Genomic DNA, 57,075 nt, shown 5'->3' with positions numbered 1-57,075 from the left:
GGCGCGATACCTGGCTTAGGTGAACTGTTTACTAACCGCGCGGTATCTACCTCTAAAACAGAGTTAGTGATTTTGATTCAGCCAACGGTGGTGCAGCAAGACACCTGGAAGAATGAGCTGAAGAAGTCGCAAGAACTGCTTAATGCTTGGTACCCTGAAGATTAGTAGGCGAATGTAAGTGGCAGTATATTTAGAGTATTTTGGACTTTCTCAGGCCCCATTTGGTTTAACACCAAATACTAGCTTGTATCAAGCATTGCAACCGCATGATGAAGCAATTCAAGTGCTGCAAACAGCCTTACAATCAGGTGAAGGCTTCATTAAAGTGAGCGGTGAAGTGGGTACTGGTAAAACCTTATTATGCCGTAAACTGCTCAATGATAAATCTGAGCAATATCAGTTTGCTTATTTACCCAACCCTAACTTATCGGCCGAGCAAATACACCAAGCCTTAGCGGCCGAGTTAGGCTTGCAGCTTGATGCGTCAATGTCACCGCATAAGGTATTAGAACAAATTCATCATCAGCTGATCCATTTTGCCGGTTTAGAGCGACCGGTAGTGCTATTGATTGATGAGGCGCAGGCCTTAAGTGATGAAGCCTTAGAGGTTATTCGCTTGTTGGGTAACTTAGAAACGGAACAACGTAAGTTGTTGCATGTTGTTTTGTTTGGCCAACCAGAATTGGACCAGCGATTAGCCACTACCCAACTTCGTCAATTACGCCAGCGAATTACTTTCTCTTATCGCTTACGCGCGTTAAGAAATGATGAAATAAGCAGCTATATTCAGCACCGGTTACATCTAAGTGGCTATCGCGGAGGGCCGCTATTTACCTCGCGCTCGTTAAAAATGCTTACTCGCGCCAGTCGAGGCATTCCAAGGCTGATCAACATATTGGCTCACAAAGTATTGATGCTTTGTTACGGAAAGGGCGCCCAGCAAGTGAATGTGGCTATGGTAAAACAAGCGGTGCAAGATACTGAAGATGCTGTGTTATCACACTACTATCGTAATCTTGTCATTGTGGCTGTCAGCATAATTAGCCTTGGACTTATCGCCGCTATTTGGTTGGGGACGCAATAATGAGCGTTATTAACCAGATGTTGAAGGATCTTGATAAGCGACAGCAAACTAATGCGCAAAATATGTCGCCGCTGGTGGAAGAGTCTGGGCGCAGTGTTCGCGCCTATGTGTTGATGGCTATCGCTTTGTTAGCACTGCTGATTTCAGCATGGTTGGCGCTGCGTTATTTTCAAAATTTAGATGATGTGAGTGATGTACAAGTGCTTAGCGAAGCGCCTGTCAGGTCCTCGGAACAGGGGCCTAATCTATCCGAGCAATTACAGGCAGTGGCTGTTGCCATCGATGTTGATTTAGCCGAAACCGATACTAGCCTTTCTGATGTAGCGCCGCAAAAAGCGGCATCTAGCGCAAGCACAATGCCAGAAATAGAAACAGAAACAGAAGCTGTGGTTGTTCAGTCTAAAGCGCCTGAGCAGTCAACCGCGGGTAAACAAGTTAGCCTTGATACTAGTAGCACAGCTAAAGCCCTTGAGCCAAGGCCAAGCAGCCAAGCATCAGCGAAACCTGCTATCGAGCCGCCTCCCATAAAGCCTAGCGCTGTGGTAGCTGCTCAAACACTCCCAGACGAGCCTAAACCTGTAGTTGAAGAGCCTGTTGTTGAGGAGAGTAAGCAACAGTCAAGTACTGTGGATACTAGCGTCAGTTTAGAAATTAAACCCTTGAAACTTAGCCGTGAGCAACAGGTTGCGCTATACACCAAGCGTGGTTTTCAGGCTTTAGACCGACATTCACCCACCGATGCCAGAGCTGAATTCTCCAAGGCCTTGCAGCTGGATCACTATGCCCATGAAGTACGTGAACAACTGGCAGCTTTGCAATTTGGTCGAGGTGACGTAAGTGCCGCGGTAAATTTGTTAGAAGAAGGGGTTCAGCTTAACCGGTCTCGTGGCTCATTCCGCTTAATGCTCGCTCGCATTTTTGTACAACAAGACAACTTACCGCAGGCGGTCTTCTATTTAGAAAGTGCCCAACCTGATGTTGCTGGCAATATCGACTATTACGCTATGTTAGCTGGTTTAGCTCAACGTTTAGACAAACAAGAATTGGCTTTAAGCGCTTATCAAACCTTAGTTAAGCATGAGCCATCAAGGGCTCGCTGGTGGTTAGGGTATGCCATTGCAAACGATAAGTTAACCCAGTACCAAGAGGCCTTAGCAGCCTATCGACAAGCTGAAGTGTTAGGGCAGCTGTCTAGTCATTCTCGCGACTTTGTCGCAGCGCGTATCCGACAGTTGGAGCAATAAATATGGCGCAACCAAAATTAAGAATGCGTTTGGGTGACTTGTTAGTTAGCGAACAAGTGATCAGTGAAGCTGAGCTAATGAGTGCCTTAGCCCAACAAAAACAAACTGGGCGCAAGCTCGGCGCAACACTGATTGAACTCGGGGTGATTGCCGAGGTTCAATTACTGGAGTTTCTGGCCCGTCAGTTGGGTATTCCCTTTGTCGACCTTGGGCAAATCGCGGTCGACGCCAATGCCGTGGTGATGCTTGGCGAAGTTCATGCGCGACGTTTACGGGCTTTGGTTATCCATAAAGACGGTGATGTACTAACGGTTGCGATTTCAGACCCCGCTGACTTATCAGCCATTGATGCATTGGCCGGCTTATTAGCACCCAACCAGCTTAAATATGTGGTAGCTAGAGAGTCTCAGGTGGTTGACGCTTTTGATCGTTTTTACCGCCGCACGCGTGAGATCGAAGGCTTTGCTCAAGAATTAAAAGAAGAATATGCCAGTGCTGATGAATTTGATATTGGCTTGGCCACCGCTGATGCACAAAGTAATGAAACCACCGTTGTAAAACTGCTGCAATCGCTGTTTGAAGATGCGGTACAAGTGGGCGCCTCTGATATTCATATCGAGCCAGACGATAAGGTACTGCGTATTCGTCAACGAGTTGATGGAGTATTACAAGAAAGTGTACTCAATGAAGTGCAGATTGCGTCGGCGATGGTATTGCGCTTAAAACTGATGTCTGGCTTAGACATTTCAGAAAAGCGCTTACCACAAGACGGCCGGTTTAATATCAAAGTACGTGGTCACTCTATTGATGTTCGATTATCAACCATGCCGATTCAGGCCGGTGAGTCGGTCGTCATGCGTTTGCTTGATCAATCTGCCGGTATTTTGTCTTTAGAGCAAACCGGTATGCCAAAAGACATCATGGAGCGGTTTCGCCGTCAGTTGCATCGCCCCCATGGCATGATCGTCGTGACTGGCCCAACCGGTAGTGGTAAAACCACCACCTTGTATGGCTCTTTGAGTGAGTTAAACCAACCCGAATCGAAGATCATTACGGTTGAAGACCCGGTAGAATACCGGTTGCCGCGGATCAACCAGGTGCAAGTCAATACCAAAATTGGCTTAGACTTTTCTAATATCTTACGTACCACCTTACGCCAAGATCCCGATATCTTGTTAGTGGGCGAAATGCGAGACCAAGAAACCGTAGAGATTGGCCTTAGGGGCGCGCTTACTGGTCACTTGGTGCTCACTACCTTACATACCAACGACGCGATCACTAGTGCTTTAAGGCTCATAGACATGGGGGCGGCAGGCTATTTGGTCGCCAGCTCCTTGCGGGCCATTATTGCTCAGCGATTAGTGCGCCGCTTATGTGAAAACTGTAAACAGCTGCACACTCCCAGTAGTGAGGAGAAGGTATGGTTAGAGCATTTGAGCCAAGATGATTTAAGTCAGCAATCTTTCTATAAAGGGCCGGGTTGTCAAAGCTGTAATTACACCGGTTACAAAGGGCGGATCGGGGTCTTTGAAATGCTCGAATTAAACGAAGCGATGATGGAGTGCTTGCGCCGTGACGATCCGGATGAGTTTTCCAAGGTGGCCAAAGCCTCTGCCCATTATCGCCCCTTATCTATGGCAGCCTTAGATTACGCCAAGCAAGGTATTACCTCGGTAGAGGAGGTATTGCGCTTAGTGGAAGAAGTTGATATTTACAGCAGTGTGCTATCTAACGCGGAAGAATCTGAATAATGGCGATGTTTCGCTATCAAGTTCGTGATAGCACCGGCCGACTGATCAATGGAGACATTGAGGCCGCTAATCAGAATGCTGCGGCAGAAAGCTTAATTCGCCGAGGCTTAACGCCAATTAAAATTGCCGAGGGTAAAGCGCGTGGCGAGGGTTTGGGCTCACTAGATGTAAGTAGCTTATGGGAAGGGCGAATTCAGCTTGATGAGCTGGTGGTTTTTACACGGCAAATGTACTCGCTCACCAAGGCGGGTATTCCAATTATGCGGGCCATTAACGGCTTGGCTGAAACCGCCCATAGTAAATTGCTAAGGCGCTCGTTGGCCGGCGTGTCTGATGCGCTAAGTAGTGGCCGTACCTTATCAACCGCGATGGCAGAATACCCTAAAGTGTTCTCTCAGCTGTTTGTGAGTATTGTTCACGTGGGCGAAAATACCGGCCAATTAGAGCAAGCCTTTTTGCAGTTGTCGCAATATCTCGAATTAGAAATGGATACCCGCAAGCGGATTAAAACGGCGATGCGTTATCCCACCTTTGTGATCTTAGCGATTGTGATTGCCATGGTGATCCTCAATATTTTTGTTATCCCTCAGTTTGCCGAAATTTTCGGTCGCTTTAATGTCGAGTTGCCCTTGGCGACGCGAATATTGATTGGCACCTCCAACTTTTTTGTTAACTTTTGGCCGTTATTGCTGATTGGCGTTATTGGCTCGGTATTTTTGGTTCGCTGGTATGTGGCTACACCGAAAGGACGAATGCTCTGGGACAAAACGCGTTTACGTTTACCGGTAGTAGGGTCGGTGATCGAACGTTCTTTGTTGGCGCGTTTTTCGCGTAGTTTTGCCATGATGCTGTCGGCCGGCGTGCCGCTTAACCAAGCGCTTTCGTTGGTGGCTGGCGCAGTAGACAATGCCTTTATGGCGCAACGAATAGTAGAAATGCGCCATGGTATTGAGCGTGGCGAAAGCCTATTACGCAATGCCATATCCAGTGAATTGTTCACACCATTAGTATTACAGATGATTTCTGTGGGCGAAGAAACCGGTCAAGTGGACGAATTATTGACCGAGGCCGCAGAATTTTATGAGCGTGAAGTAGATTATGATTTAAAGAGCCTCACCGCGCGCATTGAACCACTATTAATTAGCGTGGTCGCAATTATGGTACTGGTATTAGCACTAGGAATATTTACACCTATGTGGGATATGATGCGAGCGGTTCGGGGGGGCTAAATGAACCAGCAGCTATTAGACAGTAACCGCGCTAGATTTAGCGGCTTAGTGACATTCTGCATCGTTTTATTAGTTGTATTGTTGCTTTTTGTTAGCCTTATCAGGACAATGGATCAGGCTGAGCAACAAATTATAGATGAATACTCTCAAACTTGGGGCAAGCAGTTGGCTCAAGTGCATGGTTTATGGCTGGCCCGATTTAGACCTAGCCATTTAACGGTAAATTTGTATCAGCGTGATGCCAACTCCACTGAGAATATCGCGCTAGCACCGTTTACTGTAGCCATGAGCAAGGCAGGTTGGCCGCAAGTTGCCACTACTCAGCAGTGTTTGGCTTTATGGCACAAACTGTTGGGTATGCCCTTCAAATTTGAAGGTAAGGACAGCTACGCTGACTATAAACAGGCTAAGTGCTTTTATACCGTAGAGCAGTTGGCAGTATTAATATACGACCCTGAATATGGGTCTATCACCAAAGAATGGCTGTAGAGCTAATAAAGGGGTACTCAGCAAGTGACTAGTTATTCTACAAAGGTTCAGTATGGTTCAAAGCAGGCAGGTTTCTCGCTGATTGAACTGGTTATTGTGATCGTTATTTTAGGTATTTTGGCTGCGACAGCACTGCCGCGTTTCTTAGATGTGACCGACGAGGCTAAAGTCGCCAGTTTAGAAGGTGTTGCGGGTGGCTTCGCCACCGGCGTATCGTTAGCGAGAGCGCAATGGGAGGCCGAAGGTCGGCCCAGTGAAAACGGCAAAAATGCGGTGCTTTACGATACTCAAAAAGTGTATTTAACCACCCCTACCAGTGCCCAAGTGAGCAATGGCAGTGTGGCCCCCGGTTACCCGATGACCAGTGATGATGAAGACGTGGATCCAGGCTCGCTGTCGGGCGACAAATGTTTAAAAGTGTGGGACGCAATATTGCAGAATCCTGCGCGCGCCACCGCTAACTTTGGTGACGTGGCCAGCGAAGGCGATTATTACAAATACTACACCACAGTGACGGGTTCAGCGGAAGCGAGCCGTTGTATTTTTTACCAAGTTAACTCCTTGGCAAAAAATAGCGGCGGTAGCTATGATGACCCAGGCAGTGATGAAGCAAGCTATAACAATTTTACTTACCAACCCGCAGCCGGGCGGGTATTTACCAATATTTCTAACTAACTATCTTAAATCAATAATTTTCTAAGGAAATAGAAATGAAAACAACTAAACAGCAAGGTTTTACGCTTATTGAATTGGTGATTGTGATCATCATCTTAGGTATTTTGGCGGTGACAGCAGCACCTAAGTTTTTGAACTTAACTAATGATGCCCGCACCTCAACGGTTAAAGGTGCTGAAGGGGCAATCAAAGGCGGCGCGAATATTGTTTATAGTAAAGCGGCTATTGAAGGTGAAGAAGCAACTGATTCAACAGATTTACAAGTTGGAGCTGAAGCTACTGACACCGTAGCTATCGCCTATGGTTATCCCGCTGAAGCTAGCTTTGGTGTCCCAGCTGATCTTGCGCGCTGGTTAGATTTGTCTGCTGCCGATTGGACAATTACTGGCACAAATCCTGTTGTTATTACTCCGGCTGGCTATACCGAGCCAGATGCGTCAGTTGTAGCCAAGCAATGTCGTGTGACATATACTGAAGCAGCAAGCGCTGGTGCTTCACCAACGATAACATCGCAAACTGGCGGCTGTTAATTGTTTAAAGGCTAGCTTCGGCTAGCCTTTATTCTGATACTTAATCACTCTTGGCATTACCTCGAAGTCCTCACCCCCGACACTCTGGCTTCACCTTAGTTGAGCTAGTGATTACGCTTATCTTAATTGGCATCTTAGCCATAACGGTTATTCCTAAGTTTTTTCGCAGTGGTTTTGCTGAACTCACCTTACGTGAGCAGTTGTTAAGCCGTTTGCATTTGGTGCAAACCCAAGCGATGAACCATTACCAAGATTGCTTTTTTCTGCAAATCGACAGCAATTATTACTTCTCAGGTGAGCTGGCCCCTTCTGGCAGTTGTATTAGCTCGATCAGTGAGCTAGAAGACGTCTCCTTTTCTGATGAACTACAAGTGAGCCAAGGCGTGATCAAGTTTGATGGTTTAGGCCGCGTCAGGCTGGCTGATTCTAGTTTGTGTAGCCAATTTCCTTGTCAAATTAATGTGCAGGGCGATGCGCTAGAGCGCATCATTATTGAAAGTGAGGGCTATATTCATGCGCCCTAACCAGCCACTACCACTACGCGCGGGCTTTACCTTGATAGAGCTGATTATTGGCATTGTGGTGCTAGCGATAGGTTTAGTGGTGATTACCTCATTTTTAGCACCGCAAGCGGTACGCAGCATCGACCCAATTTATCAGGTGCGTTCAGCAGAGCTGGGCTCAAGCTTGATGAACGAAATCCTTACCAAGTCATTTGATGAAAACTCTGACCATACCGGCGGTGGCCTTTGGCGCTGTGGAGAGAGCGGTCAAGCTGGTTGCACGGCGGCCAGTGACTACGGGCCAGAGGGTGAAGCCCGTGACCAGTACAACGATGTTGATGATTACCATACCGGTGGTGCTTTTATCGCTATCGACGATAGCTTAGCCAGCGGTTTAGCCGATATTTACCGCAACTTTACCTATCAAGTGAGCGTAGATAGTTCAGAGCACGGCGCTAGCGCTGCTAAACGCATCGACCTAGTAATCAAAGCCCCCAACGGGGAAGGCTATGCCTTTAGTGCTTATCGGTGGAATTACTAATGACAAAGTCGCAAGGTTTTACCCTCATCGAACTGGTCATTACTATGGTGTTGTTGGCCATTTTAGCCATCGCCACCAGTGATTTTATTCGCAGTGGAGCGCTGATCTATCGACAAAGCGCCGATCGCCAAGTACTGGTGAGTGAAGCGCGTTTTGCCATTCAGCGCTTAAGCCGAGAGTTGCACAATAGCTTGCCAAATAGCGCCCGCTTAGATGCCAACAACGCGGGCGACCCTTGCTTAAGCTTTGTGCCAACGGTGGCTAGCAATACCTATATTAATGTGCCGCTGATACCCAATGCTGCTGCCTCAGCCAGTATGGTTACCGCGCCCAATCAACCAACGATTTCAGCTCAAGGCTCCCATTGGTTGAGTGTTTATGTGCTCGGCAGTGATGAAGTACTCAACAGTGATGGGCGTTTACAGGATGCTTTTTGCACTTCCTCCCGCGGTAAAGCCTTATGCATAAATAGCATTAGCAATGATGCCAGTTCCGGGCTTAGCACCGTTAATTTTGCGGGCCCTATCGAGTTTATTAGTGATTCACCCGCGCAGCGGGCTTACATTATTACTGAGCCCGTTCGCTATTGTGTAGAGGGTGCTAAGCTGGTGCGTTACCAGCCAGCGGATGCTGATGACGGTATAATGATGGCAAGCAAACTTGAGCCTAATAGTGGCACTCAGCCTTTTCAGGTGGTACAGCCTAGCCTTACTCGCAATGGCTTGGTCAATTTACGTTTACGTTTTGTCGAAAAAGATGAGTTTGTGGAATTTAATCATGACATCGTTATTCTCAACCAACCCTAGGCGGGGGCCGCTTAAGCCAAGCTTTGCTAGGCAGCGGGGCAGCGCCTTGGTGATCGCGATTTTTGTGATAGTGGTGATGGCATTAATTAGCGCAGGCCTCACCGTAATGTTTCAAGATACTTCGCGTAATGCTGCTTGGGATGTACTGGGCAGTCGCGCCAACTTAGCTGCCAACTCAGGTTTAGAGCAAGCCTTATCAGAGCTGTTTCCATTAAATGCTGCCGCCGATGCAAAAGGCCTGTGCAGCAATGTGTCGGGGGCGTCGACTCTTAACGGCGATGGTTTTGCTAACTGCAGAGTGAGCGTGACGTGTAATAGTAACGACATTAGTCAATTAGACGCGCGTTTTTTTGAACTAGAAGCCACGGGGTCCTGCGGTTCAGGTGAGGTAATAGTGCAGCGAATTCAACGTGTGCAAGCTCGGAGCGCTTTATGAGCATCACTTTTAGGCTCCTGTTAACGTTACTGGGCTGGCTAGTGTTTAGTGCTAGCCATGCAGATTGGAGCGATAGCTTCGTAGAAGGGGTTAATTCTTATACCAGTGATGGAGAGATCGAGTTTGTCTGGAGTGCCAAATTGTATGGCGCACCCAACAATAGAAAGTTGCCGGCCAACGTAGTGACTGACCCATCAAGTAATGCTTGTGTCAAAAGCAACGGCCAATCAGGAGAGTGTCGCGAAAAAGGAACAAGTGACCCCCTAGCGCTTAAACCTGAAGGGATCCCGTTATTTTCGGAGTGCCGGTCTACCAGTAACGATAATATCTCTCCTGAATGGAGTGATAGTATTGAGTTATCTGAAGGTGAGTACGGTGATATTTACATCGATGTTCGCGACAGTTTTAAGTTTGTTGACGATGGCGGCGTATATAAGATAAAAAATTTGACGGTTAATAACGGTACTGTCGAATTTGCAGCAGGCCAATATTGGGTTGAGAACCTTACCTTAAATTATGGTATTAACGTTATTTTGCCTTCTTCTGGCTCAGTGGTGTTTTTTATCGAATCGGATTATCGCCACAATGGCGATTATGTTGGTGATGTGAGTAAGCCTGAAAGCCTGATTTTCTATTCTTATGGCAACTTTGTGCAAAATGGTGGCTCTACACTAAATGCCTTTGTTTTTAGTGAGCAGTCGGCCTCATTAGATGGCAGTGCGACTCTAAATGGCGCAATTACCGGGGATGATGTCTTACTTAATGGCTCAAGTGAAGTATCGTTTCAAGACCGAGCCAGCTTGATTGATGTGACGCCAAACTGTGAGTCGGCCAATACGCCGCTCTCTTTACAGTTTGGCACTGCCGGAGCGGGGCAAAATGGTGGCTCGGTGACCTTTGACCAAGCTTACCAAGACAAACCCTTAGTATTTTTAATGGCACCGATAGAAGCTGCAGACCCAAATGATGATGGGCCAGTGGCTGCCATTCTCACCAGTGTTAATCAAGATGCAGGCAGTGGCTTGTGGACCGGTTTTACTTGGGCAAGGCAAGAGCCTCCTTACAACAGTACTGCTTCCAAAAATATACAAGCGCTTGACTGGGTAGCCGTTAACGAAGGGGAGCATGTCTTAGAAGATGGTACTGAGCTTAGAGCGGGTACCATTAGTACAAATACAGCGTTTCCTTTTCCGGATAGAGATTACGTGAACGTCGATATGCCCAGTAACCTCTCAGTAGTACTGCACCAAAAGCAATCGCGCAATAACAACTGCTGGTTAACCTCCAACTCTGAATATAACAATAATGGTATCCGCCTAGCTATTGATAGCAGTGAGGTTTATCAGATTTGGTATTTTGCTCGTTATTGTGAGTCGCAAAACACTTCAATTTTTTACACCGACTTGCAAGAGGAAACTGTTGCTTACCTTGCCACAGAGCCAACGGTTGGGGCTATCACGGTAAACGGTGAAACCATCAATTATCAATTTGGCAATTCACTCACTCATGGCAGCGGTGGCAGCACGCTGACTCCAGAGGCTACTTGTAATTACACCACCAGTTACCAAAATAATCTGTTTTCGTCGCCTCCTATCTTGGTGGCCAGTAAGAATGAACGGCGTGGTAATAATGGCGGCTGGTTACGGCGCTGCCAGCATAATGCGGCTAATTTTTCGATGATCACCGAAGAAGATCAGTATAGAGATAACGAACGAAACCATTTAGCTGAAAGTTTTAGTTATATGGCATTTAGTTCTTCACAAACCGCACTCAACCCTGGCTTGAATATTCTTGCTAATGACCTTGGTTTAACGTGCGATATCCATCAATTTACTATTCAAGCCACCTTAGATGGCCAAATTGACCAAACCTTCCAAGGTACAGTGAGTATTACTAGTAGCAATAATGCGGGTAGCTGGTCAAATATTAATGGCCAAGGCAGCTTGGTGCTTGGTACTAACCCTAGCCAAGCCAGTTATACTTTTGCCACTGCTGATGCAGGAGAAGTGACCTTAGGTTTGCTCAATCCATTAGAGGGCGAAATCACGGTTACCGTTAATGACGGTGCCATAGAGGCAACTAAGCAAGTTACTTTTAATACCTATGGTCTACGCGGTGTATTAAGCGGTGCATGGGGGGAAAATCCACATAAAGCCAATACCAATATTAACCTAGAATTGACCGCTGTAGGTAAAGATCCTGATGGTGGTGCGGGCTGCTCGTTGATTGCCAATTACCAAGGCACCAAAGACATTAGTTTTTGGACCAGCTATAACCAACCTTCTACGGGCTTTAGCCAACTCGCGGTAAGGGATCAAGTGAGCAATAGCTTTGTTGATGTTGCGACTAACGAGGCCTCAAGAACGGTGGTAAAAACCATCTTTAGCGGTGGTAGTGCAAGCGCTGTGGTGAAATACCCCGATGTAGGCAAGTTGGCGATTAACTTTTGGGACGAAGTCGGTACCGTTGTTGATGATAATACTCAAGACTTACAGGGCAGTGTCAGCGCTGAGCTTATACCTGATAAGTTTGTCTGGCAGTCTATCAGTAACCAAGACGGTGAGTTAAACCCAGAAAGCGATAACCATGCTAGTCAGTTTGCAAAGTCGGGCTTGCCATTCTCATCTTGGTTGGTAGCCTTAATCGCCGATTGTACCCCCTCCTCTGCAACCAGCAGCGAATGCAATGCGCGAAACTTTGTTGCTGATACCACAAAGTTACAAATAAGCGCCGAACTGGCTAGCCCAGTAAATGGCGAAATGGGTGAATTTATAGCTGGGGTATTCAACAGTGATTTGAACCAAGCTGATGGCGCTATTCCGATTAAAGATAATATCTGGAAAGAAGTGGGCAGTATCAGATTGCTTGGTCACGTTAGCGAGTATTTGAATTACGACTTAAATCCGCTTAGCTCTATCTACAATGTTGCTGAGGCATCGAGTGAGGTAGGGATGTTTTATCCCCATCATTTTGAGTTAAGTCAAGCCAGTATTGTGGCTGCATGTATCGCTGGAGATTTCAGCTATATAGGCCAACAAGCGCAGCAATTAACTTGGCAGCTCCAGGCAGAAAACGCCTTTGACGATATTACGGTTAATTATTCTGAGGGAATATACCCGGTGGTGGCTGTTGCCGATAATGCTGATGATTGGCGCTTTGTGAGTAGTTCGGTTATTGAAGATTTTGATGATGGCTTTACTGCTGAAAGTACCACCGAAACTTGGCAAGATGGCATTTTCTGGCAGCAAGACTTGCTATCTGGTTTGGCTAAAACCGTCCAAACCCAGTCTCCAGTTATTGATGGTGCGGTGGGTTTATATTTTAACCACTTTGATTCCGGTATCAGTTCAGACCCTAACCGAGGTGGTTTTGTCTGCGGTGAGGATAGCGATAGCAGCTTTTATTGTGAATTAGGTATCGCACCGAAATGGCTACACGGGCGTATAACACCGCAAAATAGTTTTGGCTCCGAGTTACAGCCCATCGCGGTAACCAGTGAACTGCAGTATTTTGATGCTGGTCGCTATGTACGAAATACTGATGATACCTGTAGTGATTTAACGCTTGCTACTTTAGATTTCACTCCCAAGCGTAATGCGACTACTGCGGAGGTGGGCAATGGTAGCTCTACGGTTGCTCTTCGTAACCCAGGTATCGCTAATCAAGGCCTTATTTGGGTTGATTTTTCTGCTCCTGGAGATAGCAATGTAGGCCAAGTAGATTATTGGTTTAATCTTGAATCTGAACTGAATTGGCTGCGTGATGATTGGAACGGCAATGGCAGTTTTGACAGTGCAGACGACCAAGCGGGCGCGGGTGAAGTGACCTTTGGAGTGTTTCGCCAAAGTGACCGAGTTATTTATCGCAGAATGGTATATTAAGTGAACGTTGTTTGAAAAACGTCCAATAGGGCTCGAAGATTATGTGAGTTGTAGTTGATAGGCTTCACTATCCTGCTTATCACGCTAGAGTATGCTTGCTCATCGGGGCTGGCATTGGTAAAGTGAGCCAAGTTTTAAATCGCGTATAATCGATACTATCTCTCAGGATTTACCCAGCTATGTTTAAAAAGCTTCGAGGCTTGTTTTCTAACGATTTGTCAATTGACTTAGGAACGGCGAATACACTTATTTATGTTAAAGATCAGGGGATCGTGCTTAACGAACCTTCAGTAGTTGCGATTCGTCAAGAGCGTGCTGGCAGCCCGAAAAGTGTAGCGGCCGTTGGCCATGCCGCCAAGCAAATGCTGGGTCGAACTCCGGGTAATATTTTAGCTATTCGCCCGATGAAAGACGGTGTGATTGCAGACTTTTATGTGACTGAGAAGATGTTACAGCACTTCATTAAGCAAGTGCACGACAATAACTTTTTGCGCCCAAGTCCACGCGTTTTAGTATGTGTGCCTTGTGGTTCAACTCAAGTTGAACGTCGAGCGATTCGTGAATCAGCCATGGGAGCGGGTGCCCGTGAAGTGTATCTGATTGATGAACCCATGGCGGCAGCAATTGGCGCTGGTTTACCTGTATCTGAAGCAACCGGTTCTATGGTGGTCGATATTGGTGGTGGTACTACTGAAGTGGCTATCATCTCACTAAATGGTGTGGTGTATTCTTCATCAGTGCGTATTGGTGGTGATAAGTTTGACGACGCTATTATCAACTACGTGCGCCGTAACTATGGCAGCCTGATTGGTGAAGCAACCGCTGAACGTATTAAACATGTGATTGGTTCTGCTTATCCTGGAGACGAAGTGCGTGAGATTGAAGTACGCGGTCGCAACCTTGCTGAAGGTGTGCCAAGAAGCTTCACCTTGAATAGCAACGAAATCTTAGAAGCCTTGCAAGAGCCGCTTTCAGGTATTGTTAGTGCAGTGATGGTGGCTTTAGAGCAAAGCCCTCCAGAGCTTGCATCGGATATTTCTGAGCGTGGTATGGTACTTACCGGTGGTGGGGCTTTAGTGCGTGATTTAGATCGTTTATTGATGGAAGAAACGGGGATACCGGTAGTGGTTGCCGATGATCCTCTTACCTGTGTGGCCAGAGGTGGCGGTAAAGCGATTGAAATGATCGACATGCATGGCGGCGACTTATTCCACTACGAATAAGCAAGGCCACGTGGTGAGTGCCTATGCGTACTCACCACTTAGATTTATCTCGTTTCCACACTACTTAGACAACTAAATCAGGTTATGTCCGATGAAACCCATCTTCGGCCCAGGTCCATCTTTAGAGCTTCGCCTCCTTCTGGCGATCGTGTTGTCACTCTCCCTCATTTTTGTTGATAGTAAAGTCTCTGCCTTTAAACAATGGCGAGTATATTTGCATTCCGCGGTAAGCCCCTTGCAATACATTGCTAATATGCCAGGGCAATTAATGGATTCGATGTCCAATCAAGTGGTGACTCGTCAACAATTAAAGCGAGAAAACAGCGCGTTAAAAGAGCAGTTATTGTTAAACCGAGCAGACCAACTATTAATGGAAAGCTTGGCCAAGGAAAATACCCGATTGCGCGCCTTGTTGAGTTCGCCAATACGTAACGACAGTCGCAAGCTGGTGGCTGAAATTATGGCGGTGGATTCTGACCCTTTTTCTCATCAAGTTGTGCTGGATAAAGGCAAGCTTGATGGTGTATTTGAAGGTCAACCAGTGATCAATGATGTTGGGGTTGTGGGGCAGGTACTGCACGTGGGTACCACCACTAGCCGCGTATTGTTAATTACCGACTCTAGTCATGGTATACCGGTAAGAGTGGCGCGTAATGATATTAGAGCGGTAGCCACAGGTACCGGGGATTTAAGGCGCTTGCAGTTACCGCATATTCCTAGAAGTACCGATATCGGTGAAGGCGATGTCTTAGTCACATCTGGCTTAGGCGGAATGTTTCCTGAAGGCTATCCGGTGGCGGTGATTAATCGTTTTGATTATCAAGAAGGCAAGCCCTATGCAGATGTATTTGCAACTCCAGTGGTAGAGTTAGACCGTTTACGCTATTTGTTGTTGATTTGGCCATGAGCTTAACGACCCCCATGAAGGCAGTAAGATGATAGAAAAAATTAATGGCCGAGGGGCGATTATTGGTAGCCTGTTTTTAGCCTTAATACTGGCAATTATTCCCTTGCCCCTAGAGGCCGATTCATTTCGTCCTGATTGGGTTCTATTGTGTCTATTTTATTGGGCGATTGCTCTGCCTCACCGCAGTAATGTAGGCATGGCATTTTGTGCCGGTTTTATTTTAGATGTGCTATTAGGCTCAACACTCGGGATCCGCGCCTTGTCTATGTCGATAGTGGTGTACTTAGCGGCGTCTAATTTTACCCGTTTGCGAAACTTCTCGGTATGGCAACAAGCCTTGGTGGTTGGCATATTGGTTACGCTGGCCAAATTAGTGATATTTTGGGCTGAATACGTAGTGCAAGACGTACAGTTACCCGTGGGTTATTTCTATTCGGTGATTACTTCAGCTATCGCTTGGCCTTGGATATTTCTACTCCTACGTAAGTTACGCCGACAGTGGAAGATGTCGTGAGGCAAAGCCATCGCTTAGTATTAGCCTCCGCCTCACCCAGAAGGCAAGAATTATTAACTCAGTTAGGCTGGGAGTTTTCAGTCGCGGCGGCCGATATTGATGAAACACCACAAACCGGTGAGCCGGCTCAGCACTTGGTGTGTCGCTTGGCTGAACAAAAAGCCTACGCTGTGTATCAGCAGCAAAAAGAAAAATCAGCGGTATTGGGCTCTGATACCATCGTGGTATGCCAAGGAAAAATCTTAGGCAAGCCGGTGGATCAGTTAGATAGTTTGAAAATGCTAAGCTTACTGAGTAGTAAACAGCATCAAGTGATGACGGCTATTTGCCTATATGTTGATGGTAAAGCCGATACCCAATTAATTACTACCGAGGTATTTTTTCGTCAGCTATCAGAAAGTGAAATGCGTGATTATTGGTTAAGCCAAGAGCCAATTGATAAAGCCGGAAGCTATGCGATTCAAGGGATTGGTGGTAAGTTTGTAGAAAGAATTGAAGGTAGTTACAGCTCAGTGGTTGGGCTTCCGCTGGTCGAGACCGACCGTTTACTTAATTGTTATTTAACTCGCTAGGTTATTATGTCAGCAGAATTATTGATTAACGTTACTCCTACTGAAACTCGTGTTGCGTTAGTTGATAGTGGGATTTTGCAGGAAACTCACGTAGAACGAGATGCTCGGCGAGGAATTGTCGGCAATATGTACAAGGGCCGGGTAAGCCGTGTATTACCGGGGATGCAAGCCGCTTTTGTTGATATAGGCTTAGAAAAGGCCGCTTTTCTGCATGCCTCTGACATTGTCCCTCATACCGAATGCGTAGATGTTACTGAACAAGAACATTTTCAGGCTGGCAATATCGCAGAGTTAGTACGCCAAGGTCAGGACATAATGGTGCAAGTGGTAAAAGACCCACTTGGTACCAAAGGAGCCCGTTTAACTACCGACATTACCTTACCTTCACGTTATTTGGTATTTATGCCTGGCAGCAGTCATGTGGGGGTTTCTCAGCGCATTGAAAGCGAGGAGGAGCGGGAACGTTTGAAGGATATTTGTGCCGGTTATGTTGATGAGCTGGGCGGCTTTATTATTCGTACAGCGGCTGAAGGTGTCGGCGCCGATGAGCTAGAGCAAGATGCAGCCTTTTTGAAACGTGTATGGCGCAAAGTGTTACAGCGCAAAGAAAGCTCAGCCAGTAAAAGTAAGCTATATGCTGAACTGAATTTAGCATTACGTATTATTCGTGATTTTGTGGGGACTCATCTGGACAGAATCCGTGTTGATTCGCGCGAAACTTATGAGCAGCTGATTTCTTTTAGCGCTGAGTTTGTACCAGAGTTTACCGAGATATTAGAGTACTACGCCGGTGACCGACCTATATTTGATTTGTTTGATGTTGAAAATGAAATTCAGCGGGCGCTAAAACGTCGCGTCGATTTAAAGTCAGGCGGTTATTTGATCATCGATCAAACCGAGGCTATGACCACTATCGACATTAATACCGGTGCGTTTGTCGGCCATCGTAATCTAGAAGAAACTATTTTTAATACTAATATTGAAGCGACTCAGTCGATCGCTCGACAATTACGGCTGCGTAACCTAGGGGGGATTGTCATCATCGATTTTATCGACATGATCGATGCCGAACACCAACGACGAGTGCTACACAGTCTTGAGTTGGCGCTAGCCAAAGATCGCGCTAAAACCAATATTAGTGGCTTCTCGCAATTAGGTTTAGTGGAGATGACCCGTAAACGCACCCGAGAAAGCATTGAGCATATTTTGTGTGGTGAGTGTCCAACTTGCCGCGGCCGAGGCACTGTAAAAACCGTCGAAACCGTCTGTTATGAAGCCTTACGGGAAATTATTCGAGTCAATAGAGCCTACGATGCCGATAACTTTATTGTTTACGCCTCAACCAAAGTTGCCGAGATGCTGATGGGGGATGAGTCACATAGCTTAGCTGAATTAGAGGTGTTTATTGGCAAGCAAGTCAAAGTTCAAACTGAACCTATGTACAGTCAAGAACAGTTTGACGTGGTATTGATGTAGGGTTATGGCCAATCCTTTTACTCGTGGGGCTCGCAAATGCTGGCATGGCTTTGCGTTATTATTAGTGATTATTGCCGTGTGCTTAAGTATAGCACGCGGCATTTTAGCATTTGCTAGTCATTATAAAGATGATATCGCCACTTGGTTAGTCGATGATACAAATGCCACACTAAGTATCGGTAAACTGAACGCGCGAATACACAATTTTAGACCGATGTTGGTATTTGAAGACAGTAAAATAGCCATCGGCGAACAGAAAGACCTTCAATTTAGCGTTGACGCCTTAATGTTCGAGATCGATCTTTGGCAGTCTGTTGAGCAATCGCAAGTCGTGTTTAAGGATCTTGTTTTAGACGGTGTCCATTTCAAGCTAGCGATAGACCCTCATAAAACCAGCGCGAAGCGTTCAAGCCCGCAAAACTATCAAGTGTTCGCTGATCTATTTTTAAGCCAGTTAGCGAGGTTTAGTGTAACTAACAGCTTAATTGAAATTAATTTTCCTGAGTATGACCTTAACTTAGACATTGCCAGTTTAGACTGGGTGAATAATGGCAATTTGCATCAAGGCGATGGCGAAATATTAATTGGACAGGACCTACAAAACGGTCAGGTTAAATTTCGTGTTGACCTTTTGGGTGATACTAACAACTTAGAGGGCTTAACCGGTAAGTTTTACGCTAAAGCCCAACATTTAAATATGAAAGCCATGCAGCGCGCTTTTGGACGCTCTGCGGAACAATTCAATAGCGATCTCAATTTGTCTTTGTGGGCAGACTTTGGTGCAAAACGGCAACAGCGATGGCTGATGCAGTGGCAGCCGAGCGTTGTTAATTGGGGAGCGAAGCAAAATCAGCTAGTGATCAACAGTGGGCTAACTCAAGGCTTAAAAGTCGAAGATAAGTGGCGGGTTGATAAACTTCCTTGGGATATGGCTCTCAATGATACTGCGGATGCAGACTTTTCCTTACAAGGCCTCATAACTAAAGAGCAGCAAAGCTGGCAGTTGGCCGAGTTAGATTTGGCGGCTTGGTCTTCACTTTTAGCGTTAATAGACAATCAAGAAAGCAATATTGCTTGGCATAATCTGATTACCGCCGGACAGCTTAAACATCTAGATCTTGATTACTTCCATCAGTCCAAGGACTTACGTTACACCGCTTCGCTGGAGGATGTAGCAAGTCTCGGACAATCTTTTATTCCCAGCCTTGAGTACATCGATATCGAGATTGCTGGCGATAAGAGTGGTGCCGCTTTGCAACTCAATCAACAAGGTAAGTTTGGTCTAGCCGCACAGTTTGATGAAATCTTGGATATTGAGTTATTTGATTCTGAGATTACGCTTAGCTTTGCAGCCCCCGGCTTGAGTATAAAAAGCCAATATACCCACTTAATAACCCCTGAATTAGACTTTGCAGGCCAGTGGTCACTAGTGTGGCCTGAGCAAGGGGCATGGCCAGTATTAAGCCTGATGGCAAATGCGGAAATTAAAGATGCAGGCAAAGCGTATTACTATTATCCAAAGGTGATGCCGGAGGGGGTGTTTGATTACCTGAAGGGCGCTTTATTGGCCGGCATTGCTGAGCAGAGCCAAGTGCTGTGGTACGGTCAATTGAATCATTATCCCTACCAACAACACAATGGTATTTTTCAAGCTTTTGTACCTTTAAATAATGCCCGTTTTAAATTTGATCCCGGCTGGCCAAGCTTAAATGAGCTGCAGTTAGACCTGTTATTTCAAAATGATGGTTTGTTTATGGAAAGCCAACGCGCTCGGCTTGGTGAGGTTCCTGCACAACGGATAACGGCTAGTATTCCGAAGTTTTATAGTGGTTCTGAGTTATATATTACCGGTAATGTGGCCGGCTCGGCAGAAGCTGTCAGCGAGTACTTGTTGCAGTCCCCTATAACCGCGCTTAGCGATAGCTTAGCTCAGCTACCTTTAAGCAGCGGTGATGTTTCGGGGGAGGTTTACTTGAACATCCCTTTGCACGCAGGCACTACAGTTGAGGTGAATGGCCACGTAGATTTTCAAGATAACAACTTGGGTATCATTCCTACTGGCATGAATTTAACCCAGCTTAATGGCCGCTTGTACTTCCAGAATGAACAGCTGCGTACGAATAATTTAAACGCGATGTGGCGAGGCTTGCCCCTTAAGGTAAAATTTACCACTCAGGCTGACGCTGAAAATTACCTGCTTGATTTTGATCTAGCGGGACGGTGGCCAATGACCACTGCGGAACGATCCTTTGGGATTCCACTAAATGAATACAGCTCTGGCAAACTTGACTGGCAAGGTGATCTACTCATTTCGTTAAAGCCCGAAGGTGCCTTTGATTATAGCGGTGATTTTCGTTCTGAATTATTGGGGCTCGCGCTGAAATTTCCTGAGCCCTTAGATAAACTCAGTGAGCAGAGTTGGCCGACCGCATTAAGTCTCAGCGGTAATCAGGATGGCGGTGATTATCTTTTAGAGGCGAATCAGCTCATTTCCGCGCAAGCAAAAATCAGTTTTGAAGAACAGCAGGCAAGGCTTAAACATGCCTTACTTAATCTTGGGCCAAGCAATAATTTATTGTGGCAAGGAGAGGGGCTTGCCATGTCCTTCGATTTTCCAGAATTAGAGTTAGAACCCTGGATGAAATGGGCCAAACAACAAATCAAGTACAGCCCTAAGAAACCGGAAACTGATTATACCAATGTTAGTTTAGTCATCCCTGAGTTAATGTTTGTGCGTGGAGCGGTGCAACAGGCAAAATTTATGGGTCAACCTTTAGACAATTTTGATGTGGCTTATTTACCACGCAGTAAGACTCAAGTGCAAATTGAATCGGATCAGTTACTGGCTAGCGTTTCGGCCCCTGAACAGCCCACTGTCGAACAACCCGTTAAAATTATTATAGAAAAAGCCCAGCTGGATGAGATTGAGTTTAGCTTATTTGAAGAGCAAACCGATCAAGTTATTGTTCAGCTTGAGCAGCAAGAGCAGTTAGATTCGTTACTAAAAGTGTTGCCGCCTTTATCTTTGGCCTGTAACGATTGTCAGCTAGGGGATTACCGCATCGGTAATATGAAACTTGATTTACCGATTGAAGATCAAACCATGGACAATGGTCGACTATGGGTAGATTGGGGTCATAGCTCGTTAACGGCTGCGTTGTTTTGGAAACAAGCCGATGGTCATGATATGGCTGGTTTAGCAGGGTCTTTTAGCAGCAACAGTTTAGAAAAAGTGATTGAAGATATGGGGCATGACAGTCCCTTAAAAGGAACCGCTGGCCGCTTTACCTTTGACGTCAGTTGGCAAGATGCCTTATATCGTCCAGAGATGGCCTCTTTAGATGGCAGCATTAAGGTTAAAACGGATAAAGGGGTAGTGACAGAAATGAGCGATAAAGGCACCCGTTTATTGACCTTGGCTAGCCTCGATACGATCCGTCGCCGTTTAACCTTAGACTTTAGTGATGTATTTGAGAAGGGGTTGCACTTTGACTCTGTTGAGGCAAGCATAGCCTTTGATAAGGGGTTAGCCAATAATCAGGATTTCTACCTAGATGGTGTCGCGGGCTCGATGCGCGGTAAAGGAGAAGTGGATTTTAGAGATGGCCAAATTGATTATTTGGTAAGCTATTCACCTAAAGTGACGTCTAGTTTGCCTGTATTGGCGGCTTTTTTAGTGACACCTGCCACTGGTGTGGCTGTGCTCGCCTTATCTAAATTGCTCGAGCCCGTTGTTGAAGTAGTTACACAAATTGATTTTGCGCTTAAGGGGAATATTGGCGAGCCACAACTTATCGAACTTGAACGGGTTAAGAAAGAAATAAAAGTACCGGATGAATTTCGTACCAGAGAAGGGTCAAAATAGTGAATTTAATCGCCTTGCAAATGAATTCTGGTAGTGTGATTGAAGACAATTTACGCCAAGCCGACACTTTACTGGCTCTCGCTAAGCCCCAGCCTGGAGATATCGTCTTATTGCCCGAGAACTTTTCAATTTATGCCGGTGATGGCGCTTACCTTCGTGTCGCGGAAACCTTAGGCGATGGCCCTATTCAACAGTGGTTAGCCACTCAAGCAAAACGTTGGCAGGTTTATTTGATCGCTGGCAGTGTACCTATTCAAGGGCCAGACGCAGTGCGCTGCTATACGTGTTCTTTAGCTTTTTCACCTAATGGGCGGTTAATTCAACATTACAATAAATTGCATTTGTTTGATGTTGATGTGAATGACAATGTTGGAGCCTATCGGGAATCTGACAGTTTTATCGCTGGCGAGCAACTCGCGTGGTTTGATATCGGTAATATTCGGGTAGGCATGGCGATATGTTTTGATTTACGTTTTCCTTACTTATTTCAGCTGCTGCGCCAACAGGGCTGTGATATTGTATTATTACCCGCAGCATTTACAGCACTCACAGGGGAAGCGCATTGGCAACCTCTGTTACAGGCTAGAGCCATCGAAAATCAGCTTTACCTCGTCGCCGCAAATCAAGCTGGAACGCATTATAAGCAACGCCAAACTTGGGGACACTCAATGATTGTTGACCCTTGGGGGCGTTGTTTGGATGTTCAAGAAAACGGAATTGCCGCATCTAAAGCAGAATTTAATCTGCAGATGCTTAAGCAAGTGAGGGACCGCATGCCGGTGCCCATGCATGGACAATTACATTTAGGGTGGAGAGAATAATTACTATGTCGTTTGAAAAAGTCAGTCAGTCCTTGCTAATGCCAAGTGGTATTGGCGAGCAAGAGTTAAGCTTGGCGCTGGCTGAAGTCGCAAAACATCAGATAGATTATGCGGATCTCTATTTTCAGCATAGTAGACATGAATCCTGGGTGTTGGAAGATGGCATCGTTAAAGAAGGTAGCTTTAACATTGAGCAAGGTGTTGGCGTAAGAGCCATTTTAGGGGAGCAAACTGGTTTTGCTTATTCTGATGTAATAAACACCCATGCTTTAATGCAAACTTGTCAGGCCGCTCGAGGTATTAGTCCGGTGCAGGCAAAATCGTCACTAGCCCCTTTTAAGCAAGTCAGCGCCGAACAATTTTATCAGGCTGACAACCCATTGCTTAGTTTATCTAATCAGCAAAAAATTGCCTTACTTGAGCGTGCTGATAAATACGCTCGTAGTTTAGATAGTGCGGTCACTCAAGTGATAGTAAGCCTAAGTGGTGTTTATGAAGAGGTACTGGTTGCGGCCACTGATGGTACCTTAGCTGCAGATATTAGACCGTTGATTCGTTTTAATTGTAGTGTGCTGGTTGAGCGTAACCAACGGCGTGAACGCGGTTCAGCTGGTGGTGGTGGGCGTTGTAACTACAGTTATTTTTTAGAAGAACTTAACGGCAAAGAAAGAGCCATGACCTTTGTTGATGAGGCGGTACGTCAAGCCTTAGTCAACTTGGAGGCGGTAGACGCTCCTGCAGGTTTAATGCCGGTAGTTCTTGGTGCTGGCTGGCCGGGTGTATTGTTACATGAAGCGGTAGGTCATGGACTTGAGGGTGACTTTAACCGTAAAGGTTCTTCGGCATTTTCGGGGTGTATTGGCCAACAAGTGGCGTCTGAGCTATGTACTATTGTAGATGATGGCACTATAGGTAATAGACGCGGCTCTGTGAGTATTGATGACGAAGGCACTCCCGGGCAATACAATGTATTGATCGAAAAAGGCATCCTTAAAGGGTATATGCAAGATAAGCATAATGCTCAGTTGATGAATACCCGCTCTACCGGTAATGGTCGGCGCGAGTCATATGCTCACCTGCCGCTTCCTAGAATGACTAATACCTACATGTTGGCGGGTAAAAGCGAGCCTGAAGAGTTAATTGCTTCGGTTAAAAAGGGTATTTATGCCCCTAATTTTGGTGGGGGACAGGTCGACATCACTTCAGGCAAGTTTGTGTTCTCTGCCTCTGAAGCCTATTTAATTGAAGACGGTAAACTAAGCACCCCGATTAAGGGCGCCACACTGATTGGTAGTGGCCCAGAAGCGATGCAGCAGATATCTATGGTGGGTAATGATTTAGCCTTAGATAAAGGTGTTGGCGTCTGTGGTAAAGAAGGACAAAGCGTACCCGTTGGGGTGGGGCAGCCTAGCCTTAAGCTTGACCAGCTTACCGTAGGTGGAACCGCATAATAGAAAAAAGGGCCTAGGCCCTTTTTTTAACTGTGTTGCTTGAGATATTTAATGATTTCTTGATGCGCTTTACCTGGCTCAAGTTCTTTTTTTGCTTGGCGTACTAGTTGACGGAGCTTTTGGCGTTCAAGATTTGGCGAGCGCTCAACTAAGTCGTTGATCGCTTCATCTCCCTCTTTAATCAATCGCTCACATTGTTTCTCTAACGCCAATTGGGCTTGAGCATGGTAAATGTGCTTGTTATGGATCTTATCCAAGCCATCATTTATCTGTTCCATGTTCTCAGTACGCAATACTTTACCAATGTAATTCATATGGCGGCGTGAGGCTTCCCGTTTGTCTTTTAAACGCTTAGCTAAGGCTATCGCTTCTCTAAGTGTTGGGCTCATGCTTATGCTGTCAAGTTGAGGGTTGGTTAAACCAACCAATTCCACACCTAGTTTTTTGAGCTTATCGGCTTCACGTTTGATCTCGGACTTACTAATCCAATCATCTTCATCTTCATGCGGTGGGTTATTTTTCATTTTTCTGTTCTCGTAGCACTTTTTTTGCGTATCTTACCAGTTCTTGCTTATGGTCGCTCTATGAGTTTTGTTATGCTAGGGCTAATCAAGGAAATGAAGAATCAAAATGAGCCCAGAAAAACAAGTTAGCCAAGAATTGAGCCAATTAAAACAGGCTGTTGAGTTTGCTATAGACCAAGCTAAACAACTTGGAGCCGATGAATCTGAAGTTTCGATTTCTAAACAAACCGGTATTTGTGTAGCTACGCGTGACCAACAAGTCGAAACCTTGGAATTTAATCACGATGGTGCATTAGGTATTGCGGTGTATTCGGCTAATTGTAAAGGCAGTGCTTCCACCTCTGACTTGAGTCCAGACGCGATCAAAAATGCGGTTAAAGCGGCTTATGATATCTCGCGTTATACGTCAGCGGATAAAGCTGCTGGCATAGCCGATAAGCAATTGCTGGCTAAAGATATCCCTGATTTATCCTTGTTCCACCCTCATCCTTTAGAGCCCGATCGTTTTATTGAGATTGCTAACCGCTGTGAAGAGCTCGCCTTGCGCAACCCGCAAATTAAATCCAGTGATGGTGCCAATATCAATAGTCACTATGGCGTAAAAGTCTACGGTAACAGCCATGGCTTTGTCGAAGGCTACCCAACCAGCCGCCATAGCCTAAGCTGTATGCTCATTGCCGGCGATAAAGACATGCAACGTGATTATGCCTACAGCGTGGCGCGTGATTTTGCTGATCTCGATAGTGTCGAACAAATCGCCGCTAAAGCGACTGAAAAAACCTTGGCGCGCTTAGGTAGCAGGAAGATTTCAACCTGTGAGGTGCCGGTGGTGTTTGACCAAGATGTCGCAGCGGGTTTGTTTGGTCATTTGGTAGGGGCAATTAGTGGCGGAAACCTCTATCGTCGTTCCTCGTTTTTATTAGATAGCTTGGGCAAAAAACTATTCCCAGATTGGTTGTCAATTTATGAAGACCCATTTATCAAAAAAGGGCTGTCTAGTACGCCTTTTGATAGTGAAGGTGTGGCACCTTCGGCGAAGCATATCATTGCTGATGGCGCCTTAGAGACCTATTTATTAACCAGCTACTCTGCGCGTAAATTGGGCATGCAAAGTACCGGTCATGCGGGCGGTATTCATAATTGGTTAGTAAAAAACAGCGGCGTGAGTCGTGCTGAGTTATTAAAAGAAATGGGAACCGGCTTATTAGTCACAGAGCTGATGGGCCAGGGGGTTAATACCGTGACCGGCGATTACTCGCGAGGCGCTGCTGGATTTTGGGTAGAGAATGGTGAAATTGCTTTTCCGGTACAAGAAATAACCGTGGCCAGCACCCTACCTGAGATGTTTGCCAATATTGTCGCCATTGCTGACGACTTTGATAAAGAGAGTACTATTCAGACTGGCTCAGTATTAATTTCTGCTATGAAAATAGCGGGTAGTTAAGTGTATAGCTTAAGGCTAGGGGGAGTTCTCCTAGCCTAATACCAGTGTAGCCATACCTAAAAATGAAAATAAACCCACTACGTCAGTAATCGTAGTGAGAGCCATACCGCCGGCTAGAGCCGGATCTATGTTAAATTTTTTCATCAATAAGGGAATCGTTACTCCAGCTAAACCCGCTAGCGACATGTTGATAAACATCGCGCCGGCAATAATCACTCCTAAGGTCCAATCGCCCTTCCATAGGGTAACCACTACCGATATAACCAGCGCCCAAATCATGCCGTTTAGCATGCCAATCGCGGCTTCTTTACCAATCAGCCAACGCGAGTTTCCCTCGCCAATATGTCCGACGGCTAGCCCTCTGATGACCAGGGCGAGGGTTTGATTACCGGCGATCCCTCCCATACTGGGTACAATGGTCATCAAAATAGCTAAGGTGGCTAATTGTTCGAGGGTGGATTCGAACATATTACTGATTGATGCGGCGACTAAAGCGGCGCATAAATTAACGGCAAGCCAAACGGTACGTCGCTGAGTACTTTTTATCACTGGGGCAAAAGTATCTTCATCATCATCCATACCTGCCATGCTCATCATGGTGCGCTCGGTATTTTCACGAATAATATCAACCACATCATCAATAGTTATTCGACCCAGTAGTTGCCCTTTTTCATCAACTACCGGGGCTGAAATCCAGTCATGGCGTTCAAATAAAACGGCGACATCTGACTCATCCATTGCCACTGGGATGGTTTCGGCATTACTGTCCATCACTTCGCGAACACTGACATTTGGATTTACCGTCAGTAGAGTAGAAAGGGGAATATCACCTAGCAGTAAATCGTGTTCGTTTACCACATATAAGGTATCAGTGGTTTCTGGTAGTTCGCCACGCAATCGTAAATAGCGTAGTACCACGTCAATACTGACATCAGCCCTTAGGGTGATGGTGTCGGTATTCATAATGCTCCCCGCGGTATCCTCGGGGTAGGCGAGTGCTGCTTCTACACGGTGCCTATCTTGGCCATCCATCTGTTGCAGTACTTCTTGATAAACACTATCTGGAAGGCTTCTTAAGACATAAGCAATGTCATCTGTATCCATTCCTTCAGCGGCGGCGGCGAGGGTTTCTGGAGCCATTAGCTGAAGCACCCCCTCCATCACCTCTTCGTTTAGCTCTTCGAGGATATCGCCGTGTTGCTCAGGGTCGGTGAGTTGCCATAGTACTTTACGTCCTGCGGGTGGGCTGGACTCGAGTAATAAAGCCACATCACATGGGGGCATTTGATGAAGTGTGCGCCTAACGTGCACAAACATACCGCTATCTAGAGCCTGGTTTAGCTCCTGTAATCGTTTGTGCTGGTTAGGGTTTAACTCCATCTCTTCTGGCATAAGTGTTCCCTACTGTGATGAGTAGCAAGCTTTGCAGCGTGCTTAGTGTGCGGCTATTTATGCCTTAACTTATTCTTCGTCGAAATTGGCTTCAATCAAACCTTGAATAGCATTCATCGCGGCGGCGGCATCTTTTCCTTCCGAGATAATTGTCAAAGTATTACCCTGCGCACTGGCTAATACGAGCAAGCCCATTACGCTGGCAGCTGACGCCGTTTTCTCTCCGTCTATAATACTTACCTCAGCCTCAAACTGCTGAGCGAGTTCTACAAGCTTAGTCGCAGGGCGAGCGTGTAAGCCGAGTTTGTTTTTTACGATGACTTGTCTAGTGAGCTTCAAGCTTATGTTCCAAAGTGCGATGACGACGTTGTACTTTACGTTTACTACAAAAGTTTGCGGCAAGCTGCTCTGCTACGTAAACGCTACGATGTTGGCCACCAGTACAGCCGATGGCGATGGTTAGGTATGCACGATTATTAGCTTCTAAGTGGGGCAACCAAGAATTTAACAGATCGGTGATCTGCTGAATGTATTCTCCGACTAAGGCTTGGCTAGACAGATAGTCCTGAACGGGTTTATCTAAACCATTTAGGGGGCGAAGCTCTTCTTGCCAGTGCGGGTTAGGCAAAAAACGTGCATCAAACATGTAATCCGCATCACTGGGCACGCCATTTTTAAAACCAAAGGACTCAAACACTAAAATTAGTTGTTGTTGTTGATCACCCGTCACTCTCGAGCGGATCAGGCCGCTAAGTTCATGCACCGACAAGCGAGAGGTATCGATACGTAAGTCAGCATTGCGTGAAATAGGGGCTAATAGCTCTGTTTCTGCCTCAATAGCTTCGGCTAACGACAAGTTGTTTTGGCTAAGCGGGTGAACTCTGCGGGTTTCACTGTAACGGCGAATTAGCGCTTCGTCTTTAGCGTCGAGAAAGAGGCTGAGGAGCTTTACGTCAGGGCCAATCGAACGAATCAATTGCCCAATCGGTGAGGGCTCATCGGGCAGGTTACGAATATCGATACTAATCGCCACTTTAGGATAACTACTTAAGTTATCTATTAAGGGTTGCCAGAGTAAAACGGGTAGATTATCTACACAGTAATAGCCTAAATCTTCTAATACCCTTAAGGCGACCGTTTTGCCAGAGCCTGAACGTCCGCTAACGATAATCAATTCCATGATAACCTCTAACTACAATTAGAGTATTAGGCTACCATGATGTCGTACAATTCGTCATCACTTTGTGCGTTACGAAGTTGTTTACATACTAATTTATCGTTGAGTTTCTCAGCCACTTGAGAAAGGGTATTAAGGTGTTGTTTACATTGGTCTTCTGGAACCAACAGCGCAAACACAAGATCAACCGGTTTATTATCAATAGCATCGAAGGAAATAGCAGGGTCACAGCGTAAAAAAACCGCTGTAGCTTGGTGCTGATTGTCGATTCTGCCGTGAGGAATAGCGATACCTTGGCCAATTCCGGTGCTGCCCATTTTTTCCCTGTTTAACAGGCTTTCAAAAATAGTTTGAGCACTGGTATCAAGTTGTTTAGCGACGAGTTCACTTATCAGTTCCAATGCGCGCTTCTTAGAGGAACATTGGACTGTACTAAGCGTACAGTCCAAATTTAGTACTTTATTTATTTGCATTACTTTGGCTAATGTCTGTTTAATTTTTCTTTGTGTTTAATAACTTGGCGGTCAAGTTTATCAATGAGGCTATCAATGGCGGCATACATATCAGAGTGCTCTGCAGTGGCAAACAGCTCTCCGCCATTAAGGTGCAAGGTAGCTTCGGCAATTTGATTGAGCTTTTCTACGTTGAGGATGACGTGAACATTGTTGATTTGTTCAAAACGTCGTTGCAGTTTGGCAAACTTAGTGTGGACATATTCTTTTAGTGATTCAGTAATTTCTACATGGTGTCCAGTAAGATTAATTTGCATATATCTTGTCCCCTTTTGTGGCCGTTATATAAGGCTTTTACGTTGGTTAGAAGGTGGAATCGCTAAAGACTCACGATATTTTGCTATCGTGCGCCTCGCCACCTTGATCCCCTGATCTGCCAAAATGTCAGCTATCTTGCTATCACTGAGTGGTTTGTTGGTATTTTCGGCAGCAACCAGTTTCTTAATGAGTGCGCGAATCGCGGTAGATGAGCATTCCCCACCTCCGTCTGTAGCCACGTGGCTAGAGAAAAAATACTTTAATTCGAAAATTCCGCGGGGAGTATGCATAAATTTTTGGGTTGTCACCCGAGAAATGGTCGATTCATGCATTTCTACTGCTTCAGCCACATCGTTCAACACCATTGGTTTCATTGCTTCAGCACCATATTCAAAAAATGCTTGTTGGTGGTGAACGATACAGTTGGATACTTTTAATAAGGTTTCGTTACGGCTCTCAATACTTTTTATGAACCATTTCGCTTCTTGTAGGTGGCTGCGAATGAATTGAGTATCGGTAGCATTTGACGTTTTGCTCAAAGACGCATAGTGAGAATTGACTCGTAGTTTAGGCATGGCATCCGGGTTTAATTCTACTACCCAGCGGCCCTGGCGTTTTATAACGGATACGTCGGGAATTACATACTGCGCTTGATTCGGTTCTACCGCATTGCCGGGGCGTGGCTCAAGGGTGTGGATTAAACGCATTACTTCGCGTAGCTGTTCTTCTTTGAGTTTGGTTTTGCGAGCTAATAAACGAAAATCCCGGTTGGCCAATACGTCGATATGATTTGATACGACCTCTCTGGCTTCTTTCAACCAAGGTGTTTCTTCAGCAAAACGACTTAATTGAATCATTAAACACTCTTGTAAGGAGCGAGCAGCAATGCCGACGGGGTCAAAATGTTGAATACGTTTTAGCACCGCTTCTACTTCGTCTAATTCTACATCTAGTGCGTTATTATCACTGGAGCGTAAGCCTTCAAGTAGTTGGTCACAGTCTTGAGTGAGGTAACCTGAGTTATCAACCGCATCAATAATCGCTAATGCGATGGCTTGATCTACTTCACTAAAGGGAGTTAAACGCATTTGCCACAATAGATGGTCTTGTAAGGAGTCGACGGTTTCGCCTTGAAACAACATGTCGTTGTCTTCGCCGCCACTAGCAGAGCCTGAACTCGCAGGGCCAGAACTGGCGCTATATATATCATCCCATGTTGAATCAACGGGTAGGTCTTCAGCAACCGTGTCTTGGGAAATGGCATCACCGGCTTCAATTTGGCTAGAGTCAACTTCAGGCTGGCTGTTTTCCGCCTCATCACTTCTTTCGTTGGCCGACTTTTCAACTGAGTCACTGTCGCTTGGCTGCGACTCATCCGCCTCAAGAAGTGGGTTACTTTCCAGTGCCTCTTGAATCTCTTGCTGTAAATCCAGCGTTGATAGCTGAAGTAAGCGTATGGCCTGTTGTAACTGAGGTGTCATGGTTAATTGCTGACCAAGACGCAACTGCAAAGATGCTTTCATTAATTACCGCTGTTCCTTCTTCTTATTATATTTTTCTAGATACACTTTAACTATAGCTTGAATTGCTCGCCGAGATAAACTCGTTTCACATGTTCATTTTCAAGTATCTCTTTGGGCTTCCCTGAGGCTATCAATTCGCCTTGGCTAACGATATAGGCATGCTCACAAACATCGAGGGTTTCTCTCACATTGTGATCGGTAATCAGTACTCCAAGGCCTCTATCGCGCAGGTGTTCGATAATTTTTTTAATATCAATCACTGAAATAGGATCTACTCCAGCGAAGGGTTCGTCAAGCAAAATAAACTTTGGTGCAGCTGCCAAGGCTCGTGCTATTTCTACTCGGCGACGTTCTCCACCCGACAAACTCATACCCAAATTTTTGCGAATATGGCCAATATGGAACTCTTCTAATAAGTCGTCAAGCGCTCCATTTTGTTGCTCTTTATCAAGGTCTTTACGTGTTTCGAGAACCGCGAGAATATTCTTTTCTACAGATAAACGACGAAAAATCGATGCTTCTTGTGGTAAGTAACCAATGCCTTTACGGGCTCGAGTATGCATCGCCGTGCTAGACAGGTCATCGTCATCAATTAGTATGCGGCCTTGGTCGCGAGGTACTAAGCCAACAACCATATAAAAAGTAGTGGTTTTACCCGCACCATTTGGGCCGAGTAAGCCGACGATTTTACCCGTTTCAACGTGTAAGCTTACATTCTTGACAACCTTGCGACCTTTATAGCTTTTCGCTAGGTTTTCAGCAATTAGGGTACTCATTCTTGCGGTTTACTCTTCGGTGAAATCTCTTCAAGTTGTTTCGGCAGAAATATGGTAGTGACACGACTATTTTCATCGCCTTGGGCTACCATTTCTTGCTTATCGATGCTGTATTTGATCATTTGCCCTTTCACTAAGCTCTCTTCTTGTTTTAACTGAGCATTTTGCGTGAGGGTCAGTGTTTGGGTTTTAAGATCATAGCGAACCTCGTTCGCTTCCGCCTCGATAGGTTTACCGCTATCTAGCAGTTGATAAAAAGTAGCCGGTTCGCCCTTGGCGATCATGACTTCGCTGCCTTTGTCTTCACTGCCGATCACGCTTAATTCTGCAGCATGCATTTTAATCGAGCCCTGAGTGACGATCACATTGCTGTAAAACGTGACTCGGTTTTCTTTAATATTGACCTGTTGGCGGTCGGCATCAACAATAATCTGCTTATTGAAGTCGTCTTCAAGTGCTTGAACTCCCCAAGACAGAAATAACAAACTGGCCAATAGGCCTAATTTACTCTTGTGGGTTATGGTAAACCGCTTCGATATCATCTAATAAAGTCACTATTTCGTTGGCTAAATCACCATCCATGCCAACACCATACAATTCGTATGAGGGGCCATAAACGGTAACAGGTTGATCGCTGCTCATGGTTTCACTTTGCAGATCGATTTCCAATCTTTCGGTAATTAGGTCGCGAACATACTCGCCACGACTCAAATTTTTGATCACTACATTGTCATTTAAGGTGACAGTTTGCTGCTGCAGTACTGTAGCGTGATCGGCTACAATTTGCCATATGGGTTGTGCTGGGTCTGGGTAAACCAAAATTTTCGGTTTAGAGAAGGTGGTATGTTTTAGTTGCTCAAAAAACTCCATCTGTTCAGCGTAGATGCGATAACGTGGCGCACCATCTTCACCAAAGCTAATGCTGTATAGCTGCTCGGCAACAAAATTAGGTTTACTGGCTTCTCGCTTGGCGGCTACTTGCTCGTCCTCTGAGGGGCTGAGTTGCCAAAGCACGATGGCAACAACAAATAGCAGTCCGAAAAACCAAGTAGGCTTGTTCATACACTCATGCCTTGGGCATTCTCTAGCTGACCTTTTGCCTGCAAAATTAGATCACAAAGCTCACGAACTGCGCCATATCCGCCCGGTGTCACGGTAATATAGTCGGCCGCTTGCTTGCACAAAGGGTGAGCATCTTGAACTGCCACGCCTAAGGCGCATGCGAGCATCACTGGAGTATCAACCACGTCGTCGCCGATATAGGCAACTTCGTTAGCACTTATCTTTAGTTGCTCAAGCATTTGCTGATAAGCCACCATCTTGTCTTGCTGGCCTTGGTAAATATGGCGAATACCTAGCGCTTGCATACGCTGCTCGACAATTTTGGATTGGCGGCCTGTGATAATGGCAATCTCAACCCCAATATTGAGTAAGGCTTTTATGCCAAAACCGTCGTGAGTATGAAAAGCTTTTAGCTCTTCACCGTCATTGCCCATATAAATTCTGCCATCTGAAAATACCCCATCAACATCGCAAATTAGCAAGGTTATGGTTTTGGCGCGGTCAAAATTTTGTTGGCTCACTGAACCGTAAGGTGTGGTTTCGCTCACTAATAAACTCCTGCCTGTAATAAAGTATGCATGTTAAATGCACCCACTACTTTTTGTTGTTTAAGCACGAACAAGCCATTAATAGAGGTTTGTTTCATTAATTTTAGTGCATCAAATGCCAACCAATCACTTTCAATGACTTTGGGGTTGTGGGTCATGACTTGACCAATTTGCGTGTCGTGAATATCAACCCGTTGATCTAAGATACGGCGCAAGTCCCCGTCGGTGAAAATACCGACTAAGTGTTGCTGTTGGTCAACCACGCCTACCATACCTAAGCCTTTCGCGGTGATCTCAAATAAGGCTTCGCGAATAGTTTGTTCGACTGTCACTGAGGGAATTTGTTCCCCTCTTAGCATTAAGTCGCTGACACTGAGCAATAATTTTTTACCAAGAGTGCCCCCTGGGTGAGACAAGGCGAAATCTTCTGCAGTAAAGCCTCTGGCTTCTAACAAGGCTACCGCCAATGCATCGCCCATTACTAAGGTTGCGGTGGAACTAGCTGTGGGGGCTAAGCCTAGCGGGCAAGCTTCACGAGGCACCGAGATACATAGGTGGAAGTTGGCAAGTTTTGCCATTGTTGACTGCGGGTTACTGGTCATGGCAATGGAGCGAACACCAATACGATTAAAGACGGGATAAAGTGCCAATATCTCTGCTGATTCGCCAGAGTTAGATAGCGCTATAACAATATCGTCAGCCGAAATCATTCCTAAGTCGCCGTGGCACGCTTCTCCAGGATGAACAAAAAAGGCTGGGGTGCCAGTAGACGCTAACGTCGCGGCTATCTTATTGGCAATATGTCCAGATTTTCCCATGCCCGTCAAAATCACTTTTCCCTTACAAGCTAAAATGAGCTCACAAGCTTGGCTAAAATCTTGTTCAAGGTACTGGTGAAGGTTTTGAATACCCAAAATTTCTATATCAAGAACTTGTTTAGCTGAAGCAATATAATCAAATGACACGCCATTCCCCTATAAGTAAGGCTTAAGTGATAAAAAAGGTAGGGTTTACCCTAAGAATAATAGCATTTGGTAGCCTATGAAGCCGCTACACAATAAGCCGCCTTCCCAGCGTGATATACGGCGACTTTTGCCAAACCCCATGGCCATAATAAATAACACTACGGTTACGCCCATCATCACGTAGAAGTCTCGGCCAGCAGCGTGAGCATCTACTTCACCTGGCGCTAGCATCGCGGGTACTGCCAACACGGCTAAAATGTTAAACAAGTTAGAACCAATGATATTGCCAAGAACGAGGTCATCCTCTTTCTTCATGACACCTGCAATACAGGCTGCCAGTTCAGGCAGGCTAGTACCTACAGCGATAATCGTTAAGCCGATTACCAGATCGCTCATACCAAAATAACGGGCAATTTCTGAAGCCGAATTAACTAAAAGATCAGCGCTGAGCGGCAGTAATACCATACCGACAATTAACCACATTAGGGCTTTTTTGGTTGGCACGTCACTGGGCACTTCCGATTCAGCTTCCTCAATTATAGGGTCTACTTTGGCGCCTTTGCGTTGGCGCAGTGCAGAGATAATCAAAAAAGCCATCATTGCGATAAAGAAGCCCAGTAGCACGGTACCTTCTGCATAACCTAAATATAGGTCATTGAGTACCCAACCCGCGATGGCGGTAGCGGCTAATACCAGCGGCAACTCTCTGAATAAAATAGAGGAAGACACCATGAGTGGTTTTAATAAGGCGGTAATTCCTAATACTAACGTAATGTTGGTAATATTAGAGCCGATAACATTACCCACCGCTGTATTCATCTTGCCTTCAAGAGCCGCTGTCGCCGACACCATTATCTCCGGCGCAGACGAGCCTAAAGCAACAATGGTAAGGCCAATGATCATTGGTGGTAGGCCAAAGTTATTGGCAATGGCTGCAGCGCCAAAAACAAAACGGTCGGCACTCCATACTAAGATAACGAGGCCAACAATCAATAATAAAAATTCAATAAGCATGTGCTTCCTTTGCGCGATAATTACGACGAAACAGACAAAACCGTGGCATTGTCGGCATTTTCCTAGCAAATTGGAAGAGTTTAACCTTGAGTGTCACCAATTATCTCAATAATATGTCCCCCTTAGCCGATCAAGATTGCTCACGGAGTGGCGGATAGTTTGATTGAAGTAAAACAACTGGCGTTTCAGCGCGGCGACAAAGTTATCTTTGATGGCTTAAACTTGCGTATCCAAGCCGGCAAAATCACCGCCATCATGGGGCCTAGTGGTATAGGTAAAACAACCCTGCTCAAGCTTATTGGCGGGCAGCTGCAACCGAGTGCAGGTGAAGTGCTGATAGACCATCAAAACGTTCACCAGCTTAACCGCAGTGGATTGTTCAAACTACGTAAACGGATCGGCATGCTATTTCAAAGTGGCGCGTTATTTAGCGATCTGACGGTGTTTGAAAATGTCGCTTTTCCGTTACGCGAGCACACTCAGTTACCAGAAGCTGTATTGCGTAATTTGGTGTTGATGAAGCTGCAAACCGTGGGTTTGCGTGGTACAGCGCAATTGATGCCTAGTGACTTATCTGGAGGCATGGCTCGACGGGTTGCTTTGGCTCGGGCGATAGCCTTAGAACCGGAAATTATTCTCTATGATGAACCCTTTGTTGGCCAAGACCCTATTTCGATGGGGGTGCTGATCAACTTAATTAAAGGCCTAAATCAAAGCTTAAACCTTACCTCAGTAATTGTATCTCATGATGTTAACGAAGTATTAAGCATCGCCGACTATGTGTTTATCGTAGATGGCCATAGTGTGCTAGCCGAGGGTAGCGTAGAGCAAATCGCAGCCAACCCTAATCCTCGTTTAGCTCAATTCTTAAAGGGACAAGCGGATGGGCCCGTGGCATTTCACTATCCCGCCGAAGACTATGCTCAAGCGCTAAGGCATCATAATGATTGAACAGATTGCTTTGTTAGGCCGAAATACTCTATTGCGCTTGTCGGCAATTGGCCGAGCCAGCTTAATGCTGTGGCATGCTTTGGTCGCTTGGCCAAGCAAACAGTTGCTGAAAGATACGATTCGTCAAACTTATGTGGTTGGCGTTCAATCATTACCGATAATTTTAGTTTCTGGTTTATTCATCGGCATGGTTTTAGCCCTGCAGGGCTATCATATACTGGTCGATTTCGGGGCTGAAACTAGCCTTGGCCCCATGGTGGCTTTGTCTCTACTCAGAGAGCTGGGACCGGTAGTTACAGCATTGTTATTTGCTGGTAGGGCTGGGTCAGCGCTAACGGCTGAAATTGGCTTGATGAAAACTACAGAACAACTGTCTAGCATGGAAATGATGGCGGTTGACCCTCTTAAAAGGGTTATTGCTCCTCGCTTATGGGCAGGGTTTATCGCTATGCCACTATTAACCTTGATGTTTAATTTAGTGGGGATATGGGGAGGCTTTCTGGTTGGGGTTGAATGGCTAGGGGTTGATAACGGTAGTTTCTGGTCGATTACCGCGGCATCCATTGAATTTGGCCAGGATATCGGCAATGGCATGATTAAGAGTGCTGTTTTTGCCATTACCGTGGTCTGGGTCGCTTTGTTTAATGGCTATGATGCGGTACCTAGCGCACAAGGCATTAGTCAAGCCACTACCCGCAGCGTAGTACATGCCTCCTTATTGGTATTGGCTTTAGATTTTATATTAACCGCATTGATGTTCGGCAATTAGGTTTAGGGATTAACATGAAAGTAAATAAAATAGAATTGTCGGTAGGGCTGTTTGTATTGTTGGGCATTGCGGCCTTATTGGTATTGTCGTTGAAAATTGCTGATAGTCAGTTTGGAAACAATACTGATAGTTATACCTTGTATGCCAAGTTCGACAATATCGGCGGTTTAAAAGCGCGTTCTCCAGTCAAAGTGGGCGGAGTAGTTGTAGGAAGGGTTGAAGCGATTAACCTTGATGTTGAGGATTACATGCCGAAGGTGACTTTAAGCATGAATCGAAAATACGGGTATTACCCAGAAACCAGTTCATTATCGATTCTTACTGCTGGCTTATTAGGAGAGCAATACATTGGGCTTACTCCTGGATTTGTCATGGAAGATATTGAAAATTTGAACGATGGTGACCTGATCGAAGATACAAAATCTGCGTTAGTACTAGAAGAGTTGATAGGACAATTTCTATTTTCAGTAACGGAGAAATGATGATGCGAGCAATAAGTGGTGTATTGGTCGGCTTACTCGGTTTATTTGTCGTGGCAGTAGCCGTGGCCGACGAAACTACTGAGATAAACCAAAATCCCTATCGCTTAATGAGCTATGTTGCTGAGCAAACATTCAGTCGCTTAGCCAAAGTAGACAGAGACGCTGAAGACGCGGCGAGCCAGATTGAAGATGTGGTTCGTCAGCAATTAATGCCACATATTGACTATCGTTATGCCGCCTTTGTTGTGCTGGGTAAACAAATCAAAAAAACCAATAAACAACAACGCGCACGATTTGTCGATGCTTTTCAAGAGTATTTAGTAAGCACTTATACTCAAGCTTTGAGTCAATACAAACAGCAAGAAGTTACTATAGAGCCTGTAAAGTCGATTGAAGGCAGAACGAAAATTGGCGTAAAGGCGCAGTTTATTGATGGAGAACGTCCGCCCATCAAGTTGGAGTTTAAGTTTAGAAAGCTGAAAAATGAAGACCGTTGGCTGGCTTATGATCTCGTTGCCGAGGGCGTCAGTTTGCTATCGACTAAGCAATCCGAATTCGATAGTTTGATTCGCGCCAACGGAATAGATGGGGTTATTACTCTACTAGAAGAAAAAAACATTAGCCTTGCCGAGAGCAATTCATGAGTCAGACCATTCAATTTGACCAGCAAACTTTACGACTCAATGGTGATTGGACGGCGGTTCAAGTCGCCGCCAATTGGGAGCAGTTAAGTGCTTGTGAAGCCGATTGCCTCGACCTAGTAAATTTAAAGCGGATTGACTCTGCAGGAATAGCCGCTATCATCACCGCCTTAAAACCTGAACCTAGCAATCCTTTAGCGATTAAGCATTGCACGGATCAAGCCAAGCAATTGTTTAAGCTCTATGAGCTTGAGCCCTTGCTGACATTTGAAGAATAAAGCACTTTGCCGGAGCGTAATCATGCAACCAGAACAAATTGAACAATTATTAATGCAAGCGCTTGAGCTAGAGCATGTGCAAGTAACGGGCGAAGGTAATCACTTTCAGGTTGTTGCTGTTGGTGCAATGTTTACGGATCTGTCGCGCGTTAAGAAACAGCAAGCGGTATATGCACCATTAAAAGAATACATTGCGAGTAATGAAATTCACGCTTTAGGGATCAAGGCTTTCACTCCTGATGAATGGCAAAAACAACAAAAATTTGGCCAACTGTAGTAGGAGTTGTTGTGGATAAGTTTAGAATTGAAGGCGGCTGTCGTCTAGAAGGCGAAGTGGTGATCTCTGGAGCGAAAAATGCGGCCCTGCCGATCTTATTCGCGACTTTGTTATGTGAAGAACAGGTCACCCTGCATAACGTGCCTCAACTAAGAGATATTGGTACTACTTGCAAAATGTTGGAGCATCTAGGCCGAGAAGTTGAAGTAGACGGTGAAACGGTGATCGTTAAAGCGGGTAAAGCCAATGACTTTGTTGCCCCTTACGAGCTAGTAAAAACCATGCGTGCGTCTATCATGGCGCTTGGTCCCTTGGTTGCTCGCTACGGCGAAGCCGACGTATCGTTACCTGGTGGTTGTGCCATTGGCGCACGACCTGTAAACCTACACATTCATGGTTTAGAGTTGATGCAAGCCAATATGAGTGTGGAAGATGGTTATGTTAAAGCCCGCGTAGACGGACGCCTTAAAGGCGCGCGTATCTTTATGGATATGGTCAGCGTAACCGGCACCGAAAACTTAATGATGGCGGCAGCCTTAGCTGAAGGTGAAACCATCATTGAAAATGCTGCCCGTGAACCTGAAGTGGTCGATTTAGCCGACTTCCTAAATACCTTGGGCGCAGATATTCAAGGGGCTGGTAGTGATACTATCGTCATCAAGGGTGTAGAAAACTTACACAGTGGCGAATATAGTGTTTTACCAGACCGCATTGAAACGGGCACTTATCTGGTCGGCGCTGCGGCAACGGGTGGTAAAGTGCGTTGTACTCATACTGACCCTAAGCTCATGGAGTCGGTATTGTCTAAACTTGAAGAAGCTGGCGCCAAGGTAAATACGGGTGTCGACTGGATTGAAGTAGACATGCAAGGTTGCCAACTAAAAGCGGTGAATGTTAAAACGGCACCGCATCCAGCTTTCCCTACTGATATGCAGGCCCAGTTCACGGTATTAAACATCGTGGCAGAAGGCACTGGCCACGTAACAGAGACGATTTTTGAAAACCGTTTTATGCATGTGCCTGAATTGATGCGTATGGGCGCAGAAATAGAACTAGAGGGCAATACAGCCATTTGTAAGCATTCAGAGCACTTAACTGGTGCACAGGTAATGGCAACGGATTTAAGAGCCTCTGCCAGCTTGGTGATTGCAGCTTTAGTCGCTGAGGGTGAAACCGTGGTAGACCGGATTTACCATATCGACCGAGGCTATCAAAACATTGAAACTAAATTTGCTCAGCTAGGCGCAAAAATCACTCGCTTTAACGACCACTCGTAGGTCGAGTGGGTAATTTTAGTTCGGTAACGGTAACGGGTAGCTGAAGTAGCTGCCCGTTTCTATATAAACTCACCATTATTTCACTGCCTGGACGCGTTTCTGCAACAATATCCATGGCTTCCTTAATCGATGAAATTTCTTCCCCTGCAATGCTTACCAATATGTCGTTAGCTTTAATCCCAGCTTTGCCGGCTGGCCCATTTGGATCCAAGCCACTGACGATCACACCATGGGTTTCGTTCAATTTAAGCCGAGAAGCCAAGATAGGGGTAATTTTTTGTCCGTCTAACCCCAAGTAACCCCGAACGATGGTGCCATCCTTGATTAAACTCAGCATAATTTTCTTGGCTAATACAAAAGGGATAGCGAAACTAATGCCATAGGTATCAGTGGCATCATTTAGATGATAGGCCGAGGTATTGATTCCGACTAACTCACCGCGAGTATTGACTAAAGCCCCCCCTGAGTTTCCGCGATTAATCGCCGCGTCGGTTTGTAGAAAATCTTGTCGCCCTGTCGAACTCATGCCACTACGCCCAGCGGCACTAATAATCCCCTGGGTAATGGTTTGGCCAACGTTATAAGGGTTACCGATAGCCAAAACCACGTCACCGACTTGAGTGCTTAGTTGGTCATTTTGTGGAATCACTGGTAGATCAGGTGAGCCATCGATTTTGAGTACCGCTAAATCAGTGATCATGTCTCCACCGACTAATTCAGCATTAAAGATACGACCATCTTGTAAAGCGATAACGATTTGGTCTGAGTTGGCAATAACGTGCAGGTTAGTTAGTACAAAGCCTTGATTAGACATGATCACCCCAGAACCCAAGCCCTGAGATTCTAATTGGGTGTCTACGTTAACATAGGATTGTAGAAAGCTGCGGGTATAGATGTTTACTACGGCAGGAGCTGCCCGCCTTGACGCTTGCGCATAGCTAACCAGAGGCGTCTCAGTATAGTCGTCTAATAGTTGCTTACTGTTTTCCCTAAATTCGGGGAAAGCAAATAATATCCCAATTGCCATCGCTAAACCGAAGATAGCGGGCTTGAGTAAATACTTGATTATAGATAACAATTATTCTTCTCCAGCTAGGCTATCAGCATAACACGGGCATTCTGGAGACAAAAGAAAAGGCGACTATATAAGTCGCCTTTGTGGTTCAAAATCTCGTTTACTGAATGATGCGGTAGAGGTTTTCGTCGCCGCGTTGAATATTGACAGCTAAAACGCGGGGTTTGGTTTCTAGCAGCTCACGTAAATCGGCGATGCTAGCAATTCTCACTTTGTTGATACCAATAATGATATCACCCTCTTCGAAACCATTATTTGCCGCTTTCGAGTTTCGTTGAACCTTGTTGACAATTACGCCAGCTAGTTCAGCGCCTTTGGCTGTTGAGCTCAAGCTTGCCCCCTCTAACGCTGGGTGCATTACCTTGGCATTAATATTTTGCTCTTCTGCTTGCTGTAAGGTCACCTTAAAGCTGATTGGTTTGCCATCTCGAATGGCGCCCAACTTAATGGTTTTACCTGCCCCCATGGTGCCTATTTTGGCGCGTAATTCAGCAAAGCTCTTCACCGGCTTATCATCAACCGAGACAATAATATCCCCTGGTTTTATGCCTGCTTGATCGGCTGCCGATTTTTGCATGACTTGATTAACAAACGCGCCGTGTTGTGAGTCGGTGCCGAAGGCTTTAGCTAAATCGCTATTTAGTTCGCCACCTGTCACGCCCAATACGCCGCGGCGTACTTCACCAAACTCGATAATTTGCTCGGCTAAGTTGCGCACCATGTTGCTAGGAATCGCAAAACCAATACCAATATTACCGCCATTTGGCGCAATGATAGCGGTGTTGATGCCGATGAGTTCCCCGTTCAAATTGATCAAGGCACCGCCAGAGTTTCCGCTGTTAATCGCCGCATCAGTTTGAATGAAGTTTTCTAAGTTCTCGATATTTAAACCGCTACGGCCTAAGGCGCTGACAATGCCTGACGTCACTGTTTGGCCTAGGCCAAATGGGTTACCAATGGCAATCGCGAAGTCGCCTACACGTAAGTTATCTGAGTCTGATAGTTTGATATCAACCAAGTCTTCGGCTTCTATTTGTAATAAGGCGATGTCGGTATGGCGGTCACTTCCTAGTACTTCAGCTTCAAACGTTCGGCCATCTTTTAGAGTTACCACTATCTCATCGGCTTCATGAATCACGTGATAGTTAGTGATGACGTAGCCTTTGTTAGCGTCAACTACCACCCCAGAACCTAAACCTTGGAAAGGTCTTTCCTGAGAGGAGCCATCGGGTGCGCCTTCTTGGCCGAAAAAGTACTTAAATAATTCTGGTATTTGTTGTTGTGACACTTTGGTTCCTGCCACTGAAATATTCACCACCGCAGGAGTAGCTCGTTCAAGTACTGGTGCCAATGTAGGCAAATCTTCGCCAGCGACAGACATTGGTAGTGCGGCATGGGCCTGAAAGGTGTTAATGCCAAGGAAAAATGAAAACAACAAAATAACAAATTTGTTAGCAGAAATGCTCATTTAGATACCCTCAATAAACAAATATCAATATAAAAACAGGATCTTAAAGACCCTGTTTAGGTAAAATAGTTCAATGATTTAGCTAGCTTTACGCTGGGCTTCGGTAAATAAACCAGAAGGTTCGTTAGAGTAGTCCTTTGGCTGGGCATCTTTAGATTCAACCGTTTCGTCTAACTCTAGTTTCTCTTGGTAGTCAGCAAACAGCTGAGGCTGAGCGGTGTCATCACTGATTAGAGATTTCGATTGGCTAGCCATATGCTCATAAATACCTTGGTACTGCTTGGCCATATCTTCGAGTAATTGTGCGCTGGTGGCAAAGTGCTCTTGAACTTGTTCTTTGTAGCTATCTAATTCGGCTTTGTTTTGTTGTAACTCTTGCTTCATATTTGCATCGCTGCCAACTGGCTTTGATGCCATGCGGCTAAGAAAAAAGCCAATGGCGACACCAATAAGAAGAAAAATCATACTGCTAATTGCGCTCATATTAATCCTTTGTTGGTCTTGATGAACTTTCAATATACTTGAGAAAGCGTTCACATGGTACTATCAATTTTGGTGTTATTTTAGCGGGTTTTGGGAATAGGGAAAGGATGAATCCACAGCAACAATATCAGCAAGATCTTCAAAAAAGTGATTTTGTACACGACAGTGCCCAAGCTTTCGCTGTAAGCCAGCTACAAGTCGTGTTTGAACAACTGTCGCAAAAGCCGCTGCCTCCTGTAGCTGAAACGTCATTTTTTTCTGCATTAAAACAGCGTTTTGGCAAAACAACGCCACCTTCAACTCAGTCCGTTCAAGGCTTGTATATGTGGGGCGGAGTGGGGCGTGGAAAAACGTATCTTATGGATACGTTTTTTAGCTGTTTAACTGGTGAACGAAAAATGCGCGTGCATTTTCATCGATTTATGCAGCGAGTTCATTCAGAGTTAAAAACTCTTGATGGGCAAAGTGACCCCTTATTGATCGTTGCTGAGCGCTTGTTTGCCGAAGCCGAAGTTATTTGCTTCGATGAATTCTTTGTGTCGGACATCACCGATGCGATGTTATTAGGTAGGTTATTTGAAGCCTTGTTTGAGCGAGGAGTAACATTGGTCGCCACTTCAAATATTCCTCCTGAAGATCTTTATCGAAATGGCTTACAGAGGCAACGTTTTCTACCCACCATTAAACTGATTCAACAGCATTGTCAGGTTATTAATGTTGATGGTGGTAATGATTATCGGATGCGCACCCTCAATGAGGCAGAGATTTATCATTACCCCTTAGATCAACAAGCGGAGAAAAACCTCGCTCAATATTTTTTGCAATTATCTAATGAACCCAGACAACAACTTGGTCAAATCGAAATTAATCAACGAATGATTAGTTTTGTTAATGAAGCTGATAGTGTTTTACACCTCGAGTTTGCCGAGCTCTGCGAGGGCGCGCGTAGCCAACTTGACTACATCGAACTGGCAAAGCTCTACCATACTGTGTTGCTGTCGGGGGTAGTGGCCATGGGGGCGACCAATGATGACGCAGCCCGTCGATTTATTGCATTGGTCGATGAATTCTACGAGCGTAACGTAACCTTAATTATTGCCGCAGCGGTGCCTTTATTAGACTTGTATCAAGGTGGGCGCTTAGACTTTGAATTTGAACGTTGTTTATCGCGCTTACAAGAGATGCAATCACATGAATACCTTGAAAGAGAGCATTTACCTTAAATAAAAGCAATAAAAGGTGGTTTTTTTTTGTACTTCCCCTATAATCTTGCCACCCCACGTTACATGTCACCGATTTGGTGGCACTAACAATCAAGTCTACTCCGTATTCGAAGGGATACCATGAGTGGCTATTTTCACGTTTGTGATTTTCACAAACACGTGTGTAACAGTTATTTTGGGTTATATATACAAATGAAAACTTTTGTAGCCAAGCCAGACAGCGTAAAACGCGACTGGTATGTTGTTGATGCAGATGGTAAAACTCTGGGTCGTATCGCAACTGAAATCGCTTCTCGCCTACGCGGTAAGCATAAAGCTGAATATACTCCTCACGTAGATACTGGCGATTACATCGTCGTGATCAACGCTGAGAAAGTAGCCGTAACAGGCAACAAAGCGAAAGGTAAAATTTACCACTCGCACACTGGTTACCCTGGTGGTTTGAAATCGATTAGCTTTGAAAAGTTACTCGAGAAAGCACCTGAGCGTGTTATCCAGTCTGCAGTGAAAGGTATGTTGCCAAAAGGTCCTCTAGGCCGTGCAATGTTCCGTAAACTGAAAGTATTCGCTGGACCTGAGCACACTCATGCGGCTCAGCAACCACAAGTATTAGACATTTAAGTTACGGAATTTTAATAATGGCTGAGAATCAATACTACGGCACTGGCCGTCGCAAAAGCTCTACTGCTCGCGTATTCATGAAAGCAGGTAGTGGTAACATCACTGTAAACAACCGCACTTTGGAAGTTTACTTTGGCCGTGAAACTGCTCGTATGGTAGTTCGTCAACCACTTGAACTAACAGAATTGTTAGGTAAAGTTGACTTGCTAGTTACCGTTAAAGGTGGTGGTACAACTGGTCAAGCTGGTGCTATCCGTCATGGTATCACTCGTGCGTTGATGGAATATGACGAAAGTCTACGTCCTGAACTTCGTAAAGCTGGCTTTGTTACACGTGATGCTCGTAAAGTTGAACGTAAGAAAGTTGGTCTACGTAAAGCACGTCGTAAGCCGCAATTCTCGAAACGTTAATTGCAAATACACTTACGTGTTACCAAAAAGCTCGGCTATGCCGGGCTTTTCTTCATTCTGAAAGGTTAAAATCCTTGATTTCCCTTGTCAATTTGTGTGTTTTTTATTACTATTTTGTTCGCATTTATCTGCAATTATGTAGTAGCAAGTAAACGCAACCTGTAGCAGAAAAACGCTACCTTGTGCAGCATGCCGCAAGGAAAATTACAATAATTGCGCGGATCCTTACCGGAGAGACATTGGATGAGCAACGCTCCTGTCGATGCTGGCCGCCGTCGCTTCCTTACCTGGACAACAGCTGTTGTCGGTGGTGTAGGAGCAACGTTTGCCGCAGTACCTTTTATCAGTTCATGGAACCCTAGTGCCAAAGCAAAAGCTGCCGGAGCACCAGTAGAAGTGGATATTAGCAAAATAGAACCTGGACAATTACTTCGTGTTGAATGGCGCGGAAAACCTGTTTGGGTGGTAAACCGTCCTCAAGCGGTTCTCGATAACTTAGGCACTATTGGTGACCAGTTACGAGATCCTAACTCTGAGGAGCCTCAACAACCGGAATACACCACCAACGAACATCGCTCGATTAAACCTGAGCTATTTATCGGTGTTGGTTTGTGTACTCACTTAGGGTGTTCGCCGACTTATTTACCAGGTAGTTTTGGTGAACAAGTGCAAGGCGTTGAATATGGATTCTTCTGTCCTTGTCATGGTTCAAAATTTGATATGGCTGGTCGAGTATTCCAAAGCGTACCTGCGCCTCTAAATTTGGTTGTTCCTCCGCATCACTATGTTGATGAAACCACCATTTTGGTTGGCATGGATAAGGGAGAGGCTTAAGATGAAAGCACTTATCGGTTGGATCGATGAACGGATCCCCTTAACTAAGACCTACAATAAACATGTTGGTCAGTACCCAACACCAAAGAATTTTAACTTTTGGTATATTTTTGGCTTCATCGCCATGGTTGTTTTAGTTAACCAAATACTAACGGGTATTTGGCTAACCATGAATTACAACCCTTCAGGTGATGGTGCATTTGCCTCTGTTGAATACATCATGCGTGATGTGGAATATGGCTGGCTGTTGCGTTACATGCATTCCACTGGGGCGTCAGCCTTCTTTGTGGTGGTGTATTTGCACATGTACCGAGGCCTAATTTACGGCTCTTATCAGAAACCTCGCGAACTGCTGTGGCTGTTCGGAATGTTGATTTTCTTGGTATTGATGGCCGAAGCTTTCATGGGATATCTACTCCCTTGGGGGCAAATGTCTTACTGGGGCGCACAGGTGATTATTTCGCTGTTTGGTGCGATACCGGTAATCGGTGACGATTTAACCCTGTGGATCCGTGGTGACTACGTTATCTCTGGGGCAACACTTAATCGCTTCTTTGCTTTGCACGTCATCGCTTTACCATTAGTGTTGGTGATGTTGGTATTCTTGCATATCGTGGCCTTACACGAAGTGGGCTCTAACAACCCTGACGGTATCGAGATTAAAGCAAACAAAGATGAGAATGGTTGGCCGAAAGATGGTATTCCATTCCACCCTTACTTCACTGTTAAAGATTTGGCGGCAATTGTTGGCTTCTTATTCTTCTTCTGTTGGGTGATGTTCTTCTTCCCTGATGGTGGTGGTTACTTCCTTGAAGCGCCAAACTTTGAAGCGGCTAACCCGCTGAAGACACCTGAACATATTGCGCCAGTGTGGTATTTCACTCCGTTCTACGCAATTTTACGTGCCGTGCCGGATAAACTAATGGGTGTAGCCATGATGGGGCTTTCTATTGCAGTGCTATTTGTGCTGCCATGGTTAGACCGCTGTAAGGTTAAGTCGATTCGTTATCGTAGCACCATTCATAAACTGAATATTGCTCAGTTTGTAATTTGCTTCATTATTTTGGGTATTTTAGGCGCTTTGCCTTCAACAACGCTGCTAACTTGGGTAGCACGTATCACAACCGTTGGGTACTTTGGTTACTTCCTCTTACTATGGATTTACAGTAAGAACGAGAAAACTAAGCCAGTTCCAGAAAGGGTGACCAAATGATGAGAACAGTATTTATTGCATTGATGCTGCTGCTTCCTAGTTTGACTATGGCCGCTGGTGGTAATGTACACTTAGATAAAGCGAATTATGATCTACGCGACAAGGCTTCGTTGCAAAACGGTGCCATGTTATTCATGAACTACTGCTTTGGTTGTCATAGTACTCAGTACCAGCGTTACAACCGCGTAGCGGAAGATTTAAGTATTCCTCTGGACTTAATGGAACAAAACTTGATTTTCACCGGAGTAAAACCGGGCGAATTGATGGAAAATGCCATTCAGGAAGATGACGCCGCCAAATGGTTTGGTGCACCAGCACCAGATTTAACCTTGGTTGCACGAGTTCGTGGAGCAGATTGGATCTATACTTATCTACGTTCATTTTATGTTGATGAAGCCCGTCCATTTGGAGTGAACAATAAAGTGTTCCCAAGTGTTGGTATGCCACATGTATTGCAAGAACTACAGGGTGTGCCAAACGCGGTTTACGAAACAAGAATGATTGATGGTGAAGAACAACACATCTACGTTGGTATCGAGTCTGATGGCAGCGGAGAGATGAGTGATGATGAGTTTGACCACGCAGTTTTGGACCTTGTTAACTTCTTGGTTTATGCTGCGGAACCTATTCAGCTAGAGCGTAAACGCCTTGGTTATTGGGTAATGGGTTTCTTATTTATCTTCTTCATTATTAGTTATCTACTGAAGAAAGAATACTGGCGCGACGTACACTAAGTACTAAGCTAGTAATTGTTTATCGGCAATAGCAGTTATGCTGTTGCCGTTTGTGTTTTTATTTTTGATGGTTTTTGGAGGGTTCAATGGCTGTAGCTGCCAACAAGCGTTCGGTAATGACGTTATACTCTGGTGCTAACGACTTATATAGTCATCAGGTACGTATCGTTTTGGCTGAGAAAGGCGTCAGCGTAGAGATTAACCTCGTTGATCCGGACAATTTGCCGGAAGATTTGATTGACCTGAATCCGTATAGCTCGGTACCTACCTTAGTGGATCGCGAATTGGTGTTATACCAATCACAGATCATTATGGAGTACTTAGATGAGCGTTTCCCACACCCACCACTAATGCCTGTTTACCCGGTATCGCGTGGCTCTAGTCGTTTGATGATGCATCGAATTAAAAATGACTGGTATACACTGGTGGCGCAAATCGAGAAAGGCGACAATGCCGAAGCTGCGCGTAAGCAACTCACTGAGAGCTTGTTAAGCATTGCTCCGGTGTTTGTTGAAATGCCTTACTTTATGAGTGAAGAGTTTAGCTTAGTAGATTGTTATCTTGCTCCACTATTGTGGCGCTTGCCTACTTTAGGCATTGAGCTTGAAGGTACTGGCGCTAAAGAGATTAAATCTTACATGATTCGTGTTTTTGATCGTGAGTCTTTCCAAGCATCATTAACTGACGCTGAACGTGAAATTCGCGACGGATTTCTAGGTTAATGAGTAGCGAAATGAGCCCAAATCGGCCTTATCTTTTACGGGCCTTTTTTGACTGGTTACTCGATAACGAGCTGACTCCGCATTTAGTGGTTGATGCGACACAAGCCAACGTCACAGTACCTAGTCAATTTGTTAATGATGGGCAAATTGTGCTTAATATAGCGCCGTCGGCCGTAGTTTCATTTGATATGGACTTACACCACGTGGGCTTTAATGCGCGCTTTGGTGGTAAACCATTTCAGGTGTATGTACCCATGGCTGCTGTGATTGCGATATATGCTCGTGAGAACGGCGCTGGCACAGCATTTGAGCCAGAAGCCGCTTATGAAGCCATTGAGCCCGTTGAGAGCGACGACAAGATAGTTGAATCGCCTTCCGCCGAAGTGGCGAAGAAGCCGACGTTAACTATTGTTAAATAAAAAAAGCGCCTTAGGCGCTTTTTTTATTTCTTGTGATTGCTCGTCGGGCTAGCTGTTTTCGATCACTTCAAACACTTTTATGACCTTACTCACGCCCGTTTCATGTCTGGCTATATCAATCGCGCGCTTTTGTTCTTCTGCTGTTACTAATCCAATTAAGAACACTTCACTGTCTTCGGTAATCACCTTGATTTTTCCTGGGGGAAGGCTGCTGTCTTCATAAATTTTGAACTTTATTTTGGTGGTGATCCAAGAATCATTGCTACGAACGCCAAGCGAGACAGGCGGCTTTGCTCTTACTTCATTTAATACCTGAGTAACCCCTTCTTGTTCCCTGACTATTTGGGTAATTTTATTCACGCTACTCTCATCGGGGCTTTGACCTACCACTAATACTCGCCCATTTAATGCCACCACTGAAAGCTTACTGTTTCGCCATAATTGTTCGTCTTTCCCCAAGGCATTTAATACTTGCAGCTCTATGGTTTGATCATCGAATTGAGTGCCAATAGAGCGGCGATCTGTGGCAGCTCCAGCGGCAACACCTGCACCCACCACTACAGCCCCTGCACAGGCTTGTAGTATTCCCGCTATCGCAATCACTGTGATTACTCGTAACATCTATTAATCCTCTTGTTGTGGGAATAAGGTACGATCTACTAGGTCACATAAACAGTTTAAAGCCAAGAGGTGAACCTCATTGATCCTTATACTCTGTTCTGCGGGAACTCTAATTTCTACATCTTGCTCACTGAGTAAACCTGCCATTTCGCCACCGTCTTTACCCGTAAGCGCGATAATATTCATATCTCTATTTACCGCCGCCTCCATGGCTTTGATAACATTACGGCAATTACCAGAATCAGATAGCGCAACTAATACGTCACCTTGCTGCCCCAAGGCTCGAATCTGTTTGGCAAAAATTTCGTCAAAAGAGTAATCATTGGCGATAGCCGACAGTACCGAAGTATCAGTGCTTAAGGCTAAGGCGGGTAAGCTTGGGCGCTCTGTATCAAATCTATTTACCAGATTGGCCGCAAACTGCTGGGCTTGCGCTGCTGCAGCACCGTTACCGGCGATCAAGAGCTTGTTACCATTTAATAAAGTATGGGCAATAATGATGGTCGCTTTTTCAATGGTGTCTGGCAGTGCTTCTGCAGCAGCAATCTTAGTTTGAATACTCTCTCTAAATATCTCTTTTATACGTTCTTGCATTCTATTCCCCAAATGCGTTTTGAAACCACTCAAGAAATGGTGCTTTAGCTTGAATGGCGATGACATCAAAACGTATCGCTGTATCAAATTGATTTAATTTCTTGGTATGTAAATAGTGCTGAGCACTTAACAAAATACGACGAATTTTAGCTTGGTCAACCGCTGCTAGCGCGCCACCAAAATCTTGGCGGCTACGATATTTAACTTCGACAAACACCCAGGTATCACCTTGCTTAAAAATGAGGTCTATTTCCCCGCGTCGGCAATGAAAATTTCTCTCAATAAGCACTAGGCCCTGTTGAATTAAGTAATCCGCCGCTTGTTGCTCGGCTAACTGGCCACTACTCAACAATTTGGGCTTGGATTTCCAGGGGAACCAATTCACCATTCTTGTATTCTGTCCAAGTCAGTTGTCGAAGCACTAAGCCTTGTTGATTAACACTCAAGTTGCCTGATAAGCCTTGAAATTGATACTCAGCGTAGCCTTTCATTTGGGCTAGCTGGTCAATTAAATTATATGCATCGTAGCCTAAGGCATAGAGACGTTTTTGCCTATCAGATGAGCTGGGCCATAAAGTTTGATAGCGAATTGAATTAACCGATTGTTGTTCTAACATCCATGGCATTTCGCTGATATACATGCCATCTAGTTCGTTTTCACTGGTACTGTCGTTTTTATCATAGCTTCTAGAGCTAGCGTATAATCTAGGGCTAACGGCAAACGGGCTAACGGTAACATCGATAAAGGCTTTGATTAGCTTGGTTTCTGTGTTGCTGCCTACCAAATATAAAGATTGCGCATCACTACGCGAACGCACTTCGGCTTCTAAATCTTGGCCAAGAATTTGTTTAAATTGGTTGATTCGTTGCTGGCTTTGGTCGGTATGTAATAGCTTTTTCACTGCACGTTGTAGGTCATTACGGTTTGCGTAATAAATCACGTCCACTGGTGCACTCGAGTACATCGTCCATTCTTCAACAAACGCTTCGCTCATTCGTTTGCCTAAGCTGCTTTGTGGCGCAATGATTAGCGGGTTGGTCTCTTCACGTTGAATCATAAACTGCGCGGCTTGTTTAGCTTCATCTTCCGGCGACAGTGGGAAAAAGTATTGCCCCTGTTGCTCTGAGGACTGAATATCATTGAGCGCAAATACCGGCATGCTGGGCGAAAGTGCCAGCAAGCTGGCTAGCTGAGATTTAAGTAAAGGGCCGACTATAAAGTCAATCTGGTCAGTGACAAGTTGCGGGTAGAGGCTCTCCATAGCTTGCGCTTGAGTGTCATAGAACACCAATTCGGTGTTGCTTTCAAATTGAGTTTGCTTATCTAAAAATGCGGCGATAAGGCCATCTTTGATGGCTAAAGCATTGCTTTTATATTTGCCCGTTAGCGGCAATAAAACGGCCACTTTATTGGGTTGGTAGGGCGTAATGCTGATTGCTTTAGCAAGATCACCGGCAACATAATCTAGCGCTGGATGCTGTGGGTACTCTGTTTTCCATTGTTGCAAGGTGGCGACAAGTTTCTCTGGTGATTGCTTTGGTTCGTTACTGATAGCAACGATCTCTAACCAACCGTTGCGTAACTCCGCGCCAGGCTGTTGAAAGCTACGCAAAGTAAATGCGGTGAGTGGTTTAAGTTTTTCCCAAATAGTGGTGTGGTTAGCTTCTCGAGCTGCATCCACCAAGTAACGGTCTAATTCAATGTAAGCCCCTGCCGCAGCGAGCGGATTATTCTGTTTAGAATAGATATCAGCGCGGCTTTGGTAATAAGCCTGCCAATAGTCATCGGGTAGTGGCCACAGAGGATCGAAGTCTAACAAGGCAAGAGCTTGGTTATAGCGCCCTTGGTTTTGCTGAGAGTAGGCCTCAACAAGTTTCACTCCAGCTTTTTGAGTCACTGATGTGGCTTGCTCTTGTAAAGACTCAATAACCGCATCACCCGCTTGGTATAAACCTTGTTGATAATAAGCTTTAGCCGCTAATAGCTCCCAATCGAAACTGTTTTCGACGGGGCTGATACTAGCTTGGTCCAAATAGAATTCAGCGTTGTGTTCAGGAGCAATGGCTAGCGAGGGCAAGGCAATCGCAACGATAGCTTGTTTAGTTGGCTCACTACTACAGGCCGATAACAATAGTATCATTGCGAAACTGACGTAACGTAGCGCCGAAATTAGGTTATATCTCAAGGTTAATACCACCAGTATCTGTTTGTTAGTGCATATATTAAGAGTCTAACGCTAAATAATCCACAAACGATGCGTTGAAAGATTGAGGGAACCTAGGCTTTTGATTAAAGTAGGGGCCGATTAAACGAGAGGTTTATTTATGTCTACCATCGGTACTCTATATATTGTGGCAACTCCTATTGGTAATTTGTCTGATATTACCTTGCGTGCACTGGAGGTACTAAAGAGTGTTTCCATGATAGCTGCAGAGGATACGCGCAATACTGGCCGCTTATTAGCGCATTACGACATTGGCACTCGTTGCGTAGCTGTGCATGATCACAATGAACAACAAAAAATAGCGTGGTTAGAGCAGTGTTTGTTAGAAGGGCAAGATATTGCACTGGTCTCTGACGCTGGCACGCCTCTTATTAATGACCCCGGTTATCACCTAGTTTCGGCTTTTAGGGCTAAAGGTTACCCGGTGGTTCCTTTACCCGGAGCGTGTGCCGCCATTGCAGCACTATCAGTGGCAGGGTTACCCACCGACCGCTTTCTCTATGAGGGGTTTTTACCGGCTAAAACTAATGCTAGGCAAGAACGCTTAAACCAGCTTCGCCAAGAGCCTCGCACTGTTGTTTATTATGAATCGCCTCATCGTATAGTGGATAGTTTAAAAGACATCGCGGTTTGTTTAGGTGAAGAGCGCCAGGTAGTGATGGCCCGCGAACTAACCAAAACCTTTGAAACCGTTAAATCATTGCCGGTGGGTGAGCTATTAAGCTGGGTACAAGCGGATCCTAACCAGCAAAAGGGTGAGATCGTATTGGTGGTGGCGGGCCACCAAATGAGCAGTGACCAACTACCGGTAGATGCCCTTGATACCTTGGCATTGTTGCAGCAAGAACTGCCTTTGAAGAAAGCCGCCGCCTTAACGGCCAAAATTTATGGATTAAAGAAAAACGCACTCTATGACTATGCGTTAAAACACACTAAATAAGCCATGCAAAGCGCTATTCTTAGCCCCTATAGTTTGCTATAGTCCGCCGCGGAGTTGGCTAGGCAATCGCTGCTTCGTCGTTGTGTGCTCTTTCGAGAGTGACAGACGGGCGAAGGGGAGGAAAGTCCGGGCTCTATAGGGTAGGGTGCCAGGTAACGCCTGGGGGGCGCGAGCCCACGACAAGTGCAGCAGAGAGAAGACCGCCGATGGCTCATTCGTGAGCACAGGTAAGGCTGAAAGGGTGCGGTAAGAGCGCACCGCGCAACTGGTAACAGATTGCGGCGAGGTAAACTCCATCCGGAGCAAGGCCAAATAGGCCCCCTTAAGGCGCGACCCGCGTTGGGGGCGGGTAGGCTGCTTGAGCCATTAAGCGATTAATGGCCTAGACGAATGATTGTTCACGACAAAACCCGGCTTATCGGCCAACTCCCACCTTTTTTGAAAGCCCCGTAGTGATATACGGGGCTTTTTTATTGCTTTTGTCAGTAGAAATAATGATGAAAGCGAATAATTCCTGTGAAACACCGCCAATAATTCAAAAAATTAATTTAATAAATTGAATTAATTTTTTCCGTAAATGCTCTCTGTCGCTTTGTATATCAAGTCTTTAGCCAGTAAGGCAGATGGGTTGGTGGAATTTTGTTCATTTTCTTGCTCAAGGTCGCTTGCAAAGGGGGAGACTCGTCCTTAAACTTAGTAAATTGTGGGATAAAGTGGATCTTAGTGGATCTAGCTCTCGCATCACCGAGTCAATTAGGGAAAAAAGGGGAATAAACACTGATGTTACGCGGCGCTAGCTCAATTAACCTCGATGCGAAAGGACGGCTAACCATGCCGACCCGTTATCGTGAATGGTTAATGGATGAGTGCCAAGGTCAGTTGGTATGCACGATTGATATTAATCACCGTTGTTTACTGCTCTATCCATTAGCTGAATGGGAAGAGATCGAACGTAAATTACGTCGCCTGTCTAGCATGAACCCTGCAGAACGCCGTTTACAGCGTTTGCTGTTGGGGTATGCCGATGATTGCGAAATGGATAAAAATGGTCGCTTACTTATTCCCCCTCCACTGCGCCAGCACGCCAGTTTAGAGAAAAAAATAATGTTGGTCGGGCAGCTTAATAAATTTGAGCTTTGGTCTGATGAACAGTGGCAGCAACAAATTGCTGAAGATATAGCCCTAGATGAGAATGTAGATATGTTGACCGATAACTTAAGAGATTTTTCACTTTAATATGAGTACTGAATTTGCCCATACCTCGGTACTGCTGCAAGAGTGTATCGATGGTTTAGCCATTAAAGCAGATGGCATTTATGTTGACGGTACCTTTGGAAGAGGGGGGCACAGTCGCGCCATTTTGCAACAGCTCGGTCCGAATGGGCGTTTAATTGCCATCGACCGCGACCCGCGCGCTATCGAAGCAGCTAAGCAGTTTGCTAATGACCCTCGCTTTCAAATTGTGCATGGTCCTTTTTCTGGCATTGAAAAGTATGTCGACGAGTTGGGTTTGAGCAAAAAAATTGACGGGGTATTGCTTGATTTAGGTGTGTCCTCTCCTCAGCTCGATGACGCTGAACGTGGTTTTAGCTTCATGCGCGAAGGGCCATTAGATATGCGCATGGATACCTCACAAGGGCAAACTGCCGCGCAGTGGCTCACACATGCAGCAGAAGAAGATATTGCATGGGTGATTAAAACCTTTGGTGAAGAGAAGTTTGGTAAACGCATTGCTCACGGCATTGTTAATGCGCGTCAAGAGCAAGCGTTAACCAGTACTTTGCAACTGGCAAAAATTATCGATGAAGCCTGCCCGGTTAAAGATAAACATAAACATCCGGCGACACGCAGCTTTCAAGCCATTCGCATTTATATAAACAGTGAGCTGGATGAAATTGAAATCGCCCTATTAGGGGCAATGAATAGCTTAGCAACCGATGGGCGTTTAGCGGTAATTAGTTTTCACTCTTTGGAAGACCGAATGGTGAAACGCTTCATTCGTAAGCAAGAAAAAGGTGAACAGTTTCCGAGAGGTTTTCCGCTTACTGAAGAGCAGTTAGCTCGTGGACGTTTCCTTAAAAGCATTGGCCGGGCGATTAAGCCTAGTGCCGCTGAAATTGAACAAAACCCGCGCTCGCGTAGTTCGGTGTTACGGGTTGCCCGTCGCTTGTAATGAGCGAAGCTAGCCGTCAGCCCAATTTATTAAGGGCAATATTAAAAGATGTTTGGCGTAATAAGCAGCATTTCCTGTTGTTACTTGCCACTGTTGTTTCGGCCTTCTGCGTGGTGTGGACGACTCACCATACTCGAATGTTTGTTGAGCAACGAGAAGTGTTGATGATGAATCGTGACGCCTTGAATGTGGAATGGCGACATCTGTTAATTGAGCAAAATGCATTAGCTGAACATAGTCGAATTGAGAGCATTGCTAAGAAACGTTTAGGCATGCATCGACCAAAAATAGAAGAACAAGTGGTAATCACTGAGCGATGAATAAAAAAGCAAGTAAACAAGGACTGTTCATTCACTGGCGATTTGTGCTGGTGATGGCGGTTGTTTGCTTAATATTCACCGCGTTGGTGAGCCGAGCCGCATATATTCAAGTGATTGCCCCTGACAGGTTAGTTTATGAGGGGGACTTGCGCTCTATTCGGACCAAAACAGGTTATGCAGAGCGTGGTGTTATTACCGATCGTTTCGGCAGTGAATTAGCTGTTAGTGTACCGGTACGGGCGATTTGGGCTGATCCTAAACATGTGGCAGACCAACATAGCTTTGAAAACCAAGAGGCTTGGGCGGCCTTAGCTAAAGTGCTCGATACCGATGTTATTAGCTTACAAAGCCGAGTTAACAACCCTAAGCGGCGTTTTGTATATTTACAGCGGCAAGTCAGTTCAGCGGTGGCTAACTATGTAGAGAAGTTGAAAATTAAAGGGGTTTATTTAAAGCCTGAATCTCGTCGTTTTTACCCTGCTGGCGAAGTAAGTGCTCACTTGGTAGGTTTTACTGATATTGATGACCATGGTTTAGAAGGCATTGAACGAAGTTACGACGACTGGCTCACTGGCGAGCCGGGTAAACGTAAAGTTCGCAAAGACCGTTTAGGTCGAGTGGTTGAAGATCTGGCGGTGATTCATCAAGCTAAACAAGCGCAAAATATTGCATTAAGTATCGACCAGCGCATTCAAGCTTTGGCTTACCGTGAACTTAAAAAAGCGGTAGCCGATACGCAAGCGACCTCTGGCAGCGTTGTGGTTTTAGATATACAAACTGGCGAAGTGCTAGCAATGGCCAATAGCCCCTCGTTTAACCCCAACAATCGCAATGAATTTCAAAGCTACCGCTATCGCAATCGCGCATTAACCGATAGCTATGAACCGGGCTCGACGGTAAAACCTTTATCGGTGATCGCAGCCTTGGAAGGTAACCATATTAAAACCAATAGTGTGATTAATACTAACCCCGGTTGGATGCAAATTGGTGGTCGACGAGTCCGTGATTCTCGTAACTATGGTGAAATCAGTTTAACCAAGGTCATTCAAAAATCGAGCAATGTAGCCACTAGCCAACTTGCTCTGAAGGTTGGGGTAGAGGGTATGCTCGACACCTTTTACAACGTGGGTTT

The 57,075-nt window shown here is 45.5% G+C and carries 62 protein-coding genes and 1 other RNA gene (2 of these 63 cut by a window edge); 43 read left to right on the top strand and 20 right to left on the bottom strand.

Translation table 11 applies throughout. The annotated features are described in order from the left end of the window. From mshL to tldD, 21 genes are all read left to right on the top strand, one after another. Positions 1–165, top strand: the end of a protein-coding gene (gene mshL / locus M0C34_RS17490; protein WP_248712952.1) for a pilus (MSHA type) biogenesis protein MshL. The gene continues 1,545 nt to the left of window position 1, outside the view; only the last 165 of its 1,710 coding nucleotides appear in the window; its start codon lies off the left edge, out of view; its stop codon occupies positions 163–165. A 13-nt stretch (positions 166–178) separates the two neighbouring features. Next, complete coding sequence (locus tag M0C34_RS17485) at positions 179–1,084, top strand: ExeA family protein (RefSeq protein ID WP_305883138.1); 906 nt, start codon at positions 179–181, stop codon at positions 1,082–1,084. Next, on the top strand, positions 1,084–2,328 hold the full coding sequence (locus M0C34_RS17480) for a tetratricopeptide repeat protein (RefSeq protein WP_248712951.1): 1,245 nt from the start codon (positions 1,084–1,086) through the stop codon (positions 2,326–2,328). Before M0C34_RS17485 ends, M0C34_RS17480 begins: the two co-directional genes overlap by 1 nt. Positions 2,329–2,330: 2 nt before the next feature. Continuing rightward, on the top strand, positions 2,331–4,079 hold the full coding sequence (locus M0C34_RS17475) for a GspE/PulE family protein (protein WP_248712950.1): 1,749 nt from the start codon (positions 2,331–2,333) through the stop codon (positions 4,077–4,079). Beyond that, positions 4,079–5,308, top strand: coding sequence for a type II secretion system F family protein (locus tag M0C34_RS17470; protein ID WP_248712949.1), 1,230 nt, complete (start codon positions 4,079–4,081; stop codon positions 5,306–5,308). Before M0C34_RS17475 ends, M0C34_RS17470 begins: the two co-directional genes overlap by 1 nt. Next, complete coding sequence (locus M0C34_RS17465) at positions 5,309–5,797, top strand: hypothetical protein (RefSeq protein WP_248712948.1); 489 nt, start codon at positions 5,309–5,311, stop codon at positions 5,795–5,797. It abuts the gene before it with no gap. Between the two features lie 24 nt (positions 5,798–5,821). Then, complete coding sequence (locus M0C34_RS17460; protein WP_248712947.1) at positions 5,822–6,472, top strand: type II secretion system protein; 651 nt, start codon at positions 5,822–5,824, stop codon at positions 6,470–6,472. A gap of 35 nt (positions 6,473–6,507) precedes the next feature. Further along, positions 6,508–7,002: a prepilin-type N-terminal cleavage/methylation domain-containing protein gene (locus M0C34_RS17455; RefSeq protein WP_248712946.1), complete on the top strand. Its 495-nt coding sequence runs from the start codon at positions 6,508–6,510 to the stop codon at positions 7,000–7,002. A 50-nt stretch (positions 7,003–7,052) separates the two neighbouring features. Further along, a complete protein-coding gene (locus M0C34_RS17450) occupies positions 7,053–7,526 on the top strand; it encodes a pilus assembly FimT family protein (RefSeq protein WP_256469285.1) in 474 nt (157 codons plus the stop codon). After that, the gene (locus M0C34_RS17445; protein ID WP_248712944.1) at positions 7,516–8,046 is read left to right on the top strand and encodes a type IV pilus modification PilV family protein; all 531 of its coding nucleotides are present in this window, start codon (positions 7,516–7,518) and stop codon (positions 8,044–8,046) included. The genes M0C34_RS17450 and M0C34_RS17445 overlap by 11 nt, the downstream gene beginning before the upstream one ends. Further along, a complete protein-coding gene (locus M0C34_RS17440; protein WP_248712943.1) occupies positions 8,046–8,852 on the top strand; it encodes a PilW family protein in 807 nt (268 codons plus the stop codon). Before M0C34_RS17445 ends, M0C34_RS17440 begins: the two co-directional genes overlap by 1 nt. Then, entirely contained in the window at positions 8,824–9,288 is a 465-nt protein-coding gene (locus tag M0C34_RS17435; RefSeq protein ID WP_248712942.1) for an MSHA biogenesis protein MshP, read from the top strand. The genes M0C34_RS17440 and M0C34_RS17435 overlap by 29 nt, the downstream gene beginning before the upstream one ends. Further along, on the top strand, positions 9,285–13,169 hold the full coding sequence (locus M0C34_RS17430; protein ID WP_248712941.1) for a DUF6701 domain-containing protein: 3,885 nt from the start codon (positions 9,285–9,287) through the stop codon (positions 13,167–13,169). The genes M0C34_RS17435 and M0C34_RS17430 overlap by 4 nt, the downstream gene beginning before the upstream one ends. A gap of 179 nt (positions 13,170–13,348) precedes the next feature. Further along, entirely contained in the window at positions 13,349–14,392 is a 1,044-nt protein-coding gene (locus tag M0C34_RS17425) for a rod shape-determining protein (RefSeq protein WP_016400728.1), read from the top strand. 91 nt (positions 14,393–14,483) lie between these two features. Then, positions 14,484–15,299, top strand: a complete 816-nt coding sequence (gene mreC, locus M0C34_RS17420; RefSeq protein WP_248712940.1) for a rod shape-determining protein MreC — start codon at positions 14,484–14,486, stop codon at positions 15,297–15,299. 28 nt (positions 15,300–15,327) lie between these two features. Next, a complete protein-coding gene (mreD, locus tag M0C34_RS17415) occupies positions 15,328–15,813 on the top strand; it encodes a rod shape-determining protein MreD (RefSeq protein ID WP_248712939.1) in 486 nt (161 codons plus the stop codon). Beyond that, positions 15,810–16,385: a Maf family protein gene (locus tag M0C34_RS17410; RefSeq protein WP_248712938.1), complete on the top strand. Its 576-nt coding sequence runs from the start codon at positions 15,810–15,812 to the stop codon at positions 16,383–16,385. The genes mreD and M0C34_RS17410 overlap by 4 nt, the downstream gene beginning before the upstream one ends. A 6-nt stretch (positions 16,386–16,391) precedes the next feature. Continuing rightward, positions 16,392–17,861 (top strand): ribonuclease G, encoded by a 1,470-nt coding sequence (gene rng, locus M0C34_RS17405; protein WP_248712937.1) that lies wholly within the window; start codon positions 16,392–16,394, stop codon positions 17,859–17,861. Positions 17,862–17,865: 4 nt separating this feature from the next. Further along, positions 17,866–21,726, top strand: a complete 3,861-nt coding sequence (locus M0C34_RS17400; protein WP_248712936.1) for a YhdP family protein — start codon at positions 17,866–17,868, stop codon at positions 21,724–21,726. Then, on the top strand, positions 21,726–22,547 hold the full coding sequence (locus M0C34_RS17395; RefSeq protein WP_248712935.1) for a carbon-nitrogen hydrolase family protein: 822 nt from the start codon (positions 21,726–21,728) through the stop codon (positions 22,545–22,547). The genes M0C34_RS17400 and M0C34_RS17395 overlap by 1 nt, the downstream gene beginning before the upstream one ends. Positions 22,548–22,552: 5 nt before the next feature. Then, entirely contained in the window at positions 22,553–23,998 is a 1,446-nt protein-coding gene (tldD, locus tag M0C34_RS17390) for a metalloprotease TldD (RefSeq protein ID WP_248712934.1), read from the top strand. Between the two features lie 26 nt (positions 23,999–24,024). On the opposite strand, the gene yjgA is transcribed toward tldD, so the two are convergent. Then, a complete protein-coding gene (gene yjgA / locus M0C34_RS17385) occupies positions 24,025–24,522 on the bottom strand; it encodes a ribosome biogenesis factor YjgA (protein ID WP_248712933.1) in 498 nt (165 codons plus the stop codon). Positions 24,523–24,628: 106 nt separating this feature from the next. Here yjgA and pmbA point away from each other — a divergent pair, with 106 nt between their 5' ends. After that, positions 24,629–25,966, top strand: coding sequence for a metalloprotease PmbA (gene pmbA, locus M0C34_RS17380; protein ID WP_248712932.1), 1,338 nt, complete (start codon positions 24,629–24,631; stop codon positions 25,964–25,966). A 30-nt stretch (positions 25,967–25,996) separates the two neighbouring features. Here the strand turns inward: pmbA and mgtE are convergent, their stop codons facing one another. The 12 genes from mgtE to M0C34_RS17320 form a co-directional block, all read right to left on the bottom strand. Beyond that, complete coding sequence (gene mgtE / locus M0C34_RS17375; protein WP_248712931.1) at positions 25,997–27,358, bottom strand: magnesium transporter; 1,362 nt, start codon at positions 27,356–27,358, stop codon at positions 25,997–25,999. Between the two features lie 69 nt (positions 27,359–27,427). Beyond that, positions 27,428–27,697, bottom strand: a complete 270-nt coding sequence (locus M0C34_RS17370) for an HPr family phosphocarrier protein (protein WP_248712930.1) — start codon at positions 27,695–27,697, stop codon at positions 27,428–27,430. Beyond that, positions 27,684–28,538 (bottom strand): RNase adapter RapZ, encoded by an 855-nt coding sequence (gene rapZ / locus M0C34_RS17365; protein WP_248712929.1) that lies wholly within the window; start codon positions 28,536–28,538, stop codon positions 27,684–27,686. Before rapZ ends, M0C34_RS17370 begins: the two co-directional genes overlap by 14 nt. A 26-nt stretch (positions 28,539–28,564) precedes the next feature. Continuing rightward, positions 28,565–29,008: a PTS IIA-like nitrogen regulatory protein PtsN gene (gene ptsN, locus M0C34_RS17360; protein WP_248712928.1), complete on the bottom strand. Its 444-nt coding sequence runs from the start codon at positions 29,006–29,008 to the stop codon at positions 28,565–28,567. A gap of 8 nt (positions 29,009–29,016) precedes the next feature. Continuing rightward, complete coding sequence (hpf, locus tag M0C34_RS17355) at positions 29,017–29,304, bottom strand: ribosome hibernation promoting factor (RefSeq protein ID WP_248712927.1); 288 nt, start codon at positions 29,302–29,304, stop codon at positions 29,017–29,019. Between the two features lie 24 nt (positions 29,305–29,328). Next, the gene (locus tag M0C34_RS17350) at positions 29,329–30,828 is read right to left on the bottom strand and encodes an RNA polymerase factor sigma-54 (RefSeq protein ID WP_248712926.1); all 1,500 of its coding nucleotides are present in this window, start codon (positions 30,826–30,828) and stop codon (positions 29,329–29,331) included. Between the two features lie 50 nt (positions 30,829–30,878). Beyond that, entirely contained in the window at positions 30,879–31,604 is a 726-nt protein-coding gene (lptB, locus tag M0C34_RS17345) for an LPS export ABC transporter ATP-binding protein (protein ID WP_248712925.1), read from the bottom strand. Then, positions 31,601–32,098, bottom strand: a complete 498-nt coding sequence (gene lptA / locus M0C34_RS17340; RefSeq protein ID WP_248712924.1) for a lipopolysaccharide transport periplasmic protein LptA — start codon at positions 32,096–32,098, stop codon at positions 31,601–31,603. Before lptA ends, lptB begins: the two co-directional genes overlap by 4 nt. A 10-nt stretch (positions 32,099–32,108) precedes the next feature. Continuing rightward, positions 32,109–32,666, bottom strand: a complete 558-nt coding sequence (lptC, locus tag M0C34_RS17335) for an LPS export ABC transporter periplasmic protein LptC (RefSeq protein ID WP_248712923.1) — start codon at positions 32,664–32,666, stop codon at positions 32,109–32,111. After that, positions 32,663–33,214, bottom strand: a complete 552-nt coding sequence (gene kdsC / locus M0C34_RS17330; RefSeq protein WP_248712922.1) for a 3-deoxy-manno-octulosonate-8-phosphatase KdsC — start codon at positions 33,212–33,214, stop codon at positions 32,663–32,665. Before kdsC ends, lptC begins: the two co-directional genes overlap by 4 nt. Then, the gene (locus tag M0C34_RS17325) at positions 33,214–34,179 is read right to left on the bottom strand and encodes a KpsF/GutQ family sugar-phosphate isomerase (protein WP_248712921.1); all 966 of its coding nucleotides are present in this window, start codon (positions 34,177–34,179) and stop codon (positions 33,214–33,216) included. Before M0C34_RS17325 ends, kdsC begins: the two co-directional genes overlap by 1 nt. A gap of 45 nt (positions 34,180–34,224) precedes the next feature. Beyond that, positions 34,225–35,193 carry a calcium/sodium antiporter gene (locus M0C34_RS17320; RefSeq protein WP_248712920.1) on the bottom strand — a complete coding sequence of 323 codons (969 nt, stop codon included), beginning with the start codon at positions 35,191–35,193 and terminating at the stop codon, positions 34,225–34,227. Positions 35,194–35,340: 147 nt separating this feature from the next. On the opposite strand from M0C34_RS17320, the gene M0C34_RS17315 reads away from it, so the two are divergent. The 7 genes from M0C34_RS17315 to murA are packed head-to-tail and all read left to right on the top strand — an operon-like array spanning position 35,341 to position 39,868. After that, positions 35,341–36,144, top strand: coding sequence for an ATP-binding cassette domain-containing protein (locus M0C34_RS17315; protein ID WP_248712919.1), 804 nt, complete (start codon positions 35,341–35,343; stop codon positions 36,142–36,144). Next, positions 36,137–36,913, top strand: coding sequence for a lipid asymmetry maintenance ABC transporter permease subunit MlaE (mlaE, locus tag M0C34_RS17310; RefSeq protein ID WP_248712918.1), 777 nt, complete (start codon positions 36,137–36,139; stop codon positions 36,911–36,913). Before M0C34_RS17315 ends, mlaE begins: the two co-directional genes overlap by 8 nt. Before the next feature lie 14 nt (positions 36,914–36,927). Beyond that, complete coding sequence (mlaD, locus tag M0C34_RS17305) at positions 36,928–37,395, top strand: outer membrane lipid asymmetry maintenance protein MlaD (protein WP_248712917.1); 468 nt, start codon at positions 36,928–36,930, stop codon at positions 37,393–37,395. Then, complete coding sequence (locus M0C34_RS17300; RefSeq protein ID WP_248712916.1) at positions 37,392–38,039, top strand: MlaC/ttg2D family ABC transporter substrate-binding protein; 648 nt, start codon at positions 37,392–37,394, stop codon at positions 38,037–38,039. Before mlaD ends, M0C34_RS17300 begins: the two co-directional genes overlap by 4 nt. Next, positions 38,036–38,314 (top strand): STAS domain-containing protein, encoded by a 279-nt coding sequence (locus tag M0C34_RS17295; protein WP_248712915.1) that lies wholly within the window; start codon positions 38,036–38,038, stop codon positions 38,312–38,314. The genes M0C34_RS17300 and M0C34_RS17295 overlap by 4 nt, the downstream gene beginning before the upstream one ends. A gap of 22 nt (positions 38,315–38,336) precedes the next feature. Continuing rightward, a complete protein-coding gene (locus tag M0C34_RS17290) occupies positions 38,337–38,591 on the top strand; it encodes a BolA family protein (protein WP_248712914.1) in 255 nt (84 codons plus the stop codon). 11 nt (positions 38,592–38,602) lie between these two features. Then, positions 38,603–39,868 (top strand): UDP-N-acetylglucosamine 1-carboxyvinyltransferase, encoded by a 1,266-nt coding sequence (gene murA, locus M0C34_RS17285; RefSeq protein WP_248712913.1) that lies wholly within the window; start codon positions 38,603–38,605, stop codon positions 39,866–39,868. On the opposite strand, the gene degS is transcribed toward murA, so the two are convergent. The 3 genes from degS to M0C34_RS17270 form a co-directional block, all read right to left on the bottom strand. Then, on the bottom strand, positions 39,852–40,946 hold the full coding sequence (gene degS / locus M0C34_RS17280; protein WP_248712912.1) for an outer membrane-stress sensor serine endopeptidase DegS: 1,095 nt from the start codon (positions 40,944–40,946) through the stop codon (positions 39,852–39,854). The genes murA and degS overlap by 17 nt on opposite strands. 97 nt (positions 40,947–41,043) lie before the next feature. Beyond that, complete coding sequence (locus M0C34_RS17275; RefSeq protein ID WP_248712911.1) at positions 41,044–42,411, bottom strand: Do family serine endopeptidase; 1,368 nt, start codon at positions 42,409–42,411, stop codon at positions 41,044–41,046. Between the two features lie 78 nt (positions 42,412–42,489). Beyond that, positions 42,490–42,894: a Z-ring associated ZapG family protein gene (locus M0C34_RS17270; RefSeq protein WP_248712910.1), complete on the bottom strand. Its 405-nt coding sequence runs from the start codon at positions 42,892–42,894 to the stop codon at positions 42,490–42,492. A gap of 107 nt (positions 42,895–43,001) precedes the next feature. Here M0C34_RS17270 and zapE point away from each other — a divergent pair, with 107 nt between their 5' ends. From zapE to M0C34_RS17230, 8 genes are all read left to right on the top strand, one after another. Continuing rightward, a complete protein-coding gene (gene zapE, locus M0C34_RS17265; protein ID WP_248712909.1) occupies positions 43,002–44,117 on the top strand; it encodes a cell division protein ZapE in 1,116 nt (371 codons plus the stop codon). 192 nt (positions 44,118–44,309) lie between these two features. Continuing rightward, the gene (rplM, locus tag M0C34_RS17260) at positions 44,310–44,738 is read left to right on the top strand and encodes a 50S ribosomal protein L13 (RefSeq protein ID WP_248712908.1); all 429 of its coding nucleotides are present in this window, start codon (positions 44,310–44,312) and stop codon (positions 44,736–44,738) included. Between the two features lie 17 nt (positions 44,739–44,755). Next, positions 44,756–45,148: a 30S ribosomal protein S9 gene (gene rpsI / locus M0C34_RS17255; protein WP_248712907.1), complete on the top strand. Its 393-nt coding sequence runs from the start codon at positions 44,756–44,758 to the stop codon at positions 45,146–45,148. A 243-nt stretch (positions 45,149–45,391) separates the two neighbouring features. Further along, the gene (gene petA, locus M0C34_RS17250; RefSeq protein WP_248712906.1) at positions 45,392–45,982 is read left to right on the top strand and encodes a ubiquinol-cytochrome c reductase iron-sulfur subunit; all 591 of its coding nucleotides are present in this window, start codon (positions 45,392–45,394) and stop codon (positions 45,980–45,982) included. A gap of 1 nt (position 45,983) precedes the next feature. After that, positions 45,984–47,195 (top strand): cytochrome b, encoded by a 1,212-nt coding sequence (locus tag M0C34_RS17245; RefSeq protein WP_248712905.1) that lies wholly within the window; start codon positions 45,984–45,986, stop codon positions 47,193–47,195. Next, positions 47,195–47,929 carry a cytochrome c1 gene (locus M0C34_RS17240; protein ID WP_248715662.1) on the top strand — a complete coding sequence of 245 codons (735 nt, stop codon included), beginning with the start codon at positions 47,195–47,197 and terminating at the stop codon, positions 47,927–47,929. Before M0C34_RS17245 ends, M0C34_RS17240 begins: the two co-directional genes overlap by 1 nt. A gap of 86 nt (positions 47,930–48,015) precedes the next feature. Beyond that, positions 48,016–48,651, top strand: coding sequence for a stringent starvation protein SspA (gene sspA / locus M0C34_RS17235; protein ID WP_248712904.1), 636 nt, complete (start codon positions 48,016–48,018; stop codon positions 48,649–48,651). An 11-nt stretch (positions 48,652–48,662) separates the two neighbouring features. Beyond that, positions 48,663–49,070: a ClpXP protease specificity-enhancing factor gene (locus M0C34_RS17230; protein WP_248712903.1), complete on the top strand. Its 408-nt coding sequence runs from the start codon at positions 48,663–48,665 to the stop codon at positions 49,068–49,070. 48 nt (positions 49,071–49,118) lie between these two features. Here the strand turns inward: M0C34_RS17230 and dolP are convergent, their stop codons facing one another. The 4 genes from dolP to M0C34_RS17210 are packed head-to-tail and all read right to left on the bottom strand — an operon-like array spanning position 49,119 to position 52,471. Next, a complete protein-coding gene (gene dolP / locus M0C34_RS17225) occupies positions 49,119–49,691 on the bottom strand; it encodes a division/outer membrane stress-associated lipid-binding lipoprotein (protein ID WP_248712902.1) in 573 nt (190 codons plus the stop codon). Positions 49,692–49,694: 3 nt separating this feature from the next. After that, complete coding sequence (locus tag M0C34_RS17220; RefSeq protein ID WP_248712901.1) at positions 49,695–50,285, bottom strand: phosphoheptose isomerase; 591 nt, start codon at positions 50,283–50,285, stop codon at positions 49,695–49,697. A 1-nt stretch (position 50,286) separates the two neighbouring features. Continuing rightward, complete coding sequence (locus tag M0C34_RS17215) at positions 50,287–50,637, bottom strand: YraN family protein (protein ID WP_371923089.1); 351 nt, start codon at positions 50,635–50,637, stop codon at positions 50,287–50,289. Beyond that, positions 50,627–52,471 carry a penicillin-binding protein activator gene (locus tag M0C34_RS17210; protein WP_248712900.1) on the bottom strand — a complete coding sequence of 615 codons (1,845 nt, stop codon included), beginning with the start codon at positions 52,469–52,471 and terminating at the stop codon, positions 50,627–50,629. Before M0C34_RS17210 ends, M0C34_RS17215 begins: the two co-directional genes overlap by 11 nt. A 139-nt stretch (positions 52,472–52,610) precedes the next feature. Between M0C34_RS17210 and rsmI the strand changes: the two genes are divergently transcribed. The 6 genes from rsmI to M0C34_RS17180 all read left to right on the top strand — a co-directional run. After that, positions 52,611–53,450, top strand: coding sequence for a 16S rRNA (cytidine(1402)-2'-O)-methyltransferase (gene rsmI, locus M0C34_RS17205; protein WP_248712899.1), 840 nt, complete (start codon positions 52,611–52,613; stop codon positions 53,448–53,450). 50 nt (positions 53,451–53,500) lie between these two features. Then, positions 53,501–53,884: RNase P RNA component class A (gene rnpB, locus M0C34_RS17200), an RNA gene on the top strand. Between the two features lie 346 nt (positions 53,885–54,230). After that, complete coding sequence (gene mraZ, locus M0C34_RS17195; RefSeq protein ID WP_248712898.1) at positions 54,231–54,686, top strand: division/cell wall cluster transcriptional repressor MraZ; 456 nt, start codon at positions 54,231–54,233, stop codon at positions 54,684–54,686. 1 nt (position 54,687) lies between these two features. Then, on the top strand, positions 54,688–55,623 hold the full coding sequence (gene rsmH / locus M0C34_RS17190) for a 16S rRNA (cytosine(1402)-N(4))-methyltransferase RsmH (protein ID WP_248712897.1): 936 nt from the start codon (positions 54,688–54,690) through the stop codon (positions 55,621–55,623). Then, positions 55,623–55,943: a cell division protein FtsL gene (ftsL, locus tag M0C34_RS17185; protein WP_248712896.1), complete on the top strand. Its 321-nt coding sequence runs from the start codon at positions 55,623–55,625 to the stop codon at positions 55,941–55,943. Before rsmH ends, ftsL begins: the two co-directional genes overlap by 1 nt. After that, positions 55,940–57,075, top strand: the 5' portion of a protein-coding gene (locus M0C34_RS17180) for a penicillin-binding transpeptidase domain-containing protein (protein ID WP_248712895.1). The gene runs 595 nt beyond the window's last position; 1,136 of the gene's 1,731 nt are visible here — the first part of the coding sequence; its start codon is at positions 55,940–55,942; its stop codon lies beyond the right edge, outside the window. Before ftsL ends, M0C34_RS17180 begins: the two co-directional genes overlap by 4 nt.

The sequence above is a fragment of the Agarivorans sp. TSD2052 genome, assembly GCF_023238625.1.
In the GTDB taxonomy this organism is placed as follows: domain Bacteria; phylum Pseudomonadota; class Gammaproteobacteria; order Enterobacterales; family Celerinatantimonadaceae; genus Agarivorans.
Note: the sequence above shows the minus strand (reverse complement) of the source record. Positions and strands in the feature narration are given on the sequence as shown.

What these genes read in the sequence shown, in the direction of transcription:
- M0C34_RS17480 (WP_248712951.1), top strand. Translation starts at nt 1,084, where the DNA reads ATGAGCGTTATTAACCAGATGTTGAAGGATCTTGATAAGCGACAGCAA.
- M0C34_RS17475 (WP_248712950.1), top strand. Translation starts at nt 2,331, where the DNA reads ATGGCGCAACCAAAATTAAGAATGCGTTTGGGTGACTTGTTAGTTAGC.
- M0C34_RS17470 (WP_248712949.1), top strand. Translation starts at nt 4,079, where the DNA reads ATGGCGATGTTTCGCTATCAAGTTCGTGATAGCACCGGCCGACTGATC.
- M0C34_RS17465 (WP_248712948.1), top strand. Translation starts at nt 5,309, where the DNA reads ATGAACCAGCAGCTATTAGACAGTAACCGCGCTAGATTTAGCGGCTTA.
- M0C34_RS17455 (WP_248712946.1), top strand. Translation starts at nt 6,508, where the DNA reads ATGAAAACAACTAAACAGCAAGGTTTTACGCTTATTGAATTGGTGATT.
- M0C34_RS17445 (WP_248712944.1), top strand. Translation starts at nt 7,516, where the DNA reads ATGCGCCCTAACCAGCCACTACCACTACGCGCGGGCTTTACCTTGATA.
- M0C34_RS17440 (WP_248712943.1), top strand. Translation starts at nt 8,046, where the DNA reads ATGACAAAGTCGCAAGGTTTTACCCTCATCGAACTGGTCATTACTATG.
- M0C34_RS17435 (WP_248712942.1), top strand. Translation starts at nt 8,824, where the DNA reads ATGACATCGTTATTCTCAACCAACCCTAGGCGGGGGCCGCTTAAGCCA.
- M0C34_RS17430 (WP_248712941.1), top strand. Translation starts at nt 9,285, where the DNA reads ATGAGCATCACTTTTAGGCTCCTGTTAACGTTACTGGGCTGGCTAGTG.
- M0C34_RS17425 (WP_016400728.1), top strand. Translation starts at nt 13,349, where the DNA reads ATGTTTAAAAAGCTTCGAGGCTTGTTTTCTAACGATTTGTCAATTGAC.
- mreC (WP_248712940.1), top strand. Translation starts at nt 14,484, where the DNA reads ATGAAACCCATCTTCGGCCCAGGTCCATCTTTAGAGCTTCGCCTCCTT.
- mreD (WP_248712939.1), top strand. Translation starts at nt 15,328, where the DNA reads ATGATAGAAAAAATTAATGGCCGAGGGGCGATTATTGGTAGCCTGTTT.
- rng (WP_248712937.1), top strand. Translation starts at nt 16,392, where the DNA reads ATGTCAGCAGAATTATTGATTAACGTTACTCCTACTGAAACTCGTGTT.
- M0C34_RS17400 (WP_248712936.1), top strand. Translation starts at nt 17,866, where the DNA reads ATGGCCAATCCTTTTACTCGTGGGGCTCGCAAATGCTGGCATGGCTTT.
- tldD (WP_248712934.1), top strand. Translation starts at nt 22,553, where the DNA reads ATGTCGTTTGAAAAAGTCAGTCAGTCCTTGCTAATGCCAAGTGGTATT.
- yjgA (WP_248712933.1), bottom strand. Translation starts at nt 24,522, where the DNA reads ATGAAAAATAACCCACCGCATGAAGATGAAGATGATTGGATTAGTAAG.
- pmbA (WP_248712932.1), top strand. Translation starts at nt 24,629, where the DNA reads ATGAGCCCAGAAAAACAAGTTAGCCAAGAATTGAGCCAATTAAAACAG.
- mgtE (WP_248712931.1), bottom strand. Translation starts at nt 27,358, where the DNA reads ATGCCAGAAGAGATGGAGTTAAACCCTAACCAGCACAAACGATTACAG.
- rapZ (WP_248712929.1), bottom strand. Translation starts at nt 28,538, where the DNA reads ATGGAATTGATTATCGTTAGCGGACGTTCAGGCTCTGGCAAAACGGTC.
- ptsN (WP_248712928.1), bottom strand. Translation starts at nt 29,008, where the DNA reads ATGCAAATAAATAAAGTACTAAATTTGGACTGTACGCTTAGTACAGTC.
- hpf (WP_248712927.1), bottom strand. Translation starts at nt 29,304, where the DNA reads ATGCAAATTAATCTTACTGGACACCATGTAGAAATTACTGAATCACTA.
- M0C34_RS17350 (WP_248712926.1), bottom strand. Translation starts at nt 30,828, where the DNA reads ATGAAAGCATCTTTGCAGTTGCGTCTTGGTCAGCAATTAACCATGACA.
- lptB (WP_248712925.1), bottom strand. Translation starts at nt 31,604, where the DNA reads ATGAGTACCCTAATTGCTGAAAACCTAGCGAAAAGCTATAAAGGTCGC.
- lptC (WP_248712923.1), bottom strand. Translation starts at nt 32,666, where the DNA reads ATGAACAAGCCTACTTGGTTTTTCGGACTGCTATTTGTTGTTGCCATC.
- M0C34_RS17320 (WP_248712920.1), bottom strand. Translation starts at nt 35,193, where the DNA reads ATGCTTATTGAATTTTTATTATTGATTGTTGGCCTCGTTATCTTAGTA.
- mlaE (WP_248712918.1), top strand. Translation starts at nt 36,137, where the DNA reads ATGATTGAACAGATTGCTTTGTTAGGCCGAAATACTCTATTGCGCTTG.
- mlaD (WP_248712917.1), top strand. Translation starts at nt 36,928, where the DNA reads ATGAAAGTAAATAAAATAGAATTGTCGGTAGGGCTGTTTGTATTGTTG.
- M0C34_RS17300 (WP_248712916.1), top strand. Translation starts at nt 37,392, where the DNA reads ATGATGATGCGAGCAATAAGTGGTGTATTGGTCGGCTTACTCGGTTTA.
- M0C34_RS17295 (WP_248712915.1), top strand. Translation starts at nt 38,036, where the DNA reads ATGAGTCAGACCATTCAATTTGACCAGCAAACTTTACGACTCAATGGT.
- M0C34_RS17290 (WP_248712914.1), top strand. Translation starts at nt 38,337, where the DNA reads ATGCAACCAGAACAAATTGAACAATTATTAATGCAAGCGCTTGAGCTA.
- M0C34_RS17275 (WP_248712911.1), bottom strand. Translation starts at nt 42,411, where the DNA reads ATGAGCATTTCTGCTAACAAATTTGTTATTTTGTTGTTTTCATTTTTC.
- M0C34_RS17270 (WP_248712910.1), bottom strand. Translation starts at nt 42,894, where the DNA reads ATGAGCGCAATTAGCAGTATGATTTTTCTTCTTATTGGTGTCGCCATT.
- zapE (WP_248712909.1), top strand. Translation starts at nt 43,002, where the DNA reads ATGAATCCACAGCAACAATATCAGCAAGATCTTCAAAAAAGTGATTTT.
- rplM (WP_248712908.1), top strand. Translation starts at nt 44,310, where the DNA reads ATGAAAACTTTTGTAGCCAAGCCAGACAGCGTAAAACGCGACTGGTAT.
- rpsI (WP_248712907.1), top strand. Translation starts at nt 44,756, where the DNA reads ATGGCTGAGAATCAATACTACGGCACTGGCCGTCGCAAAAGCTCTACT.
- petA (WP_248712906.1), top strand. Translation starts at nt 45,392, where the DNA reads ATGAGCAACGCTCCTGTCGATGCTGGCCGCCGTCGCTTCCTTACCTGG.
- M0C34_RS17245 (WP_248712905.1), top strand. Translation starts at nt 45,984, where the DNA reads ATGAAAGCACTTATCGGTTGGATCGATGAACGGATCCCCTTAACTAAG.
- M0C34_RS17240 (WP_248715662.1), top strand. Translation starts at nt 47,195, where the DNA reads ATGAGAACAGTATTTATTGCATTGATGCTGCTGCTTCCTAGTTTGACT.
- sspA (WP_248712904.1), top strand. Translation starts at nt 48,016, where the DNA reads ATGGCTGTAGCTGCCAACAAGCGTTCGGTAATGACGTTATACTCTGGT.
- M0C34_RS17230 (WP_248712903.1), top strand. Translation starts at nt 48,663, where the DNA reads ATGAGCCCAAATCGGCCTTATCTTTTACGGGCCTTTTTTGACTGGTTA.
- dolP (WP_248712902.1), bottom strand. Translation starts at nt 49,691, where the DNA reads ATGTTACGAGTAATCACAGTGATTGCGATAGCGGGAATACTACAAGCC.
- M0C34_RS17220 (WP_248712901.1), bottom strand. Translation starts at nt 50,285, where the DNA reads ATGCAAGAACGTATAAAAGAGATATTTAGAGAGAGTATTCAAACTAAG.
- rsmI (WP_248712899.1), top strand. Translation starts at nt 52,611, where the DNA reads ATGTCTACCATCGGTACTCTATATATTGTGGCAACTCCTATTGGTAAT.
- mraZ (WP_248712898.1), top strand. Translation starts at nt 54,231, where the DNA reads ATGTTACGCGGCGCTAGCTCAATTAACCTCGATGCGAAAGGACGGCTA.
- rsmH (WP_248712897.1), top strand. Translation starts at nt 54,688, where the DNA reads ATGAGTACTGAATTTGCCCATACCTCGGTACTGCTGCAAGAGTGTATC.
- ftsL (WP_248712896.1), top strand. Translation starts at nt 55,623, where the DNA reads ATGAGCGAAGCTAGCCGTCAGCCCAATTTATTAAGGGCAATATTAAAA.